The following is a 40,651-nucleotide window of genomic DNA, read 5'->3' on the forward strand; positions in this document are numbered from 1 at the left end:
CCTGTGCCACTCCGTCTCCGCTTTGGGTCTCCCCCCCCCCCCCCCCCCTCCCCCCCCCCCCCCCCCCCCCCCGCCACGCCCTCCACGTACGCCACACACCCGGAAGCGCGGGAGATCGTGTTCGACTTTCTTGAAGGTTACGACGTCCTCGCGGCGTTCTGGATGACGGTCAAACTGACCGTCTTCTCCGCCGTCGGCTCCCTGGTCTGGGGCACCCTGCTGGCCGCGATGCGGGTCAGCCCCGTCCCGCTGATGCGCTGGTTCGGCACCGCCTACGTCAACATCGTCCGGAACATCCCCCTGACGGTCATCATCGTCTTCACCTCGCTCGGCCTCGCCGACATCTTCGGGATGACGATGGGCGCGTCCGACGACTTCGAGCTGCAGGGCTTCCGGCTCGCGGTGCTCGGTCTGGCCGCGTACACCGCGGCCTTCGTCTGCGAGGCGATCCGTTCCGGCATCAACACCGTGCCCCTGGGCCAGGCCGAGGCGGCGCGAGCGATCGGGCTGAGCTTCAGCCAGACGCTGCGGCTCGTCGTGCTGCCGCAGGCGTTCCGCGCGGTCATCAACCCGCTGGCCAACGTCCTGATCGCCCTGACCAAGAACACCACCGTGGCGGCCGCGATCGGCGTGGCCGAGGCGGCCTTCCTGATGAAGGAAATGATCGAGAACGAGGCCCAGACGCTGGCCATCGGCGCGGTGTTCGCCCTCGGGTTCGTGGTCCTGACCCTTCCCACCGGCCTGCTGCTCGGCTGGCTCGGCAAGCGACTGGCGGTGAAGCGATGAGCTCGGTCCTCTACGACTCCCCCGGGCCCCGCGCCAAGCGGCGCAACGTCCTCCTCTCGGTTCTCTTCATCGTCCTGCTCGGCCTGGCGCTGTGGTGGGTCTGGACGAAGATGGACGAGAAGAACCAGCTCGAGTGGTCCCTGTGGGAGCCGTTCACCACCTCTGAGGCGTGGACGACCTACCTGCTGCCGGGCCTCGGCGACACCCTGAAGGCCGCGGCGCTGTCCATGGTCATCGCCCTCCCGCTGGGCGCGTTCTTCGGCATCGCCCGTATGTCCGACCACCGCTGGGTGCGCGTCCCGGCCGGTGCGGTGGTCGAGTTCTTCCGGGCCATCCCGGTGCTGCTGCTCATGCTGTTCGCCAACGAGTTCTACGTCCGCTCCACGGGCGTCAGCAGCGAGGACCGGCCCCTGTACGCCGTCATCACCGGCCTGGTGCTCTACAACGCCTCGGTCCTCGCCGAGGTCGTGCGGGCCGGCATCCTCGCCCTGCCCCGGGGGCAGACGGAGGCCGCGTACGCGGTCGGTCTGCGCAAGGGCCAGACGATGACCAGCATCCTGCTGCCGCAGGCGGTCACCGCGATGCTGCCGGCCATCGTCAGCCAGCTCGTGGTCATCGTGAAGGACACCGCGCTGGGCGGCGTGATGCTGGGCTTCACCGAGCTGCTGAACGCCCGGAGCACCCTGGCGGCCAACTACGCCAACGTCGTCCCGAGCTTCATCGTCGTGGCGATCGTCTTCATCGTCCTCAACTTCCTCCTCACCTCGTTCGCCTCCTGGCTGGAGGGCCGACTGCGGCGCAGCAAGCGCAGCACGGGCGCGGTGCTCGCACCGGAAGAGGTCGAGGACAACCCCGCCGCGGTGCCCGGCACCTACGGCACCGGCGCGGGCGGCGGCATCTGACGCGCACTCAGGGGTCCTTGCACCATGAGCGCCTGATCAGGCCGCGCGACCCGGGCGGGCATGGTGCAAGAACCTTTCAAGCGGGTTGACCTGTACGGAGGCAGTGGCGGGCTCGCCACTGCCTCCGTCGCTTGACGCAAGCAGCGGCAATGGGTTGCATACGTTCTGTGATCGTGCACCCTGCTCCAACCTCTTGTTCACTCACGTCCCTCAGGACACCTTCGCGGGCAGGGGGCGGCACACCGTGGACCCGGTGATCATCGTCGGAGCGGGGCCCGTGGGGCTGACGCTCGCCCTGTCGCTGGCGCGGCAGGAGGTGCCGTCGATCGTCCTCGACGAGGGTCCGGGCAAGGACGAACCGCGGCTCGCCCGCAGCGTCGTCCTGCGCGCCGACACCACCGCCCTCGTGGAACGGCTCACGGGAACCTCCCTCGCCGCGGCCGGATGCCGTTGGGCCGGATGGCGGGCGATGCGGCGCAGGCAGGTGACGCGCGCGGTCACGTTCGACGAGGGCGAGGACGCGCCCGTGCACCTGACGCAGCACGCGCTGACCGGCGTCCTGCGCGCAGCCCTCGCCGGCGAGCGGCTGGTGCGGATCGCCGTGGACAGCCGCCTGGACACCGTCGAGCAGGAACCTTCCGGTGTCACCGCCCACACCCGCGGCCCCCGGGGTACGTGGTGGCGCGGCAGCTTCCTGGTGGGCTGCGACGGCCCGCGCTCCACGGTCCGCAAGCTCCTCGACATCCGCTTCCCCGGCCGTACGGCGGTGGAGCGGCACGCCGTGGCCGCGCTGCGCACGGAGCTTCCGTGGGCCGGTGAGGCGTTGCTCCATCGGGCGCCGCCGTGGCGGACGTCCGGTCCCTCCGCCGGGGAGATCACCGGTCGCCCGCTCCCGGACGGCGTCTGGCGCCTGGACTGGCTGCTGCCGCCCGGCAAGGACCTGGTCACGCCCGAACTGCTGGTCTCCCGCGTCCGGGAGACCCTCGCCGGCTGGAGCGACGGCACGACCCCGCCGTACGAGCTGCTCGACACCGGTGTCCACACCGTGCACCACCGGCTGGCCCGCCGCTGGCGCGTGGGGCGGGTCTTCGTCGCCGGGGACGCCGCGCACCTGCTCGGCGCGCTCGGCTCACAGGGCCTCGAGGAGGGGCTGCGGGACGCCGACAACCTCGCCTGGAAGCTGGCGCTGGCCTGGCACCACGGACCGCAGGAGGCGCTGCTCGACAGCTACCAGACCGAGCGGCGTGCGATCGTCGCCGCCCGGTTGCGCGCCGCCGACCAGGCGCTTCCGCTGCTGCGCGGCGGCGGCGGCATAAGGGCGTACGTCCCCGGCACCGCCCGCGGTCACGACCTGCTGCTCACGGACGGTCACCTGGGGCGCGGGCCCCTGGGCGCGCCGGGCACGCACGTCGGCTCCCCGCTCACACCCCAGGAGCTGGAGGCGGCGGTCCCCGTGGCCACGCCCCCCGGCTCGCCGGTGGAGGACGTACGGGTCACGGCGGAGGACGGCTCGTTCGTGCGGCTCCACGACCGGCTGGGCCGCGGCGCCCTGCTCGTCGTGCTCATCGCGCCGGGCACGGGCGTGTGGGAGCGCAAGCACTGGGTGGGCGCCGGCATCATGCCCCGGCTCGCCGCCGCGGTGACGGCCCTGCCCTGCCCGGCGGAGCTGCTGGTCACCGAGGCCTATCCGGGCGCGGCCGCCCACACGGTCCTGCTGATCCGCCCCGACGGCCACCTGGTCACGGCGCTGAGCGGCGTGCGGCCGGCCGATCTGTACACGGCGGCGGAGACGGCGATGGGTGGGGATGTGGGAGCGAGGGCCGGAGCGGAGGCTGAGGCCGAAGCGGGTGCGGGGGCCGGGGCGGGGGCCGGGGCGAGTGTGAAGTGAGGTGGGTGCGTGGCGCGTGGGGGCGGTGGCTGTGTGCGGGGTGGGTGCCGGGGGCTCACGGCGGTGGCGGTGCCGAAAGGCTCGCGGCGTGTGAGGTGCCGAAGCTCGCGGCATGTGCGGTGGTGTGATGATCGGCTGATTCCACTCACGGTCACCCTGCGGTCCGGATCGTGACACTCAGTTGACCGATGCGCACCGGCATGCTGTACTCCGCATCGTGACCGACACCTGTGTGCGCCTGTGGCGGAGGGTCCATATGGACCTCGTCCGCTATGCGGGCTGCGTGTGTCGTCCGTCCTGCTGAACTCGCATCCCTCTTCCACCGGCGCGCGCCGCGATACGCCGATGCGCCCTCGCGCTGCCGCGCGCCCCGCGAACGCTTCCAGGACGGTACCCGTGTCAGTCTCCCCTTCCCTGTCTGCCGCCGTCGTTCCGCCCACTCAGGCGGAGCTCCTCGACTTCGTCCGGCGTACGGCCGCCGACCCCGATCTGGTCTCCTCGCTCCCCCTCGATCCGGAGGGCCGTACCTGGGTGCGCCTGGAGGGCCCCGGCGGCAGCGAGGCGTGGCTGATCGGCTGGCCGCCCGGCACCGGAACCGGCTGGCACGACCACGCCGACTCCGTGGGTGCCTTCCTCACCGCTCGGGGAACGCTCACGGAGAACTCGCTCGCCGCCCGGCTGCCCACCGACGGCTGGAGGACCCTGGAGCTGTCGGACGGCGTCGACCGCTCGCGCCGGCTGGCGGCGGGCCTGGGTCGCGCCTTCGGACGCCACCACGTCCACGAGGTGCTCAACGAGTCCACGGACGAGCACGCGATCTCCGTCCACGCCTACTACCCGCCGCTGCCGCGCATCCGCCGCTACAGCCGGTCGGGCCAGGTGCTGCGCCTGGAGCAGGTCGAGCGCCCGGAGGACTGGCAGTGAGCGGCGAGCGGAACGGGACGGCCGTGCGGAACGTGGCTGTCGTACAGAAGGTGACGGTCGTAGAGAAGGTGACCGCTGTAGAGAAGGTGACTGCTGAGCAGAACGTGACGGTCGAGGGGACCGAGTCCCCTGAGCGGACCAAGAGGGCTCAGCCGGCCGAGCAGGCCCAGCAGACCGGGACGGCTCAGCAGACCGAGCGGCCTCGACACGTCGGGCAGCCTGAGCAGGCTGAGCCGCCGGGAGCGTCCCTCGGCATAGACGTGTTGCTCGAGCGTGTGCGTGCCGGGTACGCGCGCGTGGAGGCGCGGGAGGCTTTCGAGGCCGCCCGCGCGGGCGAGGCCGTACTCGTCGACATCCGCTACGCGGCCCTGCGCGAACGGGACGGGCTCATCCCGGGTGCGCTGGTCGTCGAGCGCAACGAGCTCGAGTGGCGCCTCGATCCGCAGGGCAGCCACCGTCTCCCCGAGGCCACCGGTCACGACCTGCGGATCGTCGTGATCTGCAACGAGGGCTACGCCTCGAGCCTGGCCGCCGCCTCGCTGCACCAGGTGGGCCTGCGCCGGGCCACCGACCTGGTCGGCGGGTTCCAGGCCTGGCGGGCGGCGGGACTGCCGGTCACCTCGTAGGGCTGTCCACGCCCGCCGTGCCACGCACGCGCTCCTTCGCGACGGCCGGTCACTCCTTGGCGGTCGCCACCGTCACCGCGCGGACGCGCAACGCCATCCGGCCCGGCAGCGCCGTCGCGGCGAGGGCGAGGAGGCCGGCCACCGCGACCACCGCGGCATACACCAGGGGCGTGACCGCCGGTGCCGCGCCGCCCGTCATGCCGACGCTGAAACCGGTCAGGACGCTCAGGGCGATCCCACTGCCGAGGGCCGTGGCGAGGAGCAGGACCGACAGCGCCTCCAGACGCAGCATGCGCAGCACCTGACGGCGGGTCGCCCCGGCGAGACGCAGCAGCGCGAACTCCCTCACCCGTTCGGAGACGGACATGGCGAGCGTGTTGACCACGGCGATGGCCGTGAAGGCCAGCACGAGCCCCATGGCCAGGAGATTGACCTCCGCGTTCGCCTGCTGCCGGGCCGCTTGGAGCGAGTCGGCGGCGCCCGGGGAGAGAACGGTGACCCCCGGGAACTCACGGAGCGTAGCCGCGAGTTGTGTCTGTGTACGGTCCGTGCTGACAAGGAGCGAGGAGGAGAGCGGGTTGTCGACGTGGCGTGCGAGCAGGTCGTGGTCGAAGGTGAGGTCGCCGAAGCCGAGCCCCCTGGCGTAGACGGCGGCCACGGTGAGGGTGGCGGGAGTGCCGTCGCCGAGCGTCAGCCTCAGGGTGCTGCCGGGTGTCAGGTGCAGCTGGTCCGCGGCCAGTTCACTGACGGCGACGGTGCGTCCGGAGAGCTTGCCGAGGGAGCCGGCGGTGACGTCCGGGTCCCAGGTGCGGGCGAGTCCGGCGGGCGTGACGCCCTGGGCCGCAAACTTGTCGAGCCCGACCCGGACGGTCGTGCGGACGACCTCGGTGACGACGTCTCCTCCGTCGCGCAGTCGCCGTGCCGCCTCGGTGGGGACACCGGGGCCTCGTGAGGCGACGACCCAGTCGGCGGTGACGCCTTCGCGGGCCTGGGCGCGGGCCGCGTCCCCGAGCGTGGGCTGCACGAACAGGACGGTGCAGGTCATGCCGACGAGCAGGGTGAGGGGGGTGACGACGGAGGCCATACGGACGGCGTTGCCGCGGAGGTTGGCCCTGGCGAGCCTGCCTTGTGGTCCGGTCAGGCGCAGCGGACCGGCGAGGAAGAGGGCGGCCGCCTTGACGAGGAGCGGCCCGAGGAGGGCGACGGAGGTGGACAGGACGACGACGGCGAGGAACGTCACGGGCGTCGAGGCGGCTTCGGTGCGCAGGACGCCGAGCAGGACGACGAGGACGCCACCGCCGGCGAGCAGGAGCAGACCGGCGAGGATACGGCCCCAGGCGGGCCGGGTGCGTTCGGACCGGGCTTCGGCGAGGGCCTCGGTGGGGCGGATCCGGATGACCCGACGGGAGGCGATCCGCGCGGAGGCCCACGCTCCGAGCAGGGTTGCGGTGAGGGCGACCAGGGGCGGGAAGACGCTCACGCCGTGCTCGAGCGTGGCGGGTACGGCGCCCAGGGCGACGAACCTGTCGTGCAGGCGGCTGCCGAGCGGCAGGCCGAGGAGGGCGCCGGCTGTTCCCGCCGCCGCGCCGACGAGCAGCGCCTCCCGTCCGAGGAGGGCGCGGACCTGCCCGGAGGTGGCGGCCACGGCGCGCAGCAGGGCGAGTTCACGGTGGCGTTGCTGGACGGTCAGCGCGAAGGTCCCGACGACCACGAGGACCGCGACGAGCAGTGAGGTGCCGCCCATCGCGCCGCCCATGCTGACCAGTCGGGTGCGGGCCGCGGCGGCGTCCAGGAACTCGACCGGTCCCCGTGCGTCCCCGACGGCGACCTGTGCGCTCGTGCCCTCCAGGGCCGCCACCACGGCCTCCCGCAGTCTGCCCGGGTCCGTGCCCGGCCGCGGGATCACTCCGAACGCGGTGACCTGCCCCGGGTGGGCGGCGAGCCGGCGGGCCTCGGCCGCGGAGAAGAACAGCGACGTCTGGTGGCGTACGTCCGTGGCGGGGGCGGCGATTCCGGTGACGCGGTAGGCGCGGGGTGCCTGCGTCGACTGGACGGTGAGACGGTCTCCGGGGACGAGGTGGGCCCGCTCGGCGAGGTACCGGTCGACGACGATCTCGTCGGCTCGCTCGGGGGCGGCCCCCGTGATGAGCCGGTACGGCGTCAGTGCGGCGGACTCCCAGGAGTGGCCGTGGGAGGGCCTGCCGGTGAGGCGGGCGCCGTCGGCCGTGGGTGCCGACGGCTCGGCGAGGAAGGTGAGTTCGGGGACGACTCGGGCGACGCCCGGCGTGTCGGCCAGGGTGCGTGCGAGACCTGCCGGGAGCCAGGCGCGTTCGGCGACGGGTTTCGCCTTGTGCTTGACCTTCGTCTTGCCCTTCTTGTGTTTGACGGTTCTCTGGTGCACGTTCTGGTCGGCGGAGACGACGACGGGGGTCGCGGCATACCGCTCGGTGCGGATGGTGCCGCGCAGTCCTGTCTCCAGGAGGGTGCCGCACGCGGTGATCAGGGCAGCGGCGCACATCAGGGCGAGGAAGGCACCGAGGAAGGCCGTCTTGCGTGCGCGCAGGGAGGTGAGGGCGTAGCGCAGCATCATGGGCGTTCTACCTCTTCGGTGGTGGGGGCGGGGAAGGCGAGGAACCGGGTGAGCAGCGTGCGCGCGTCGGGCGGGGTGCGGGATTCGGGCCGCCGGTAGCGGTTGAGGAGGGCGATGTACTCCTCGAAGAACGCCCGGAGTTCGGGCAGCGTGAGCCGGATGGTCCCGCGCGAGTAGGGGAAGGCGTCCGCCCAGGGGTCGTCGTCGTGCGCGTCCCGCTGGAGTCGCTCGAAGAGTTCCAGGTCGGCGGCGTAGGCGTGGTGGTTGAGCTCGTCCATGACGTGCCGCATCTCGGGGCTCTGCCGGCTGCGCGGCGGGAAGCGGCGGTCGCCGGGGACGGCCCGCCACCAGCGCTCACGGCACCGGGGCTCCTCCCGGGCGGCCGTCCGGCCGTCCGTCTCCTCGACGAAGCCGTAACGGGCCAGCTCGCGCAGGTGGTAGCTGGTCGCCCCGGTGTTCAGGCCGAGGGCGCGGGCGAGCGTCGCCGACGTGGCCGGGCCGTGCAGGGTGAGGTGTTCGAGCACGCGCTGACGGCGCGGCTGGGCGAGCGCCTTGAGCGCGGCGAGATCGCCGAGTTCGACGGGGGCAGCGAGGGCGCGATCTCCTGCGGCTTTCGCTGTGGCGGGCCCACCGGGGTCGGGATGCTGTGGCATGGCTACACAGTCGTCTGTGCACAGGGCTCTGTGCACTGCGGTGACCCGGCGTCCCTGACGGGGGGTTAGCCCCACCCGGGCGTCGAGGAGTCAGAGGAGGTGCCGGGGTCACGGCCGGTTCCCGGCCGGTGGCCGATGGTCGGTGACCGATGGCCGGGTCCGCGGGCGCGGGGTGTTCGACGGCGCCGCAGACCGCGCGGGAACGCCGCCCTGCCCCACGTCCCTCAGAACTCCTCGCCCTCCAGGAACTCCGCGTCCTCCCCCTCTGCCTCCAGCGCCTGGCGGACCACTCGCAGGGCCATGCCCTGGGAGTAGCCCTTGCGCGCGAGCATGCCGGCGAGACGGCGGAGCCGTTTGTCCCGGTCGAGGCCGCGGGTCGAACGCAGTTTGCGGTCGACCAGGTCGCGTGCGGTGGACTCCTCCTGGTCGGAGTCGAGCTGGGCGACGGCCTCGTCGATCAGTGTCGAGTCGACGCCCTTGGTCCGCAGTTCCTGTGCGAGCGCCCGGCGGGCCAGCCCCCGGCCGTGGTGCCGGGACTCCACCCAGGCGCCCGCGAAGGCACTGTCGTCGATCAGCCCGACCTCCTCGAACCGCGAGAGCACCTCCTCGGCGATGTCGTCCGGGATCTCCCGCTTGTGCAGGGCGTCGGCGAGTTGCTTGCGCGTGCGCGGGGTCCCGGTGAGCAGGCGCAGGCAGATCGCCCGTGCCCGCTCAGCCGGGTCCCCTGAAGGCTCCCCCTTCTCGGCCCTCGACGAGAGGGAAGCGCCTTCGTCCTCGGTGGACGGTTCTCCGAAGCCCCGTCGGCGGCGCCCACGCCCACCCCGTGGACCGCCGTCGGTGCCGCGCCCCGTCCGGCCGCCGCGGCGTCGCCCTTCGCCGTCGGAGGTCCCGTCGTCGCCGTACCGGCCGTGGTCGGGCCGGCCGGACACGTCGTCGTCCGGTCGGCCGTCTGGCCGTTCGTCACCTCGGGCGGGGCCGCCGGCAAGGCTCCCCGGTTCCCGGGGGGTGCCGGGGTGGGCGTCGTACTCGGCCCGGTCCGTTCGTCGCGTCACGGATCAGCTCTTGGCAGCTGCGGCCTTGGTCTTGGCGGCCTTGGCGGCAGCGGGGACCGTCTTGGCGGCGTCGTCCGCGGACGTCCCCGGGGTCGGTGCGGTGTCCGCGGCGGGCTCGGCCGCGGGCTCGGCCGGACGGACGCCCACGCCCAGCTTCTCCTTGATCTTCTTCTCGATCTCGTTGGCGAGGTCGGGGTTGTCCTTGAGGAAGTTGCGGGCGTTCTCCTTGCCCTGGCCGAGCTGGTCGCCCTCGTACGTGTACCAGGCGCCTGCCTTGCGGACGAAGCCGTGCTCCACGCCCATGTCGATCAGGCCGCCCTCGCGGCTGATGCCATGGCCGTAGAGGATGTCGAACTCGGCCTGCTTGAAGGGAGGCGCGACCTTGTTCTTGACGACCTTGCAGCGGGTGCGGTTGCCGACCGCCTCGGTACCGTCCTTCAGGGTCTCGATGCGGCGGATGTCGATGCGCACCGAGGCGTAGAACTTCAGCGCGCGGCCACCGGTCGTGGTCTCGGGGGAGCCGAACATCACACCGATCTTCTCGCGGAGCTGGTTGATGAAGATCGCGGTGGTCTTGGACTGGTTGAGCGCACTGGTGATCTTCCGCAGGGCCTGGCTCATCAGGCGGGCCTGCAGACCGACGTGGCTGTCGCCCATCTCGCCCTCGATCTCCGCGCGCGGGACGAGCGCGGCGACGGAGTCGATGACGATCAGGTCGAGGGCACCGGAGCGGACGAGCATGTCCACGATCTCCAGGGCCTGCTCGCCGTTGTCCGGCTGGGAGAGGATCAGGTTGTCGATGTCGACGCCGAGCTTCTTCGCGTACTCGGGGTCGAGGGCGTGCTCGGCGTCCACGAAGGCGACCTGTCCGCCGGCCTTCTGGGCGTTGGCCACGGCGTGCAGGGTCAGCGTGGTCTTACCGGAGGACTCCGGTCCGTAGATCTCCACGACACGGCCGCGCGGCAGGCCACCGACGCCCAGGGCCACGTCCAGGGCGGTCGACCCGGTCGAGATGACCTCGATGGGTTCCATCGACCGCTCGCCCATGCGCATGACCGCGCCCTTGCCGAATTGTCGTTCAATCTGTGCGAGTGCGGCGTCCAGCGCCTTCTCGCGGTCGGTTCCTGCCATGGGTTCCACCCGGTTTGCTTGAGTCGATCGCTTCACGTCAAAGACGCTAACGCCTGCCACTGACAATGCGCCCCGACGCCGGCCCGGCCTGTGGATAACTCGGGTACCTACCTGTCCAAACCGGGACAGAATCCTCACCGAGAGCCTCACCGGAGCCTCCATAAGAATGGATGTTCGATTTTGGTGTCAAGCGCACCACGCGGCACTCCGAAGGCTGCGTCCACCGCACCGGCAGCGGCCCGGACGGCCGGGCAGCTACCGCACCGGCAGCGGCCCGGACGGCCGGGCACCGGCACGCTCGCGGACACCGGCCCCGGCCCGGGTGACCCGGTGCCGACACGCTCGTGGACACCGTCCCCCGGCCGTACCGACCCTCACGGCCTGTCGCCGGAGCCGCTCCCCGACCCGGCGGTGCGCCGCCGCGCCCTGGACCACAGCCGCCGCGCGCGCGTCAGCGGGTTCGGGCCTTCACCCCGTCTGCGGTGCCCGTGGACACGGGGGTCGTCCGTGACGTCGTACCGCTTCACGTACGCGCCCAGGAACGCCTGCAGCGTGGCGACCGCCGGGATCGCGACCAGGGCGCCGACCGCGCCGAGGAGGGCGGTGCCGGCGACGACCGAACCGAAGGCGACGGCGGGGTGCACGTCCACCGTCTTCGAGGTCAGCTTGGGCTGGAGCATGTAGTTCTCGAACTGCTGGTAGACCACGACGAAGATCAGCACCCAGACGGCGTACAGCGGCGTGACCGTGAAGGCGATCAGCATCGGCAGCGCGCCCGCCAGATACGTGCCGATGGTCGGGATGAACTGCGAGACGACGCCCACCCACATGGCGAGTGCGGGCGCGTACGGGATACCGAGGACCTGCAGCAGGACGTAGTGGGCCCCGCCGGAGACGAGGGCCATCAGTCCGCGCGAGTACAGGTAGCCGCCGGTCTTGTCGACGGCGATCTCCCACGCGCGCAGCACCTCGGCCTGCCGTGCGGGCGGCAGCACGGAGCACAGGGCGCGGCGCAGGCGGGGCCCGTCGGCGGCGAAGTAGAACGAGAACAGCGCGATCGTCAGGAGCTGGAACAGGCCGCCCAGGACCTGCGTGGAGATGTCCAGGACGCCGGCCGCGCTGTTCTGCGCGTACCGCCTCAGCCAGTCGGAGTGGAGCAGCCCCTCCTGGATGTCCACCCGCCTGAGGTCGGTGTGGAACGTGGTGTTGATCCAGTTGATCACGGAGTCGAGGTACTGCGGAAAGTCCTCGATCATCTTGATGATCTGCCCCGCGAGCATCGAGCCGAGCAGGGTGAAGAAGCCCGCGAAGCCGATCAGCAGACCGAAGAAGACCAGGAAGGTGGCGAGCCCCCTGCGCATGCCACGGGCGGCCATCCGGCTCACCGCGGGTTCTATGGCGAGAGCCAGGAAGAAGGCGATGAGGATGTTGATCAGCAGACCGGTGAGCTGGTGGAAGGCCCAGGTGCTCAGCTGGAACACACCGAAGAGAGCGAACGCGAGCAGCATCGCGCGCGGGAGCCAGCGCGGCATGCGCCCGCCGGGCACGGCATCGCCGCCTGCCGGGGGCCTGGCGGGAGGCGTCGTGTCCGAAGGGGATGTGTGCGGGCCGACCTGCCCTGTCTCGTCAGTGGGTGCCACGGACCAAGTCTCGCCCACGCCACCGACAATCGGAGACCCCGGACGATCTCCGTGACGGATCAGCGCTTCTCCTGCGGAACGTTCATCACCGCGCACACCACGCGCCACACGTCCTTGGCGTCCCAGCCGGCCGCGAGCGCCTCGTGCACCGTGCGCCCGCCGAGTTCCGTCATCACGTGATCACGCGCGAAGGTGTCGGCGTAGCCCGTGCCGAAGTGCTCGTCCATCCGCTGCCAGAAGACCGTCAACCGCATGACACCAGTATCCCGCCCCCGGGGGTGGCCCCTGCCGGGACGGCCTGCGGAGACCGCTTTCCGCCCTACGGTCTGACCCATGGCCGAACCAGGAGCATCCCCACTCCCCCCGACGCCCCGGGCGCCCTCCCCACTCTTCCGCGCCGAGCACTTCGTCTGGCTCACCGCGCGCGTGCTGGAGCAGCGCCTCTTCGCGTACCACTTCCTCCATGGCGCCGCCGACCCCGTCGAGACGGCGCTCGACGCCTACCGCAACGAGGACGGGGGGTACGGCCACGCGCTGGAACCCGATCTGCGCGGCCCCGTCAGCCAGCCCCTGCACACCGTTCGCGCCCTGCGCGTCCTGGACGCCCTGGGGCGCTGCGGAGGGCAGCGGGTGGAACGGCTGTGCCGCTATCTCACCTCCGTCTCGACCGCTGACGGAGCGCTCCCGGCGGTGCATCCCAGCCAACGCGGCTATCCGGCGGCGCCGTTCGTGCCGATCGTGGACGACCCGCCGAGCGAACTCCTTGCGACCGGCCCGGTGGTCGGCGTGCTGCACCGCAACGAGGTCTGGCACGCGTGGCTGTTCCGAGCCACGGACTACTGCTGGCAGGCGGTGGACGCGCTGGAGACGTCCCACCCCTACGAGATCCAGGCCGCCGTGGCCTTCCTGGACTCCGCACCCGACCGCCCGCGCGCGGAGGCGGCCGCAGACCGGCTGGGCCGTCTGGTCCGCGAGCACCGGCTGGCCGTCCTGGACCCCGACCGCCTGGACGCCTTCCCGGTCGCTTCGGGCTACGCCCCCGGCGAGCACCACTTCCCGTACGACTTCGCCCGCGCCCCCGGCTCCCTCGCGCGCGCGTGGTTCACCGACGACGAGATGGCCCGCTCCCTGGACTTCCTCGCCGCCGAGCAGCAGGAGGACGGCGGCTGGCCGATCCGATGGCGCCGCTGGGCGCCGGGTACCGCCCTGGAGGCCCGCCCCATGGTGACCGTCGAGGCCCTGCGCACCCTCAGGGCGTACGGCCGCCCCGTCGGCTGACGAAGAGGGTGTCCGGGGGAGCGCACGCCCGGATGCCGGCCCGGTCGCCGGAGGGCCCCGGTCACCCGGCGAGGGCCCGCACCCCCGCCGTGACGACCACGGCCACCGCGACGACCAGCAGGAACGGCGCTCGCAGGACGAGCGCCACGGCGGCCGCGGCGAGCCCGGCGGCCTTCGCGTCGAGCACGAGGGCCTGCCCGTCGGCGAAGGTCTGCTGGGCGGTGAGGGCGGCGAGCAGGGCCACGGGCAGCAGCGCCGCCAGCCGTCGTACCAGGGGCCGCTCGAGGACGCCGGTCGGAACGAGCAGCCCGACGAGCGCGAACTGCGAGGCGCCGGTGAACACCAGAAGGCTCAGCGCGCAGCTCTGCCACACGCTGAGCCCGCTGCCCGCCGAGGTCACCCCGAAGGCGAACCCGGAGAGTCCCACGGCGACCCCGACGCCGAGGGCGTCCCGGACGACGGCGGAGTCCGGCCGGCGTCCACCGCCGGCGTCCACGTCTGCGCTGCTGTCTGTTCTGCCACCCGCCGGACGGTAGGAGCAGCCGCCGCCCGGGGTCTTGTACGTTCTTGCGCTCACGCTGGGAAGCGCCCGGCGGCACGCCCACGATCCGGGTGAAGTGGCGGTTGAGGTGCGGCTGGTCGGTGAACCCCACCGCGACGGCCGCCTCGGCCGGCGCCGTCCCCGCGTCGGCGCGCCCGGCGGACGCGGGCGTCGGTGAGCCAGGTGTGGGGCGGCATCCCGTAGGCGTCACGGAACGCGCGCAGCAGGGCGAAGGGGCTGGTCCCCAGACCGTCGGCCGGCACCTCCAGGGTGGGCGGATCGGCGATCCGCTCCTCCAGCACGGCACGCGCGCGTGCGGCGACGCGCGCCCCGGCCGTGCGCGCCGGCCGCTCCGGCAGGGGGCCGCCGTTCAAGCGCAGCAGCCGGGTCACGGCGACTCTCAGCAGCGTGTCGGCGGCCAGCGCGTTCCCCTCGTCCGCGGCCCGCAGCACCCGGTGCACGAGGGCGGCGGCGTACGGTCGTCGAGCACCGGACTGACGAACGCGGGGGTGCCCCGCAGGGCCGTGGTCTCGGCCGCTATCTCCGCGACCAGTTCCGGCGACGGATACACGGCCCCGTACCGCCACCCCTCGGGCACACCGGCCCGGCCGGTGTGCGCGGTGTCCGGGTTGACCAGGGCGAGGGCGCCGGCCCCGGCGTACTGGTCGACCCCGCCGTGGTGGAAGACCTCCACGCCCTCCGCGATGGCGGCGATCACGAAGTTCTCGTGCGTGTGGCGCACGAACCTCTTGCGCACGTAGCGCGCCCGCAACAGATCGACGCCCGGCAGCTCCGCGTACTGCCAGTGCCGCGCCCGCTCCAGCCCCATACTCCCCATCCTCCACCACCGCGCCCGGCGCACCGCGTCGGTCCGCATGCCCGCCCGTCCCCGGCGGCCCGGCGCCCGCCGGTGCCGAGGCGCCGGATGCCGGACCGCATCCGCGCTGGTCAGAGCGATTGTCAGTGCCCGGGTGCAGGATGGACGCATGGTCAGCTCCGCACACCGAGCCCTGGACGGCTTCTCCCCCGCGACCCGCGGCTGGTTCACGGGGGCGTTCTCCGCGCCCACCGCGGCCCAGGCGGGCGCGTGGCAGGCCCTCCGCGAGGGGTCCGACGTGCTGGTGGTGGCCCCGACCGGTTCCGGCAAGACCCTGGCCGCCTTCCTCGCCGCCCTGGACCAACTGGCCGCGACGCCCCCGCCCGCCGACCCGAAGAAGCGCTGCCGCGTCCTGTACGTCTCCCCGCTCAAGGCCCTCGCGGTCGACGTGGAGCGCAACCTCCGCAGCCCCCTGACCGGCATCCGCCAGGAGTCGGTGCGCCTGGGCCTGCCCGAGCCCGAGGTGAAGGTCGGCATCCGCTCCGGCGACACCCCGCCCGCCGAGCGCCGTGCCCTGTCCACCAGGCCGCCGGACATCCTGATCACCACCCCGGAGTCCCTGTTCCTGATGCTGACGTCGGCCACCCGCGACGCGCTCACCGGCATCGAGACGGTGATCCTCGACGAGGTCCACGCGGTGGCCGGCACCAAGCGCGGAGCGCACCTCGCGCTCTCCCTGGAGCGCCTGGACGAGCTGTTGCCGAAGCCGGCCCGCCGCATCGGCCTCTCGGCGACCGTCCGTCCGGTCGACGAGGTGGCCCGTTACCTCTCTCCGCGCCGCAAGGTGGAGATCGTCCAGCCGGAGTCGGGCAAGGAGTTCGACCTGTCCGTCGTGGTCCCGGTGGAGGATCTGGCCGAGCTGGGCGGTTCCCCGGTCGCCGACGGCTCCGAGGGCGCGGAACGGCCGTCGATCTGGCCCCACGTCGAGGAGCGCATCACCGACCTCGTCCAGGCCCACCGTTCCACGATCGTCTTCGCGAACTCCCGGCGTCTCGCCGAGCGGCTCTGCAACCGCCTCAACGAGATCGCCTACGAACGGGCCACCGGTGAGCCTCTCGACGAGCAGCACGCGCCCGCCGAGCTGATGGGCGGCTCGGGCGCGGCCCAGGGCGCGCCCGCCGTCATCGCGCGCGCCCACCACGGCTCGGTCTCCAAGGAGCAGCGGGCGCTCGTGGAGGAGGACCTCAAGGCGGGCCGGCTGCCGGCCGTCGTGGCCACCTCCAGCCTGGAGCTGGGCATCGACATGGGCGCCGTCGACCTCGTCGTCCAGGTCGAGTCCCCGCCGTCCGTGGCCTCGGGCCTGCAGCGCGTCGGGCGCGCGGGCCACCAGGTGGGAGCCGTCTCCACCGGCGTGGTCTTCCCCAAGTACCGCGGCGACCTGGTCCAGGCCGCCGTCGTCACCGAGCGCATGCGCACCGGCGCCATCGAGTCCCTGCGCGTCCCCGCCAACCCGCTCGACGTACTGGCCCAGCAGATCGTCGCCATGACGGCGATGGACACCTGGCAGTTCGACGACCTGCTCACCACGGTCCGCCGGGCCGCCCCCTTCGCCGCCCTCCCCGAGTCCGCGTTCACCGCGGTCCTCGACATGCTCGCCGGCCGCTACCCCTCCGACGCCTTCGCCGAGCTGCGCCCGCGCGTGGTGTGGGACCGCGTCGCCGGGACGGTCACCGGCCGCCCCGGCGCCCAGCGGCTCGCCGTGACCTCCGGTGGCACCATCCCGGACCGCGGCCTCTTCGGCGTCTTCCTGGCGGGCGCCGACCCCAAGAAGGGCGGCGGCCGGGTCGGCGAGCTCGACGAGGAGATGGTCTACGAGTCCCGCGTGGGTGACGTCTTCACGCTGGGCACCAGCTCCTGGCGCATCGAGGACATCACCCGCGACCGCGTCCTGGTCTCCCCCGCCCCGGGCGTCCCGGGCCGCCTCCCGTTCTGGAAGGGCGACCAGCTGGGCCGCCCCCTGGAGCTCGGGCGGGCGGTGGGCGCGTTCCTGCGCGAGGTGGGCTCCCTGCCCGAGGAGGACGCCCGACTGCGGCTGCTGACCGCCGGCCTGGACGCCTGGGCGGCGGACAACGTGCTCTCCTACCTGGCGGAACAGCGCCAGGCCTGCGGCCACGTCCCGGACGACCGCACGATCGTCGTGGAGCGATTCCGCGACGAACTGGGCGACTGGCGGGTGGTCGTGCACTCCCCCTTCGGCGCCCAGGTGCACGCCCCCTGGGCCCTCGCCCTCGGCGCCAGGCTCTCCGAGCGGTACGGCATGGACGCCCAGGTCATGCACGCCGACGACGGCATCGTCCTGCGGCTGCCGGACGCCGACCTGATGAGCCTGGACCTGCTGGACCAGGAGCCGGCGAAGGCAGGCACGGAGTACGACCCCGAGCAGGCACCCGTCGGCGCGGCGGACGTCGTCTTCGACAAGGGCGAGGTCGACCAGGTCGTCACCGACCAGGTCGGCGGCTCGGCCCTGTTCGCGGCCCGCTTCCGCGAGTGCGCCGCCCGCGCGCTGCTGCTGCCGCGCCGCAACCCGGGCAGGCGAACCCCACTGTGGCAGCAGCGCCAGCGCGCCGCCCAGCTGCTCCAGGTGGCGAGCGAGTTCGGATCGTTCCCGATCGTCCTGGAAGCGGTCCGCGAGTGCCTCCAGGACGTCTTCGACGTGCCGGGACTCGTGGAGCTGATGGGCGACCTCGAGTCCCGCAAGGTGCGCCTGGTCGAGGTGACCACACCGGAGCCCTCGCCCTTCGCGCGTTCGCTGCTGTTCGGGTACGTCGCCCAGTTCCTCTACGAGGGCGACTCCCCGCTCGCCGAGCGCCGCGCCGCCGCGCTGTCCCTGGACTCGCGGCTGCTCGCGGAGCTCCTCGGCCAGGCGGAGCTGCGCGAACTGCTCGACGCCGAGGTGCTCACCGAGCTGGAGCGCGAGCTGCAGTGGCTCGCCGAGGAGCGCCGCGTCAAGGATCCCGAGGGCGTCGCCGACGCGCTGCGGGTGCTGGGCCCGCTCACCGACGCCGAACTGGCCGAGCGCGGCGCCGAACCGCACTGGGCGCGGGAACTCGCCTCCGCGCGGCGCGCCATCCGGGTCCGGATCGCCGGCGCCGATCACTGGGCGGCGATCGAGGACGCGGGCCGCCTGCGCGACGCCCTCGGCACCGCCCTGCCCGTCGGCGTCCCGGAGGCCTTCACCGAGCCGGTGAAGGACCCGCTCGGCGACCTCCTCGCCCGCCACGCCCGCACCCACGGCCCGTTCACCTCCACCACCGCCGCCGCCCGCTTCGGCCTGGGCGTGGCGGTCACCGAGGGCGCCCTGCAACGGCTGTCGGCGGGCGGCCGCATCGTCCAGGGCGAGTTCCATCCGGCTGGCATCGGCCAGGAGTGGTGCGACGCTGCCGTCCTGCGTCGGCTGCGCCGCCGCTCCCTGGCCGCCTTGCGACAGGAGCTGGAACCCGTCCCGCCCGCCGCGCTCGCCCAGTTCCTGCCCCAGTGGCAGCACATCGGCCAGGGTCACGCCCTGCGCGGCGTCGACGGCCTGGTCCGTGCGCTCGAACAGCTCCAGGGGGCGTCCGTCCCCGCCTCCGCCCTGGAGAAGCTGGTCCTGCCGTCCCGTGTGACGGGCTACACCCCGGCGATGCTCGACGAGCTCACCGCCGCCGGAGAGGTCGTCTGGGCCGGTGCGGGCGCTATCCCCGGCAAGGACGGCTGGGTCTCCCTGTACCTGGCGGACGCGGCCCCCCTGCTCCTGCCCCCGCCCCACCCGCTGGAGCTGACGGCGCTGCACGAATCGGTCCTGAACGCCCTCTCCGGGGGCTACGGCCTGTTCTTCCGCCAGATCGCCGACCAGGTCCGCGCCACCACCCATCCGGACGCCACCGACCCCCAGCTCGCCGATGCCCTCTGGGACCTGGCCTGGTCCGGCCGTCTCACCAACGACACCCTGACACCGATGCGCGCCCTGCTGGGCTCCGGCCGCACGGCCGGTTCCACGGCCCACCGTGCCAAACGGGCGGTCCCGCGCGGCCGCTACGGCTCCCTGACCGCCGCGGCCCGCACCGCCTCCCGCGGCGGCCCGCCGACCGTCGCCGGCCGCTGGTCCCTCCTGCCGGCCGCCGAACCCGACCCGACCGTCCGGGCCCACGCCCTGGCCCGGACCCTCCTCGACCGGCACGGCGTCGTGACGCGCGGCGCGGTCTCCGCCGAGGGCGTGGAGGGCGGCTTCTCGGCGACCTACCGCATCCTGTCCGCCTTCGAGGAGAGCGGACAGGCACGGCGCGGCTATGTCGTGGAAGGCCTCGGCGCCGCACAGTTCGCGATGGACGGCGCCGTGGACCGCGTCCGCGCGGTGGCCAACGCCCGCGACCGGGGCGAGCCCCCGCCACGCCCGGCCGCAGCCCTCGACGGCCCCTACGGGCCCGATGGCTTCCCGGCCGCCGACCTCGGATGGACCGACCAGGATCTGGACTGGTCCACTCCGGGCGCGGCCCCCGACGGCCGCGCCCCCCACGAGTACGTCTCCCCCCGGGATCTCGCCGCTCCCGGTGCCGGCGGCCCCCGAGGCGGCCACGGCTTTCCGTACGGCACGGGCCCGGTCGAGCGTCCCGGCCGCACGGCCACACCGTCCCCCGCCTCCCGGGCCGTCGTCCTCGCCGCCGCCGACCCCGCCAACGCGTACGGCGCCGCCCTGTCCTGGCCCGAGCCGCCCACCGGTGCCGGCCACAAGCCGGGGCGCAAGGCCGGCTCCCTCGTGGTGCTGGTCGAGGGGGAGCTCACGCTCTACATGGAGCGCGGCGGCAAGACCCTGCTGGCCTGGCCCTCCACCTCCGACGGCGAGGCCGCGCCCGGCGACGACCCGCGCCTGCGCGCCGCGGCGGAGGCGCTCGCCGCGGCCGCCCGCGCGGGCTCCCTCGGCACGGTCACGGTCGAGCGTGTCAACGGCGCCTCGGCCCTGACCTCCCCGCTCGGCACCCTCCTGGAAGGAGCGGGCTTCATCGCGACCCCCCGCGGCCTACGGCTCAGAGCATGACGACCCACCCACACCGCACCCCACCGGTCCGCACCGCCTGCCCCAGCACCCACTGTGCCGCGTGGGGCCGCCCCGGCCCCGCTCCCCTCACCGCCCAGCACCGTCCACGCACCACCTGAGCACCAAGCACCAAGCACGCACCATCCGCACCCGAGCACCCGAGCACCGCCCACCCACCCCCAACCCGTCACCGCCACCGCACCGCCACCACCCCCGACACCCGTGCCACCCTTGACCCATGCCCGAAGGTGACACGGTCTGGCAAGCCGCGAAGCGGCTGCACGGCGCCCTCGCGGGCAAGGTCCTGACCCGTTCCGACCTCCGCGTGCCGAAGTACGCCACGGCCGACCTCACCGGCCGCACCGTCCTGGACGTCACGCCGCGCGGCAAGCACCTCCTCGCCCGGATCGAAGGCGGTCTGACCCTCCACTCGCACCTGAGGATGGACGGCTCCTGGAAGGTCTACGCCCAGGACCAGCGTTGGACCGGCGGCCCGGCCCACCAGATCCGCGCGATTCTCGGCACCCAGGACCGCACAGCCGTCGGCTACCGCCTCCCCGTCCTCGAACTGCTGCGCACGTCGGACGAAGAGCGGGCCGTGGGCCACCTCGGCCCCGACCTGCTCGGCCCAGACTGGGACCCCGAGCGGGCCCTCGCCAACCTCCTCGCGGATCCCGCCCGCCCCCTCGGCGAGGCACTCCTCGACCAGCGCAATCTCGCCGGCATCGGCAACGTCTACAAGTGCGAGCTCTGCTTCCTGCTCGGCGTCACCCCCTGGCTGCCCGTCGGCCTGCTGCCCGCCGATCGCGCCGCCCAGCTGCCCGCCATCGCCAAGAAGCTCCTCGACGCCAATCGCGAGCGTCCGATCCGCGCCACGACCGGCCGCAGGGGCCAGGACCTGTTCGTCTACGGCCGCACGCCCCGCCCCTGCCTGCGCTGCGGCACACCCGTCCGCGTCGCCGACCAGGGCGACGGCTCCCGCGAACGCCCGACGTACTGGTGCCCCACGTGCCAGGCCGGCCCCGCCCCGGCCCCCGGTTCCCCTGCTGCGCGCCGCGTCCGCCCTCGCAGCACTGGTTGACGGACTGCCACAGACACCCTCACGCCCCGCTCCCGTACGCACCGACCTCACACCGCATCGGTCCGCGGCTCTGACTGACGGGCCGCCGGAAACACCCGTACGACCGTCTCCTGCAAGTACCGACCACGCACGCATCCGCCCGGGACGGTAATTGACGGACCATCAGAAACGCTCGTACGGTCCCCTCATGGACGTAGAGGCGTACGACCTCACCGGACGCACCGCTTTCGTCACCGGCGCCGCCGGCGGGATAGGCCGCGCCTGCGCCGTCCTGCTGGCCCGGGCCGGCGCGACCGTGCACGGCGCGGACGTCGACGCGCAGGGTCTGCACGAGACGGCGACGCTGATCGAGGACCGGGGCGGAACCGTCCGCACCCACCACCTCGACGTCACCGACCGCACCCAGGTGCAGTCGGCCGTGGAGTCCTGCGAGCGCCTGGACGTCATGGCCGCCGTCGCCGGGATCATGCACAGCAGTCCGGTCCTGGAGACGCGGGACGAGGACCTCGACCGTGTCCTCGACGTCAACTTCAAGGGCGTGCTCTACGCCTGCCAGGAGGCCGCCCGTCTGATGCTGGCGCGGAACACCGGCGGCAGCATCGTCACCATGGCCTCGGGCGCCGTCGACGCCGGCCGCCCCGGCCTCCTCTGCTACGGCGTCGCCAAGGCGGCCGTGGTCCAGCTGACGAAGACCCTGGCCACCGAGGTCGGCCGCTACGGCATTCGGGTCAACGCCGTCGCCCCGGGGTGGATCCGCACACCCATGACCGAACGCAACGAGGCCGACGACCAGGCCCGCACCGAGGCCCTGATGTCCCGCATGTCCCCCCTGGGCCGCGTCGGCGACCCCGAGGACGTGGCGCACGCCGTACTCCACCTGGCCTCGGACGCGTCGTCCTTCACGACAGGTCAGATCCTCCGCCCGAACGGCGGCGTGTCGATGCCCTGGTAGTCATGCGTCCCCGCCGCCGGGCGCCGCCCGCCGACCGCTCTCCCCCCGCCACGCGGCCCTCCACCGCCCCACCGCCACGGCCCCCACCGCGCACTCACCGGCCACACAGTGCACGGGCAGCAGACTCAGCCCCCACCCCCCGGCGACGACCACCCCCTCCAGCACCCCGGCGTCGGGAGCCACGGCAAGCCGCACCGCGCCCCACCACCACAGCGCCCCGAGCCCCAGCACGGCCCCCCGGCGCACTGTCCGACCCGCCATGGCCGTCACCTCCAGCCCGACACCGGCGAACCCTCTCGTCGCTCCCTGCTGCTCAGCGCGCGAGATCCTCCCACCATGACCGCCCCACCCCCACCCGGCAAACGCACACCGGAGCGGCCCCGAAACCCCGTGCGCCCACCACGGCGGCGCCCCCGCCGGATCGGTTCGGAACGAGGGCGCTGCGTCGGGCGAGAGGGCACGCGGCCCGTGTCACGCACCCGCCGTACGCGCCGTACCAGCCATACCGGCTCGCCCGCAGCCAGCCGGCCCTCAGCCCAGAGAGGCCCCAGCCCCACCGACCCCACGCACGCGAAAACCCCGACCGCACTCCCTCGATCCCGAAGGAGCCCCGGCCGGGGCCTCATGGCGTCCACGGCATGTGAATGTACGCGCGTACCGAACCTCAGGCGGCGACCACGTCGACCGCCTCGGCAGGCGCCTTGATGGTCACCCGCTCCGGTGGCACTCCGGTCACCGACACGGAACCCAGCATCGGCCGAACCGGCGTGGGCACAGGCTCGCTGGGGGTGGCGGCAGCAGACTGGGCCAGCTCGGCGAGGGCGAGCTCGTCGCTCACTTCCCGCATGAGCTCGGACATCCGTACGTCCAGCGCGTCGCAGATGGCGGCGAGCAGCTCGGAGGAAGCCTCCTTCTGCCCCCGCTCCACCTCGGAGAGATAGCCGAGTGAGACTCGGGCGGACGAGGAAACTTCGCGCAGAGTACGGCCCTGGCGCTGGCGCTGCCGACGCAGCACGTCACCCAGCAGGCGACGGAGCAGAATCATCGGTGGCTCCCTCCTCGGACCGCGTAGCCGCATCCTTCACGCCCCACCGTACCGCCTTGCGCTGCGGCCGTGCGGGGAGCGATGTCGTGTTCACTCAGGGCTGCAAACATCAAAACCCCCCGTTCTGTTCCGTATCCTGTGCCCGCTCATTCCCGGTCTGTTCGCCCGCAAGCTCTGTCAGAAGCACCGCGAGTACGCTCCGTACACTCTCTCTACGAATTTCCGCGCGGTCGCCGTTCAACCGCAGGGCCTCCACTTTTCCGCCAGAGGCGGAACCGGAGTGCGCCCCGAAGGGGCCGTCCACGGCAACGAAGACCGTCCCGACGGGCTGACCGTCCTGGGGTTCGGGGCCGGCCACACCGGTCGTCGCGATTCCCCAGTCGGCGCCGAGCGCCTTGCGCACGCCTGCCGCCATCTGGGCCGCGACCTGCGGGTCGACGGCCCCGCGGGCCGCGAGCAGATCCGCGTCCACCCCGAGCAGTTCGCGCTTCAGCGCGGTGGCGTAGGCGGTGACCGATCCCCGGAAGGCTTTGGACGCCCCGGGCACCGATGTGATCTCCGCCGCCACCAGGCCACCGGTCAGCGACTCGGCCACGGCGAGCGTCTCACACCTCACCGTGAGTAGTCGCACCACGTCGGCAGCCGTGGAACTCACGCTTCCGTCTCCTCCGCCGCCGCTTTGCGCTCGGCGATCCCCTGCCTGCGCAGCACAATGGCCTGTCTTACGTAGTCGAGTCCGGTGACCACCGTGAGAACGACCGCCGCGGCCATCACCCAGAACCTCAGGGTGGCCAGCCATCCCGTCAGCGCCAGGACGTACATCCCGACGGCGATGCCCTGGGTGAGCGTCTTGAGCTTGCCGCCCCGGCTCGCCGGGATGACGCCGTACCGGATGACCAGGAAGCGCAGCAGCGTGATGCCGAGCTCCCGGCCGAGGATCACGCCCGTCACCCACCACGGCAGGTCGCCGAGTGCGGAGAGGCAGATCAGGGCCGCCCCCATGATCGCCTTGTCGGCGATGGGATCGGCGATCTTCCCGAAGTCGGTGACCAGGTTGTACGTCCGCGCCAGGTGTCCGTCGAACAGGTCGGTGATCATGGCGATCGCGAAGGCCGCCCAGGCGAGTGAACGCCATGCCGGGTCGTAGCCGCCGTCGGCCAGCATCAGCGCGACGAAGCCCGGCACCAGGACCAGCCGGAGCATCGTCAGCAGATTGGCGATGTTCCAGACGCTCGCCTGGTTGACGGCCGCGGCCGCGATCTTGCCGCCGCGCGGCACCTTGCCGCCGCCGGCCGCCTCGTCCTCGTCGTGCGGCTCGGCACCGCCGACCACCACCGCGGAGACGTCGGCCGCCCCACCGGAAACGCCGGTGTCGTCACCCGGACCACCGGAAGCCTCGGACGGGGACGCGCCCGACATCCCGACCGGAAGCCCGGACACCACAGACGGCCCGCCCGACACCGCGGACGCGGACGCGCCGGACTGCGCACCCGACGCCCCGGAGGCGGCTGCCACACCCTGGGCCGGCGAGGAGCCTTCCGCGGCCGATGCCGGGACACCCGTCATCTGTCCGCCTCCTCACTACAGCCGACCGGGACCGGCAGGGGTTCGGCCACCAGGTCGACACCCTCCGTACCGACCACCTTCGCCTCGACCATACGGCCCACGGTCAGTCCCTCGCCCGACGTGAGCAGCACCTGGCCGTCCGTCTCGGGCGCCTGGTGCGCCCCGCGGCCGTACACGCCCTCCTCGTCCACCGACTCGACGAGTACGCGTACGGTCTGCCCGAGGCGCTCCTCGGCGCGCTGCGAGACGAGTTCCTCGGCGAGCCGGGAGACCCGGGCGAGCCGCTCGGCGACGATGTCCTCGTCGAGCTTGTTGTCGTAGGTCGCCGCCTCCGTGCCCTCCTCGTCGGAGTAGCCGAAGACGCCGATGGCGTCGAGCCGCGCGTGGTTGAGGAACCGCTCCAGCTCGGCAAGGTCGGCCGCGGACTCACCGGGGAAGCCGACGATGAAGTTGGACCGCACACCCGCCTCGGGGGCCTTGCTCCGGATGGTGTCGAGCAGTTCCAGGAAGCGGTCGGTGTCGCCGAAACGGCGCATCGCGCGCAGCACGTCGGGCGCGGAGTGCTGGAAGGACAGGTCGAAGTAGGGGGCGACCTTCGGCGTCGAGGTGAGCACGTCGATCAGCCCGGGCCGCATCTCGGCCGGCTGGAGGTAGCTGACGCGCACCCGCTCGATGCCGTCGACCTCGGCCAGCTCCGGCAGCAGCGACTCCAGCAGCCGGATGTCGCCGAGGTCCTTGCCGTAGGAGGTGTTGTTCTCGGAGACCAGCATGATCTCCTTGACGCCCTGCTCGGCCAGCCACCGGGTCTCGTTCAGCACGTCCGAGGGGCGGCGTGAGATGAAGGAGCCGCGGAAGGAGGGGATGGCGCAGAAGGTGCAGCGCCGGTCGCAGCCGGAGGCGAGCTTGACCGAGGCGACGGGGGCGCCGTCGAGCCGGCGGCGCAGCGGCGCCCGCGGGCCGGACTGCGGGGCCAGCCCCTCCGGCAGGTCGGACGGCTGCTCCGTCGGCGCCGCGGACGACGGGTCGGACGGCGCGCCGTGCCCCGGAAGGGCCACGTCGGTCGCCGACTGCCGCTCCGCCGGGCTGATCGGCAGCAGCTTGCGGCGGTCGCGGGGGGTGTGGGAGGCGTGGATGCCGCCGGACAGGATGGTCTGCAGGCGGCCGGAGATGTCGGCGTAGTCGTCGAAGCCGAGCACGCCGTCGGCCTCGGGGAGGGCTTCGGCGAGATCCTTGCCGTAGCGCTCGGCCATACAGCCCACCGCCACGACGGCCTGCGTTCTTCCGTGCCCCTTGAGGTCGTTGGCCTCGAGGAGGGCGTCGACGGAGTCCTTCTTGGCGGCGTCGACGAATCCGCAGGTGTTGACGACGGCGACGTCCGCGTCCGCGGCGTCCTCCACGAGCTGCCAGCCGTCCGCCTCCAGACGGCCTGCGAGCTCCTCCGAGTCCACCTCGTTACGGGCGCAGCCAAGGGTGACGAGTGCGACGGTACGGCGTTCAGGCATGGGCTCAAGACTACTTCGTCTCACCGACACCCCGGGTCGACGGGGTTGGCGATCTTCGTCGGCCCCGTCGACCGCACGGTCTGCGTCACCCGGCCTGCGGGTCGCCCTTCGTGTACGTCAGCCGCTCCACGGCGCCGGGCCGGAAGTCGTCGTCGATCTTCTTGCCGTTCACGTACAGCTGGACGGCCCCCGCGTCGCCGAGGACGAGGCTGATCTTCTCGCTGTCCTGGAAGGTCTTGGTGTCGCCCTGCTTGAGCAGCCCGTCGAACAGCAGCCGGCCGTTGTGGTCCTTGGCGAAGATCCAGCTCTTGCCGTCGGTGGCGCTGATCTGGACGGTCACCTTGTCCTGGGGAGCGGCGGCGATGGCGCTGTCGGAGGGCTCGGGCGTCTTGTCGGCGGGCTTCTCGCTCTTCGGCGTGGGGGCGGCGGGCGCGCTGGTCGACGGCGTGGTGCCGTCGGCGACGTCCTGGGTGCCCTCGTCGCCGCCCTTGAACGCGGTGAAGCCGACGAACCCGATGACGGCGACGATCGCGGCGACCATGGCGGCGGTCCAGTTCGGGCCACGCCGCTCGGGACGGATACGTTCCGCCTCGAACAGCGGCGCGGGCGCGGTCGGCGCGGGCCGGCCGCCGTGCGTGGCGTCGTACTGCTCGATCAGCGGGGCGGGGTCGAGGTGGACGGCCCTGGCCAGGGTCCGGATGTGACCGCGCGCGTAGACGTCGCCGCCGCAGGGGGCGAAGTCGTCCGCCTCGATGGCGTGCACGATGGCGATGCGGACCCGGGTGGCGGTACTGACGTCGTCGACGGTCTTCCCGGCCGCGATACGCGCCTGCTGCAGGGCGCGGCCGATGGAGGGGCGGGCTGCCTCGGAAACGTCTTCGAACGGACGCTCGTCTTCAGGGGAGTTGCCGATGGACACGGGGGCGCCTTTCGAGCGTGTAGCCACCTGTGCTGGAAGTTCAGTCTAGGGGGGGTGCGAAAGGGAGGGGCAACCGGACGGTGGGACTTTGTACGCCATCGGTATGGCCGGACACGCCGATGACGGGACGGATGAGAAACCGCGGAAGGGGACCCGCACCCGTCCTCTCGCTCAACTTGACGTACGGCGACGGGAAACGGTTGCCCGCCGTTCTCTAACGGGTGAGTCACGGGCGCCCGCCGTCCCCTCGGGACACGTCTACCCTTCAGACTCCCCGCGGATCACGGCGAGCACGCCGTCCAGGTCGTCGGGCTTCACCAGAACGTCACGCGCCTTCGACCCCTCGCTCGGTCCGACGATCCCCCGGGACTCCATGAGGTCCATGAGCCGTCCGGCCTTGGCGAAGCCCACGCGCAGCTTGCGCTGGAGCATGGACGTCGACCCGAACTGCGTGGAGACGACCAGTTCGGCCGCCTGGCACAGCAGGTCGAGGTCGTCGCCGATGTCCTCGTCGATCTCCTTCTTCTGCTTGGTGCCGACGGTGACGTCGTCCCGGAAGACGGGCGCCATCTGGTCCTTGCAGTGCTGCACGACGGCCGCGACCTCGGCCTCGGTCACGAACGCGCCCTGCATACGGGTCGGTTTGTTGGCCCCCATCGGCAGGAACAGCCCGTCGCCCTTGCCGATGAGCTTCTCCGCGCCCGGCTGGTCGAGGATCACCCGCGAGTCGGCGAGCGAGGAGGTGGCGAAGGCGAGCCGCGAAGGCACGTTCGCCTTGATCAGACCGGTGACGACGTCGACCGAGGGCCGCTGCGTGGCGAGCACCAGATGGATGCCGGCCGCACGGGCGAGCTGTGTGATCCGCACGATCGCGTCCTCGACGTCGCGCGGCGCCACCATCATCAGGTCGGCCAGCTCGTCGACGATCACCAGCAGGTACGGGTACGGCTGGAGCTCGCGCTCGCTGCCCTCCGGCGGCTTGACCTTCCCCTCGCGCACCGCGCGGTTGAAGTCGTCGATGTGCCGGTAGCCGTAGGCCGCCAGGTCGTCGTAGCGCAGGTCCATCTCGCGGACGACCCACTGGAGCGCCTCGGCGGCCCGCTTGGGGTTGGTGATGATCGGCGTGATCAGGTGCGGGATGCCCTCGTAGGCGGTCAGCTCGACACGCTTGGGGTCGACGAGGATCATCCGGACGTCCTCGGGGGTCGCCCGCATCATGACCGAGGTGATCAGGCAGTTGATGCAGGACGACTTGCCGGAGCCGGTGGCGCCCGCGACCAGCATGTGCGGCATCTTCGCCAGCGAGTGCATGACGTAGCCGCCCTCGACGTCCTTGCCGAACGCGACCAGCATCGGGTCGTCGTCCTCGGCGGACTCCGCCAGACGCAGTACGTCACCGAGGTTGACCATCTCCCGGTCGGTGTTCGGGATCTCGATGCCGACCGCCGACTTGCCGGGGATCGGGCTGATGATCCGCACGTCGGGGCTGGCAACGGCATACGCGATGTTCTTGGTCAGCGCGGTGATCCGCTCGACCTTCACGGCCGGCCCGAGCTCGACCTCGTAACGGGTGACCGTCGGGCCACGGGTGAAGCCGGTGACGGCGGCGTCGACCTTGAACTCGGTGAAGACGGTCGTCAGCGAGGCGACGACGGCGTCGTTGGCCGCGCTGCGCGCCTTGCCGGGCCCCCCGCGCGTGAGGAGGTCGAGCGCGGGCAGCGCGTACGTGATGTCGCCGGAGAGCTGGAGCTGCTCGGCGCGCGGCGGCAGCTCGCGGGGCTGCTCGGGCGGCGCCTTGGTGAGGTCGGGGACCACCCCGGAGGTCGACTTCTCCCGCTTGCCCTCCTGCTTGCCCCGCTGCCTGGTCTCCTGCGGGGGGCGGGCTGCCGGGGCCGGGACGGGCGTCGGCGTGGTCGGCTCGCGGTCGCCCACCCGCACGCCCTGCGTGAGGTCGGCGACGATCCGCGAGGGCGGCATGCCGTGCAGCACGGCCCCGTCGAGGTCGGCCGCGGCGGCCGCGGCGATGTCCACCGCGTCCGGCTGCCGGTCCATCGCGGGCTGCGGCACCGCCGAGCGCCGGGGCCGCCCACGCCGCTGTGCGAGCGCCTCCTGCTCCGCGGTCTCCGGATCGTGCGCCTGGGGGGCGCTCGAGCGCCGACGGGGGCGCGCGGGCAGCGCCTCGCGCCACTGGTCGTCGTAGCGCGCGTCGTCGTCGGCGAACTCGTCGTACGCGTCGGCGGCGGGGTCGTGCAGCACCCCGAGACGCACCCCGAGCTGCCGCAGCCGCTGCGGGACGGCGTTGACGGGCGTGGCCGTGACCACCAGCAGCCCGAAGACGGTCAGCAGCACGAGCAGCGGGACGGCCAGCACCTCGCCCATGCTGTACGTCAGCGGGGTCGCCGCACCCCAGCCGATGAGACCGCCGGCGTCCCTTATGGCCTGCATGCCGTCACTGCGGGCGGGCGCGCCGCACGCGATGTGGACCTGGCCGAGCACCCCGATGACCAGCGCGGACAGACCGATCACGATCCGGCCGTTGGCCTCGGGCTGCTCCGGGTGCCGGATGAAGCGGACGGCGATGACCGCGAACAGGATCGGCACGAGCAGGTCCAGCCGGCCGAAGGCACCGGTCACCAGGATCTCGACGAGGTCGCCGACCGGGCCGCGCAGGTCGGCCCAGGTGCCGGCGGCGACGATCAGCGCGACGCCGAGGAGCAGCAGCGCCACCCCGTCCTTGCGGTGGGCGGGATCGAGGTTCTTGGCGCCGTTCCCTATGCCGCGGAACACCGCGCCCACGGCGTGCGCCAGACCCAGCCAGACGGCGCGGACGAGCCGGTACACACCCCCGGTGGGGCTGGGCGCCGGTTTGGGCACCGGCTTCTTGGCCGCGGCCTTCCTGGCCGGCGCCTTCTTGACGGGGACCTTCTTCGCGGCGGCCTTCTTCGCCGCAACCTTCGCGGGAGCGGCCGCCTTCTTCGCGGGCTGCTTCTTGGCTGCGGAGGGACGTGAGGCCATGGATGTGAGATTACCGGGGGAGACGGCAGGGGACACGTGTGCCCACTGCTTCACCCGTTCGTGTCGCCCTTGCCAAGGCGCGAAGCTGACGCGCGCTCACCGCAAACTCCCGGCGCGGCACGCGTCAGTTGGGTTCAGCTCTGCGACGGCAGCGAGGCGGTGCCGCCGCCCGTGCCCGGTTCCAGGGCGTCCAGGGCCCGGCGCAGGCCGGTGAGTTTGCGCTCCAGATGCGCCGCCGTGGCCACAGCGGCCGCGTCCGCCGACTCGTCGTCGAGCTGCTTGGACAGGGCCTCGGCCTGCTCCTCGACGGCCGCGAGCCGCGCCGACAGCTCGGCGAGCAGCCCGGCCGCCTCCTTGGTACCGCCGCCGGCCGCCGCCTTTCCCCCGCCGCCCTCCAACTGGAGCCGCAGCAGGGCCGCCTGCTCCCGCAGCTGGCAGTTCTTCATGTAGAGCTCGACGAAGACGGAGACCTTCGCCCGCAGCACCCACGGGTCGAACGGCTTGGAGATGTAGTCCACCGCGCCCGCCGCGTACCCGCGGAAGGTGTGGTGCGGACCGTGGTTGATCGCCGTGAGGAAGATGATCGGGATGTCCCGCGTCCGTTCCCGACGCTTGATGTGCGCGGCTGTTTCGAAACCGTCCATTCCCGGCATCTGGACGTCCAGCAGAATGACCGCGAAGTCGTCCGTCAGCAGTGCTTTGAGCGCCTCTTCCCCGGACGATGCCCGCACCAGCGTCTGATCGAGCGCCGAGAGGATCGCCTCCAGCGCCAGCAGATTCTCCGGCCGGTCATCGACCAGGAGGATCTTGGCCTTCTGCACCATGGCCCGCCCTCCTCGCCCCGGCAGTGCACCGGGCGCCGCCCCTGGGGACGACTCCTTTGCGCCGCCCTTCCTTGTGCCGGTCATGGTAGCCGCACCCCGACCGTCGCCACACCCTGTCACCGTGATGTCACTGTGCACGTAACAGGAACGCGGCACGAGACCAGAAGGTTCCCCGGAATCCGCCCCGCTACACGGCGACGACCACCCCGGATCGGCAACTCCCCGCGCCTCTCGATGGTTCCCGTCACCACGAACCTCACGCCTCCCGCATCCACTGGTCCATCACCGTCAACAGATGATCGGGATCGACCGGCTTGGTCACGTAGTCGGAGGCGCCCGACTCGATCGCCTTCTCCCGGTCGCCCTTCATCGCCTTCGCCGTCAGCGCGATGATCGGCAGCCCCGAGAACTGCGGCATCCGCCGGATCGCCGTGGTCGTGGCGTACCCGTCCATCTCGGGCATCATGATGTCCATCAGGACGACCGCCACGTCGTCGTGCTGCTCCAGGACCTCGATGCCCTCACGGCCGTTCTCCGCGTACAGCACCGACAGGCCGTGCTGCTCCAGGACGCTGGTCAGCGCGAACACGTTGCGGATGTCGTCGTCGACGATCAGCACCTTCTCCCCGCCGAACCGGATCCCCCGCTGCCCCTGCGCCGACGCCTCGTGCTCGACGGGCGCCCACTGTTCGGGCCGCCCGACGCGCGGCTCGCCGCCGGCCACCGAGCGCCGCCGGCGCCGGAAGAGCGCGGCAGGGCCGTTCTGCGTCTCCTGGTACGACTTCACCTCGGCCGGCGTCTCGATCTCCGTCCCGGACAGCTCGCGCGTACCGTTCTCCGACGCCACCAGGTCGTCCGCCTCCAAGGCGGGCACGACCTGCTGGTAGCCCTGCGGCGGCAGCTCGCTCATGTGCAGCGGCAGGTACAGCGTGAACGTCGAACCCCGTCCCGGCTCGCTCTGCGCGTGGATCTCACCGCCCAGCAGCTGCGCGATCTCCCGCGAGATGGACAGCCCGAGACCCGTCCCCCCGTACTTGCGGCTGGTCGTGCCGTCGGCCTGCTTGAACGCCTCGAAGATCACCCTCATCTTGCTGGCCGCGATGCCGATACCGGTGTCGGTCACCGAGAACGCGATCAGCGGCGCGTCCGCGTCGGTCATCGACCCGGCCTCCAGCAGCTGCTCCCGGATCGCCACCGGCACCTCCCCGCCGGCGGGCCGGATCACCAGCTCCACCGACCCGGAGTCGGTGAACTTCACCGCGTTGGACAGCAGGTTGCGCAGCACCTGCAACAGACGCTGCTCGTCGGTGTGCAACGTCGCCGGCAGCTCCGGCGACACCCGCACGGACAGGTCGAGGCCCTTCTCCGCGGTCAGCGGACGGAACGTCGCCTCCACGTAGTCGACGAGCTGGACGAGCGCGATGCGCGTCGGGGAGACGTCCATCTTGCCCGCCTCCACCTTCGACAGGTCGAGGATGTCGTTGATCAGCTGGAGCAGGTCGGAACCCGCGCCGTGGATGGTCTCGGCGAACTCCACCTGCTTCGGCGAGAGGTTCCCCTCGGCATTGTCGGCGAGCAGCTTGGCCAGGATCAGCAGCGAGTTCAGGGGCGTACGCAACTCGTGCGACATGTTGGCGAGGAACTCGCTCTTGTAGCGCATCGACACCGCGAGCTGCTCGGCGCGCTCCTCCAGGACCTGCCGCGCCTCCTCGATCTCGGTGTTCTTCACCTCGATGTCCCGGTTCTGCCGGGCCAGCAGCTCGGCCTTCTCCTCCAGTTCGGCGTTGGAGGCCTGCAGGGCCTTCTGCCGCTGCTCCAACTCCGCCGACCGCTCCCGCAGTTGCTCGGTCAGCTCCTGCGACTGCTTCAGCAGCTGCTCGGTCTTGGTGTTGACGGAGATGGTGTTGACGCTGGTCGCGATCATCTCGGCGAGCTGGTTGAGGAAGTCCTTCTGGATCTGCGTGAACGGCGTGAACGACGCCAGCTCGATCACCCCGAGCACCTGCCCCTCGAACAGCACCGGCAGCACGATCACCTGCGCGGGCGGCGCCTCACCGAGTCCCGAGGAGATCTTCAGGTAACCGCTCGGCGCGTTGGAGACCAGGATCGTGCGCTTCTCCTCGGCGGCCGTCCCCACCAGCGCCTCACCCGGCCGGAACGACGTCGGCATCGACCCCATCGAATAGCCGTACGACCCCAGCATCCGCAGCTCGTACTGCTCGCCGTCGCCGTCGGCCGGCGGCATCGCCAGGAAGAACGCGCCGTGCTGCGCGGCCACCAGCGGCGGCAGCTCGCTCATGATCAGCGAGGCCACGTCCTCCAGGTCCCGCCGGCCCTGCATCAGCGCCGACACGCGCGCGAGGTTGCCCTTCAGCCAGTCCTGCTCCTTGTTGGCGATCGTGGTGTCGCGCAGGTTGGCGATCATCTTGTTGATGTAGTCCTGCAGTTCCTGGATCTCCCCGGACGCGTCCACGTCGATCTTCAGGTTCAGGTCGCCCCGGGTCACCGCGGTCGCCACGCGCGCGATGGCACGCACCTGCCGGGTCAGGTTCCCGGCCATCTCGTTCACCGACTCCGTCAGGTCGCGCCAGGTGCCGTCCACGTCCCGCACGCGTGCCTGTCCGCCCAGCTGCCCCTCGGTGCCCACCTCACGGGCCACCCGGGTGACCTCCTCGGCGAACGACGACAGCTGGTCGACCATCGTGTTGATGGTCGTCTTCAGCTCCAGGATCTCCCCGCGCGCGTCGATGTCGATCTTCTTCGTCAGGTCACCCTTGGCGATGGCCGTCGTCACCATCGCGATGTTGCGCACCTGACCGGTCAGGTTCGACGCCATCTGGTTCACCGACTCGGTGAGGTCCTTCCACGTGCCCGCCACGCCCGGCACGTGCGCCTGCCCGCCGAGGATGCCGTCCGTACCCACCTCGCGGGCCACCTTGGTGACCTGGTCGGCGAACGAACTCAGCGTCTTGACCATCGTGTTGAACGTGTCGGCGAGCTGCGCCACCTCACCACGCGCCTCGATCGTCACGGTCCGCGTCAGGTCACCGTTGGCGACCGCCGCGGCAACCTGCGAGATGTTCCTCACCTGAACGGTCAGGTTCTTCGCCATCAGGTTGACGTTGTCGCTGAGATCCTTCCAGATGCCCACGACACCCGGCACGTGCGCCTGCCCGCCCAGGATGCCCTCGGTGCCCACCTCACGGGCCACCCGCGTCACCTGCTCGGCGAACGACGACAGCTGGTCGACCATCGTGTTGACGGTCGTCACGAGCTCCAGGATCTCGCCCTTGGCGTCGACGGTGATCTTCTTCGACAGGTCACCCTTGGCGACCGCGGTCGTGACCTCGGCGATGTTGCGCACCTGGATGGTCAGGTTGTTCGCCATGAAGTTCACCGACTGCGTGAGGTCCTTCCAGGTGCCGGAGACACCCTGCACCTCGGCCTGACCGCCGAGGATGCCCTCCGTACCCACCTCACGGGCCACCCTCGTGACCTCCTGGGCGAACGACGACAGCTGGTCCACCATCGTGTTCAGGGTGTTCTTCAGCTCCAGGATCTCCCCGCGCGCGTCCACGGTGATCTTCTGCGACAGATCACCGCGCGCCACCGCGGTCGCCACCTGCGCGATGTTGCGCACCTGGGCGGTGAGGTTGCCGGCCATGCCGTTCACCGAGTCCGTCAGGTCACGCCACACACCGGCCACACCGGGCACCTGCGCCTGACCGCCCAGCCGCCCGTCCGTGCCCACCTCGCGCGCGACCCGCGTCACCTGGTCGGCGAACGCGGACAGCTGGTCGACCATCGTGTTGATGGTGTTCTTCAGCTCCAGGATCTCGCCGCGCGCGTCGACGTCGATCTTCTGCGAGAGATCACCGCGCGCCACCGCCGTCGTCACCTGCGCGATGTTGCGCACCTGCGACGTCAGGTTGCCCGCCATCGAGTTGACGGAGTCGGTGAGCTCCTTCCACGTCCCCGACACACCGTCCACCCGGGCCTGACCACCCAGCCGCCCCTCGGTGCCCACGTCCCGCGCCATCCGCGTCACCTGGTCGGCGAACGACGACAGCTGGTCCACCATCGTGTTCACGGTGTTCTTCAGCTGCGCCATCTCGCCGGAGACGTCCACGGTGACCTTCTGCGACAGGTCGCCGTTGGCCACGGCCGTCGTCACCTGCGCGATGTTCCTCACCTGTCCGGTGAGATTCCGGAACGCCGTGTTGACGGAGTCCGTGAGGTCCTTCCACGTCCCGGCCGCACCCGACACCTGCGCCTGACCGCCCAGCTCACCCTCGACCCCGATCTCCCGCGCCACGCGCGTGACCTCGGCACCGAAGGCCGACAACTGGTCGACCATCCCGTTGACGGTGTTCTTCAGCTCCAGCATCTCGCCGGCCACGTCGACCGTGACCTTCTGCGACAGATCACCGTTGGCCACGGCCGTCGTCACGGCGGCGATGTCCCGCACCTGGATGGTCAGGTTCCGGAAGACCGTGTTCACCGAGTCGGTGAGGTCCTTCCAGGTCCCCGCCGCACCCGGCACGTTCGCCTGACCGCCCAGCCGGCCCTCGCCACCGACCTCGTTCGCCACGCGCGTGACCTCGTCCGCGAAGATCCGCAGCGTCTCGGTCATCTGGTTGATCGTCTCGGCGAGCTGCGCCACCTCACCGCGCGCCGGCACCGTCACCTTCCGTGACAGATCGCCGTTGGCGACCGCCGTCGTCACCTCCGCGATCCCGCGCACCTGGGCCGTGAGGTTCCCGGCCATGGTGTTCACCGAATCGGTCAGTTCCTTCCACACCCCGTCGACGCCGGACACCTGCGCCTGGCCGCCCAGGATGCCCTCGGTGCCCACCTCGCGGGCCACCCGCGTCACCTCGGAGGAGAACGCCGAGAGCTGGTCGACCATCGTGTTGACGGTGTTCTTCAGCTCCAGCATCTCGCCTTCGACGTGCACGGTGACCTTCCGTGACAGGTCGCCCTTGGCCACGGCCGTCGTCACCAGCGCGATGTCCCGCACCTGGGCGGTCAACCGCTCCGCCATCGTGTTGACGGACTCCGTCAGGTCCTTCCACGAACCGGACATCCCGCGCACCTGGGCCTGCCCGCCCAGCTTGCCCTCGGTCCCCACCTCACTGGCCACCCGCGTGACCTCGTCGGTGAACGTCGACAACTGGTCGACCAGGTTGTTCACCGTCCGCCCGACCTTCAGGAACTCCCCGCGCAGCGGATGCCCGGTCCCCTCCGGCGTGTGCGTCCGCAGTTCCATCCGCGGCGACAGATCGCCCTCGGCCACCGCCGACAGCACCCGCCCGACCTCCGACACCGGCCGCACCAGGTCGTCGACCAGCGCGTTCGAGTTGTCGATGGCGGTCGCCCACGACCCTTCACAGGCACCGGTCTCCAGCCGTTCCGTGAGCTTCCCCTCACGCCCGACCATCCGCCGCACCCGCGACAGCTCACCCGTGAGGTGCAGATTGCGGTCCGCCACCTCGTTGAAGACCGCCGCGATCTCCGACATCACGCCGTCGCCGGACACCGTGAGCCGCTTGCGGAAGTTCCCGTCCCGCATGGACACGAGCGCGGCGAGCAGCCGGTTCAGAGCCGCCGTGTCCACCGTCGTCGTCCCACCACGGGGCTGCCTGCTCAGGGACTGTCCGCCTTTCGCGCGCGCCTTCGTGCCCCGCGTCGCTGCGCCAGACTCCACTTGTCCCTCCCACAGGGATCGACCGTCTTACTGCCGATGTAATCAGGCAGGCCCGCTGGGCTGCTGCCCGCCGTACACATCAGACACCCAGTCTGCCCGGACCTTCACAAGAAACCTGCCCAGTGTTTCACCCTTGCCGAACCCGGCCATAACAGTTCGGCAGCTCGCACACACGGTCCGCACACCCTGGGGGCGGAAACACCGCTGACCGGCATCCGCACGGACGGGGAAGGTAAGTAACCTTGCATGCGGCTGTCCAGCCGCACCGGTCCGTCCGGCCTGGGCGGTGGCACGAGCACGAGCGGGCATCGGAGGGCGGCCGCACACATGACCACCGGACTGATCCCCGGGGGACCGCCCCCGGAGCCCCGGCCGACGGGCACGCTTCCGCAGCAGCGGCGCGAGCAGGACGGCCGGGCAGCCCAGCACGTCGACAACCGGCCGAGGAGTTCTGTGATCACCGCGCGCGCGGCTGCCAGCTTCGAGCCCGTCGGGCGATCGGTAGCGACTGCCCGCTCCTTCGTCCGCGACACCCTCCAGGGGTGGGGGTTCGCCGACATCGTCGACGACGCCGTGGTCCTCACCAGCGAACTGGTGACCAACGCCGTGGTCCACGCCGGCACCCACGCCGACGTCCTGTGCCTGCGCGCCGAGGACGGCGTCCGCATCGAGGTCTCCGACCGCTACCCGGAACGCGAGATCCCCCTCCAGGGCCACCCGGCCACCATGGGCAGCCCCGACCGGGAGGGCGGCCGCGGCCTCCAGCTGTGCGCGGCCATCGCAGGCCGCTGGGGCGTGGAGTACACGCCCACCCACAAGCTGGTGTGGTTCCAACTCGACCTCCCCGACCGCCCGGTGGGCACCCGCGCGGCCGGACCGTCCCTGCCCTCCGACCTCCTCCCCCTCGCCGACAGCCGGGTCCGCGTCGCCGTCGTCCAGATCGACCGCACGGGCGCCATCTCCGCGTGGAACGAGGACGCCGAGGAACTCTTCGGCTACCCGGCCGACCAGGTCACCGGCAAGCCCCTCACCGACCTCGCCGCCTGGCCGCACACCCCCGGCACCAGCACCGGCATCGCCGAAGCGCTCCAACTCTCGCGCTGGGAGGGCAGCTACGGCATCCGCGGCGCCAACGGCCGCGTGACCCCCGTGTACGCCTCCCACCTCCGCGTCCGCGACACCGACGGCGACCCCTCCACCGTCTGCCTCCTCGTCCGCGACCACGAACGCGCGGTCCTGCAGACGCCGTCGCGCGTCCCCGCCTCCGACGCGTCCTCCACGGGCGACGGCCAGAGCACCGACCCGTTCGAGGTGTTCATCGGCTCCCCGGCCCCGGACGACCTCGACGGCCTTCTCCAGCGGACGGTGGAACGCGCCCGCGACATGCTCGACGGCGACTCCGCCTTCCTCCTCCTGGCCACCGACGACGAGACCGAACTGGAGGTGCGCGCCTCCACCGGCCTGCCCTCCGCCCGACAGCGCTTCGCCCGCGTCCCCGTCGAGGCCGGCCCCGGCCGCTACGGCTCGGCCCGCATGCCCGCCGTCCACGAGGACCTCCTCGCCGTCCCCGGCGCCGTCCCCCTGCTCGGCGGCACGGGCATGCGCTCGGTGGTCACGGTCCCGCTCAAGGTCGAGGGCCGTCTCACCGGCTCGCTCGGCGTCGCGGCCGAGGCTCCCGCCAGATACTCCAACGAGGAGGCCCTGCGGCTGCAGTTCGCCGCCGACCGCATCGCCCTCGCGGTCGAGTCGGCCCGCCTCGGCGAGCTGGAACGCCTGCGCCGAGGCTCCCTGAGCTTCCTCGTCGAGGCCTCCGACCTGCTGGCCGGCACGCTCGACCGCGACCAGACCCTGGCCCTCATGGCCCAGATGACGGTCCCCACCCTCGCCACCTGGTGCGCGGTCTACACCATCGCCGACCAGGCCTCCGACCCGTACCTGTCGTACGTCCTGCACGAGGACGAGGAACTCATCGACGGCATCAAGTCGTTGCTCTCGAAGATCGCCCCGCCGGACCCGGTGCCCACCCCGGGCGCCCGTGTCTGGTCGGCCCCCGGGGAGGCCGCGCACGAGGCGGCCCTGCGCAGCTCCATGCGCAGCCTCGGCCTGACCGGCGGCCCGAGCCGCCAGGTGTCCTCGAGCATCGGCCCGACGCTGGCCACCGCGTCCGCGGTGGGCGGCGAGACCGTCGTCCTCCCCCTCGTCGCCCGCAACCGCGTCATCGGCATGCTGACCCTGGGCAAGCCCACCGACGAGCACTTCCGCCAGGAGATCCTGGAGCTGGCCGAGGACCTGAGCCGCCGCGCGGCCCTCGCCCTCGACAACGCCCGCCTCTACTCGGAGCGCACCGCGATCAGCCAGTCCCTCCAGCGCAGCCTGCTGCCGCCGGAGCTGCCCGAGATCGACGGCGTCGAGGTCGAGGTCATCTACCGCGCCGCCGGCGAGGGCAACGAGGTCGGCGGCGACTTCTACGACCTCTTCCCCATCAGTGACGGCGCCTACGGTTTCGCCATCGGCGATGTCTGCGGCACGGGCCCGAACGCCGCGGCGGTGACGGGCCTGGCCCGCCACGCCCTGCGTCTGCTGGCCCGCGAGGGCCTCAGTGGCCCGGCGGTCCTGGAGCGTCTGAACTCCGCGATCCTCGACGAGGGCGCCCGCAGCCGCTTCCTCACCCTCCTGTACGGCGAGATGCGCCCCCAGGAGGACGGCAGCGCCGAGCTGAAGGTCGTCTGCGCCGGCCACCCCCTCCCCCTGCGTCTGCGCCAGGACGGCACCGTCGAACCGGCCGCCGAACCGCAGCCCCTCCTCGGCGTCATGGAGGACCTGGAGCTCTACGAGCAGACGGTCACCCTCGACCCGGGCGACGTCCTGCTCTGTGTCACGGACGGCGTCACGGAGCGCCGCGAGGGCACCCGCATGTTGGGCGACGACGGTCTCGCCGACGTCCTCACCACCTGCACGGGTCTGACGGCCGGCGCGGTCGCGGCCCGCATCATGCGCGCGGTGGAACGCTTCGCTTCGGACGCCCCGTCGGACGACATGGCGATCCTGGCGATGCGCGTGGCCTGAGTCGTCGTCAGCCGGGAGACGGCATGAAAAATCCCCCGCCCGGATGGGCGGGGGATTTCCTTTGCGGAGCCCCCAAACGGAATCGAACCGTTGACCTTCTCCTTACCATGGAGACGCTCTGCCGACTGAGCTATGGGGGCCTGTTGCTTTTCCGAGGTTTCCCTCGCGGCAACGAAATAGATCATACCCCGAACGGGCCGCAGTCCCAAACCCTCTCAGAGGGCCGGCTGCAACAGTCCGCCGAGCGCGTTGCAGGCGTTCACGATGCGCCGCATGTCCCGCTTCGTCAGTGAGGCGTCCACCGGCAGCGCCAGCGTTTCGTCGGCCGCCCGCTCGGTCTCCGGCAGTGACACGAACCGTCGGTACTCCGGCATCCGGTGCAACGGCGTCTTGACCGGGACCCGGCACTCGACGCCCCTTCCCTTCAGGGCCCGGGCGAACGCGTCGCGGTCGGGTCGCCCGTTGCCCGGCACCCGCACCACGTACTGCTGGTAGGTGTGTCCGTCGCCGCCCTCGGGCGTCCGCACTCCCCGCAACCGCGCGTCGAGATAGGCAGCCCGTTCCCTCCGCTGCGCGACCTCGTCGTACGGCGCGTCGGACTCCCCTTGCTGCAACACCAGCAGCCCGTGGCGCTGCCCGACCTGGTGCAGCCGTGCGATGTCCGCCGGCCGTCCGAAACGGTGAACGACAACGACCGCGGCGCTCCGTGACGTTACGACCGCTTCGACGGCGGCCACGTCGAGGCAGTAGGTCACCGGATCGATGTCGGCGAACACCGGTTGTGCCCCGGCCAGCGTCACCGCCTCGGCCACTTCGACGCTCCCGAAGGCCGGCACGACGACCTCGTCTCCGACCCCGACACCTGCGGCCCTGAGCATTGCTGCGGTACCCATGCGGTGGATGCTGGAGGCGGAACATGAACCTGAAGTGACGGGAAACAAAAAAGGGTTGGGCTCCGAACCGAAGTTCGGAGCCCAACCCTCTAAAAGGAGTTCGGCGGCGTCCTACTCTCCCACAGGGTCCCCCCTGCAGTACCATCGGCGCTGTAAGGCTTAGCTTCCGGGTTCGGAATGTA

At 71.9% G+C, this 40,651-nt stretch carries 28 protein-coding genes, 1 tRNA gene, 1 rRNA gene and 1 pseudogene; 11 read left to right on the top strand and 20 right to left on the bottom strand.

Going from position 1 to position 40,651, the window contains the following annotated elements; genetic code table 11:
- Window positions 1–117: 117 nt before the first annotated feature.
- The 6 genes from ACZ4YY_RS30180 (at window position 118) to ACZ4YY_RS30205 (ending at window position 5,126) form a co-directional block, all read left to right on the top strand.
- On the top strand, window positions 118–786 hold the full coding sequence (locus ACZ4YY_RS30180; RefSeq protein WP_468297381.1) for an amino acid ABC transporter permease: 669 nt from the start codon (window positions 118–120) through the stop codon (window positions 784–786).
- Window positions 783–1,688, top strand: coding sequence for an amino acid ABC transporter permease (locus tag ACZ4YY_RS30185; protein ID WP_468297384.1), 906 nt, complete (start codon window positions 783–785; stop codon window positions 1,686–1,688). Before ACZ4YY_RS30180 ends, ACZ4YY_RS30185 begins: the two co-directional genes overlap by 4 nt.
- A 244-nt stretch (window positions 1,689–1,932) precedes the next feature.
- A complete protein-coding gene (locus tag ACZ4YY_RS30190; protein ID WP_468297468.1) occupies window positions 1,933–3,576 on the top strand; it encodes an FAD-dependent monooxygenase in 1,644 nt (547 codons plus the stop codon).
- A gap of 232 nt (window positions 3,577–3,808) precedes the next feature.
- Window positions 3,809–3,880, top strand: a complete 72-nt coding sequence (locus tag ACZ4YY_RS30195; protein WP_309544753.1) for a putative leader peptide — start codon at window positions 3,809–3,811, stop codon at window positions 3,878–3,880.
- Window positions 3,881–3,921: 41 nt separating this feature from the next.
- The gene (locus ACZ4YY_RS30200) at window positions 3,922–4,500 is read left to right on the top strand and encodes a cupin domain-containing protein (protein ID WP_468297387.1); all 579 of its coding nucleotides are present in this window, start codon (window positions 3,922–3,924) and stop codon (window positions 4,498–4,500) included.
- Window positions 4,501–4,754: 254 nt separating this feature from the next.
- Complete coding sequence (locus ACZ4YY_RS30205) at window positions 4,755–5,126, top strand: rhodanese-like domain-containing protein (RefSeq protein ID WP_468297472.1); 372 nt, start codon at window positions 4,755–4,757, stop codon at window positions 5,124–5,126.
- 49 nt (window positions 5,127–5,175) lie between these two features.
- On the opposite strand, the gene ACZ4YY_RS30210 is transcribed toward ACZ4YY_RS30205, so the two are convergent.
- From ACZ4YY_RS30210 to ACZ4YY_RS30235, 6 genes are all read right to left on the bottom strand, one after another.
- Entirely contained in the window at window positions 5,176–7,716 is a 2,541-nt protein-coding gene (locus tag ACZ4YY_RS30210) for an ABC transporter permease (protein WP_468297390.1), read from the bottom strand.
- Window positions 7,713–8,369 (bottom strand): ArsR/SmtB family transcription factor, encoded by a 657-nt coding sequence (locus ACZ4YY_RS30215; RefSeq protein ID WP_468297393.1) that lies wholly within the window; start codon window positions 8,367–8,369, stop codon window positions 7,713–7,715. The genes ACZ4YY_RS30210 and ACZ4YY_RS30215 overlap by 4 nt, the downstream gene beginning before the upstream one ends.
- Window positions 8,370–8,593: 224 nt before the next feature.
- Window positions 8,594–9,421: a recombination regulator RecX gene (gene recX, locus ACZ4YY_RS30220; protein WP_468297397.1), complete on the bottom strand. Its 828-nt coding sequence runs from the start codon at window positions 9,419–9,421 to the stop codon at window positions 8,594–8,596.
- Window positions 9,422–9,424: 3 nt separating this feature from the next.
- Window positions 9,425–10,552, bottom strand: coding sequence for a recombinase RecA (gene recA / locus ACZ4YY_RS30225; RefSeq protein ID WP_468297400.1), 1,128 nt, complete (start codon window positions 10,550–10,552; stop codon window positions 9,425–9,427).
- A 374-nt stretch (window positions 10,553–10,926) separates the two neighbouring features.
- The gene (locus tag ACZ4YY_RS30230) at window positions 10,927–12,192 is read right to left on the bottom strand and encodes an AI-2E family transporter (protein ID WP_468297403.1); all 1,266 of its coding nucleotides are present in this window, start codon (window positions 12,190–12,192) and stop codon (window positions 10,927–10,929) included.
- A 59-nt stretch (window positions 12,193–12,251) separates the two neighbouring features.
- Window positions 12,252–12,446, bottom strand: coding sequence for a DUF3046 domain-containing protein (locus ACZ4YY_RS30235; RefSeq protein ID WP_468297406.1), 195 nt, complete (start codon window positions 12,444–12,446; stop codon window positions 12,252–12,254).
- 79 nt (window positions 12,447–12,525) lie between these two features.
- Here ACZ4YY_RS30235 and ACZ4YY_RS30240 point away from each other — a divergent pair, with 79 nt between their 5' ends.
- Window positions 12,526–13,470 carry a hypothetical protein gene (locus ACZ4YY_RS30240; protein WP_468297409.1) on the top strand — a complete coding sequence of 315 codons (945 nt, stop codon included), beginning with the start codon at window positions 12,526–12,528 and terminating at the stop codon, window positions 13,468–13,470.
- A 61-nt stretch (window positions 13,471–13,531) separates the two neighbouring features.
- On the opposite strand, the gene ACZ4YY_RS30245 is transcribed toward ACZ4YY_RS30240, so the two are convergent.
- Both ACZ4YY_RS30245 and ACZ4YY_RS30250 read right to left on the bottom strand, forming a co-directional pair.
- Complete coding sequence (locus ACZ4YY_RS30245) at window positions 13,532–13,825, bottom strand: AzlD domain-containing protein (RefSeq protein ID WP_468297478.1); 294 nt, start codon at window positions 13,823–13,825, stop codon at window positions 13,532–13,534.
- A 41-nt stretch (window positions 13,826–13,866) separates the two neighbouring features.
- Window positions 13,867–14,849, bottom strand: a pseudogene (locus ACZ4YY_RS30250) (AraC family transcriptional regulator).
- 148 nt (window positions 14,850–14,997) lie between these two features.
- Between ACZ4YY_RS30250 and ACZ4YY_RS30255 the strand changes: the two are divergent.
- The 3 genes from ACZ4YY_RS30255 to ACZ4YY_RS30265 all read left to right on the top strand — a co-directional run bounded on the left by ACZ4YY_RS30255 (window position 14,998) and on the right by ACZ4YY_RS30265 (window position 21,932).
- Window positions 14,998–19,899, top strand: coding sequence for an ATP-dependent helicase (locus ACZ4YY_RS30255; RefSeq protein WP_468297412.1), 4,902 nt, complete (start codon window positions 14,998–15,000; stop codon window positions 19,897–19,899).
- A 238-nt stretch (window positions 19,900–20,137) separates the two neighbouring features.
- Entirely contained in the window at window positions 20,138–20,980 is an 843-nt protein-coding gene (locus tag ACZ4YY_RS30260; RefSeq protein WP_468297417.1) for an Fpg/Nei family DNA glycosylase, read from the top strand.
- A 187-nt stretch (window positions 20,981–21,167) separates the two neighbouring features.
- The gene (locus ACZ4YY_RS30265) at window positions 21,168–21,932 is read left to right on the top strand and encodes an SDR family NAD(P)-dependent oxidoreductase (protein ID WP_468297420.1); all 765 of its coding nucleotides are present in this window, start codon (window positions 21,168–21,170) and stop codon (window positions 21,930–21,932) included.
- Here the strand turns inward: ACZ4YY_RS30265 and ACZ4YY_RS30270 are convergent, their stop codons facing one another.
- The 9 genes from ACZ4YY_RS30270 to ACZ4YY_RS30310 form a co-directional block, all read right to left on the bottom strand.
- On the bottom strand, window positions 21,933–22,193 hold the full coding sequence (locus ACZ4YY_RS30270; RefSeq protein ID WP_468297423.1) for a hypothetical protein: 261 nt from the start codon (window positions 22,191–22,193) through the stop codon (window positions 21,933–21,935).
- A gap of 403 nt (window positions 22,194–22,596) precedes the next feature.
- Window positions 22,597–22,977, bottom strand: a complete 381-nt coding sequence (locus tag ACZ4YY_RS30275) for a helix-turn-helix domain-containing protein (protein ID WP_167997591.1) — start codon at window positions 22,975–22,977, stop codon at window positions 22,597–22,599.
- 109 nt (window positions 22,978–23,086) lie between these two features.
- Window positions 23,087–23,632, bottom strand: a complete 546-nt coding sequence (locus tag ACZ4YY_RS30280; RefSeq protein ID WP_468297426.1) for a CinA family protein — start codon at window positions 23,630–23,632, stop codon at window positions 23,087–23,089.
- Window positions 23,629–24,543 carry a CDP-diacylglycerol--glycerol-3-phosphate 3-phosphatidyltransferase gene (gene pgsA, locus ACZ4YY_RS30285; RefSeq protein WP_468297429.1) on the bottom strand — a complete coding sequence of 305 codons (915 nt, stop codon included), beginning with the start codon at window positions 24,541–24,543 and terminating at the stop codon, window positions 23,629–23,631. The genes ACZ4YY_RS30280 and pgsA overlap by 4 nt, the downstream gene beginning before the upstream one ends.
- Window positions 24,540–26,045, bottom strand: coding sequence for a 30S ribosomal protein S12 methylthiotransferase RimO (gene rimO / locus ACZ4YY_RS30290; RefSeq protein ID WP_468297432.1), 1,506 nt, complete (start codon window positions 26,043–26,045; stop codon window positions 24,540–24,542). The genes pgsA and rimO overlap by 4 nt, the downstream gene beginning before the upstream one ends.
- A gap of 85 nt (window positions 26,046–26,130) precedes the next feature.
- The gene (locus tag ACZ4YY_RS30295; protein ID WP_468297435.1) at window positions 26,131–26,964 is read right to left on the bottom strand and encodes a helix-turn-helix domain-containing protein; all 834 of its coding nucleotides are present in this window, start codon (window positions 26,962–26,964) and stop codon (window positions 26,131–26,133) included.
- A gap of 258 nt (window positions 26,965–27,222) precedes the next feature.
- On the bottom strand, window positions 27,223–29,979 hold the full coding sequence (locus ACZ4YY_RS30300) for a DNA translocase FtsK (protein ID WP_468297438.1): 2,757 nt from the start codon (window positions 29,977–29,979) through the stop codon (window positions 27,223–27,225).
- Between the two features lie 134 nt (window positions 29,980–30,113).
- On the bottom strand, window positions 30,114–30,803 hold the full coding sequence (locus ACZ4YY_RS30305; RefSeq protein WP_468297441.1) for a response regulator: 690 nt from the start codon (window positions 30,801–30,803) through the stop codon (window positions 30,114–30,116).
- A gap of 256 nt (window positions 30,804–31,059) precedes the next feature.
- The gene (locus ACZ4YY_RS30310) at window positions 31,060–36,510 is read right to left on the bottom strand and encodes a HAMP domain-containing protein (protein ID WP_468297445.1); all 5,451 of its coding nucleotides are present in this window, start codon (window positions 36,508–36,510) and stop codon (window positions 31,060–31,062) included.
- Between the two features lie 327 nt (window positions 36,511–36,837).
- Between ACZ4YY_RS30310 and ACZ4YY_RS30315 the strand changes: the two genes are divergently transcribed.
- The gene (locus tag ACZ4YY_RS30315; RefSeq protein ID WP_468297448.1) at window positions 36,838–39,576 is read left to right on the top strand and encodes a SpoIIE family protein phosphatase; all 2,739 of its coding nucleotides are present in this window, start codon (window positions 36,838–36,840) and stop codon (window positions 39,574–39,576) included.
- 67 nt (window positions 39,577–39,643) lie between these two features.
- Here ACZ4YY_RS30315 and ACZ4YY_RS30320 read toward each other — a convergent pair.
- From ACZ4YY_RS30320 to rrf, 3 genes are all read right to left on the bottom strand, one after another.
- Window positions 39,644–39,716: transfer RNA gene (locus tag ACZ4YY_RS30320), tRNA-Thr, on the bottom strand.
- Window positions 39,717–39,791: 75 nt separating this feature from the next.
- Entirely contained in the window at window positions 39,792–40,454 is a 663-nt protein-coding gene (locus tag ACZ4YY_RS30325) for a DegT/DnrJ/EryC1/StrS family aminotransferase (RefSeq protein ID WP_468297484.1), read from the bottom strand.
- A gap of 113 nt (window positions 40,455–40,567) precedes the next feature.
- Window positions 40,568–40,651: ribosomal RNA gene (gene rrf / locus ACZ4YY_RS30330) — 5S ribosomal RNA — on the bottom strand; the annotation flags it as partial.

The sequence above is a fragment of the Streptomyces sp. NPDC030143 genome (assembly GCF_055573695.1).

What these genes read in the sequence shown, in the direction of transcription:
- ACZ4YY_RS30185 (WP_468297384.1), top strand. Translation starts at nt 783, where the DNA reads ATGAGCTCGGTCCTCTACGACTCCCCCGGGCCCCGCGCCAAGCGGCGC.
- ACZ4YY_RS30200 (WP_468297387.1), top strand. Translation starts at nt 3,922, where the DNA reads ATGCGCCCTCGCGCTGCCGCGCGCCCCGCGAACGCTTCCAGGACGGTA.
- ACZ4YY_RS30210 (WP_468297390.1), bottom strand. Translation starts at nt 7,716, where the DNA reads ATGATGCTGCGCTACGCCCTCACCTCCCTGCGCGCACGCAAGACGGCC.
- ACZ4YY_RS30215 (WP_468297393.1), bottom strand. Translation starts at nt 8,369, where the DNA reads ATGCCACAGCATCCCGACCCCGGTGGGCCCGCCACAGCGAAAGCCGCA.
- recA (WP_468297400.1), bottom strand. Translation starts at nt 10,552, where the DNA reads ATGGCAGGAACCGACCGCGAGAAGGCGCTGGACGCCGCACTCGCACAG.
- ACZ4YY_RS30235 (WP_468297406.1), bottom strand. Translation starts at nt 12,446, where the DNA reads ATGCGGTTGACGGTCTTCTGGCAGCGGATGGACGAGCACTTCGGCACG.
- ACZ4YY_RS30240 (WP_468297409.1), top strand. Translation starts at nt 12,526, where the DNA reads ATGGCCGAACCAGGAGCATCCCCACTCCCCCCGACGCCCCGGGCGCCC.
- ACZ4YY_RS30255 (WP_468297412.1), top strand. Translation starts at nt 14,998, where the DNA reads ATGGTCAGCTCCGCACACCGAGCCCTGGACGGCTTCTCCCCCGCGACC.
- ACZ4YY_RS30260 (WP_468297417.1), top strand. Translation starts at nt 20,138, where the DNA reads ATGCCCGAAGGTGACACGGTCTGGCAAGCCGCGAAGCGGCTGCACGGC.
- ACZ4YY_RS30265 (WP_468297420.1), top strand. Translation starts at nt 21,168, where the DNA reads ATGGACGTAGAGGCGTACGACCTCACCGGACGCACCGCTTTCGTCACC.
- ACZ4YY_RS30270 (WP_468297423.1), bottom strand. Translation starts at nt 22,193, where the DNA reads ATGGCGGGTCGGACAGTGCGCCGGGGGGCCGTGCTGGGGCTCGGGGCG.
- ACZ4YY_RS30275 (WP_167997591.1), bottom strand. Translation starts at nt 22,977, where the DNA reads ATGATTCTGCTCCGTCGCCTGCTGGGTGACGTGCTGCGTCGGCAGCGC.
- pgsA (WP_468297429.1), bottom strand. Translation starts at nt 24,543, where the DNA reads ATGACGGGTGTCCCGGCATCGGCCGCGGAAGGCTCCTCGCCGGCCCAG.
- rimO (WP_468297432.1), bottom strand. Translation starts at nt 26,045, where the DNA reads ATGCCTGAACGCCGTACCGTCGCACTCGTCACCCTTGGCTGCGCCCGT.
- ACZ4YY_RS30300 (WP_468297438.1), bottom strand. Translation starts at nt 29,979, where the DNA reads ATGGCCTCACGTCCCTCCGCAGCCAAGAAGCAGCCCGCGAAGAAGGCG.
- ACZ4YY_RS30305 (WP_468297441.1), bottom strand. Translation starts at nt 30,803, where the DNA reads ATGGTGCAGAAGGCCAAGATCCTCCTGGTCGATGACCGGCCGGAGAAT.
- ACZ4YY_RS30315 (WP_468297448.1), top strand. Translation starts at nt 36,838, where the DNA reads ATGACCACCGGACTGATCCCCGGGGGACCGCCCCCGGAGCCCCGGCCG.
- ACZ4YY_RS30325 (WP_468297484.1), bottom strand. Translation starts at nt 40,454, where the DNA reads ATGCTCAGGGCCGCAGGTGTCGGGGTCGGAGACGAGGTCGTCGTGCCG.